A 49,955-nucleotide genomic window follows, 5' to 3' on the forward strand; every position below is an offset into this window, starting at 1 on the left:
TTTGCTGTGCGCCTCCTGCCTAACCCGCGGAGACCGGGGGGGGGGGGGGCCCCCCCGGGCCGGGGGGGGGCGGGGGGGCCCCCCCCGCCCGGCCCGGCCCCCCGCGCCCCTCAGCGCCTGCGGGTCACCGGGGCCCGATCGGCCCGAGGTAGGTGCCGCCGGAGACGTCGATCGTCTGGCCGGTCACCCAGCGGCCCTGCGGGCCCGCCAGGAAGCCCACCACGTCGGCGACGTCCTCCGGCTCGCCGAGCCGGCCGAGCGCGGTGATCGACTCCAGGTCGGCGACCGCCTCCGGGATCGTCGTGAGGACCGCGGTCAGGTCGGTCTTCACCACGCCGGGCGCGACGGTGTTGACCGTGATGCCGCGGCCGCCGAGCTCGTTGGCCAGGGTCGGGCCCATCGACTCCAGCGCCGCCTTGCTGACGGTGTAGCCGATCTGGGTGGTGACCGCGAAACGGCTCGCCACCGAACCCATGTTGATGATCCGCCCACCGTCGTTCAGCAGCGCCAGCGCCCGCTGGACCACGAAGAACGGCGTGCTCACGTTGACCGAGAGCAGCGCCGCGAACTCCTCCTCGGTGATCTGGCCGATCGGGCTGAACGAGGAGATGCCCGCGTTGTTGACCAGGATGTCCAGGCCCTTCGCCCCGTGCTCGGCGAGCCCGGCCGTCACCCCCTCGAAGAGCTGCCGGACCGCGCCCGCCTCGCCGAACCGCGCCCGTACGGCGAACGCCCGCCCACCGGCCTCGGTGATCCGGGCCACCGTCTCCGCGGCCGCCCCGGCGTTCCCGCCGTAGTGCACCGCGACCAGCGCGCCGTCGGCGGCCAGCCGCAGCGCGACCGCCCGCCCGATCCCGCGCGAACCACCCGTCACCAGTGCCGTCTTGCCGTTGAGTTCAGTCATCGTCGTCCCCCTGTGTTCGTCGCCGGTCCCCCGTCGGGATCACGGCGGTGGCCCGAGCCGTCCGGCCGTGCTCGCGGACCGCGCCCGGTGGTCCCCACCACCGGCGCACCTCCGCCGGCCCGTCCTGGCCGACGTGTCCGCGACGGCCCGAGGGGCCTGCGCCCGGCGGTCCAAGCCTTCCACCCGGCGCAGGCCGGGATCAATGCGGATTTCGCTACCATCCCGGTTACCGTGCGGTTATCGATCTAGGGGCGGGCGTGGAGCTGCGGGACATCGAGATCTTCCTGGTGTTGGCCGAGGAGCTTCATTTCGGCCGAACCGCCGAGCGGCTGCACGTCTCGAAGTCCCGGGTCAGCCAGGTGATCAAGAAGCAGGAGCGCCGGATCGGCGGCGCCCTGTTCGAGCGCACCAGCCGGTCGGTCACCCTGACTCCGCTCGGCAACCGCCTGCGCGAGGACCTGCGACAGGCGTACGACCTCATCAACGACGGGATCGCACGGGCCTCGGCCGCCACCGGGGGCGTGCACGGCGCCGTGCGGCTGGGCGTCATGGGCGTGCTGGGCCACGAGATGCAGCCGTTCCTCGAAGCGTTCACGACGCAGTACCCGCACTGCGAGGTCACGCTGGCGGAGTTCCACTTCAGCGATCCGTTCGCGCTGCTGCGCACCGGGCAGGTCGACGTCCAGCTCATGTGGCTCCCGGTGCGGGAGCCCGATCTGACGGCCGGGCCCTGTCTGCTGACGGAGGGACGGGTGCTCGCCGTCCCGGCCGCCTCCGGCTGGGCCCGGCGGGAGTCGGTGTCGATGGAGGACCTCGGCGACTGCACGACCTTCGAGTTCGGCCCCCACGTTCCCGGCTACTGGGCCGACGCCATGCTGCCGCGGCACACCCCGGAGGGCCGGCCGATCCCGCGCGGGCCGTCCGCGCGGACCTTCCACGAGGTGCTCGCGCTGATCGCCGCCGGCCGGGTGGTCAGCCCGCTGAACGAGCACGTCACCCGGTACTACACCCACCCCGGCGTCGCCTACGTCCCGCTGCACGACGCACCGCCGACCGAGTGGGCGCTCGTCTGGCCCACGGCCCGGGAGAGTCCGCGCCTGCGGGCCTTCGCCGAGACCGCCCGCAGCCTCGGTCCGCGCCCGGTCGGCGGCTCCGTCCCGGCGTAGGGCGAGTGGGCCGCCGGCCCCGGGCCGCCGCCCGCCCCCTCGGCCGGTCCCGCCACGACGTCACCGTCACGGCCCCCACCGCCGGCCGCTCCGGCCGCCCGCTCCGGCCGCCCCGTCCGCCGTCCGGCCCCCTTCCCGCGGTGCTCCGCCCACGAGGTCTGTAACGCGCGCCCCCTCCCGGCGCGTGCTTGGGGGTGACATCAGTTCGAGAAGGGACCATCCGGTGGCGGACACACCCGCGGACTTCCTGGAGTTCGCCCATGCCCGCAGCGACCAGCTGTTCCGCACGGCGTGCCTGCTCACCGGCGACCGGCACCTGGCCGAGGACCTCGTCCAGGAGACCCTCGCCAAGATGTACCGGTCCTGGTGGCGCATCGACCGCACCCAGGCGCCGGTCGCGTACGCCCACACGGTGCTGGTGCGGACCTTCACCTCGTACCGGCGGCGGCGCAGCGCCGACGAGCGTCCGGTCGACCGCCTGCCGGAGGGCGCGGCGCCCGGCGGCGGCGACCCGGACCTGCGGCTGACGCTGCTGGACGGGCTCGCGCGGCTCGCGCCCAAGGAGCGGGCGGTGCTGGTGCTGCGGTACTGGGAGGACCGGCCGGTCGAGGAGACCGCACGGATGCTCCAGATCAGCGCGGGCGCCGTCCGCACCCGCAGCCTGCGGGCCCTGCAGAAGCTCCGGGCCGTCCTCGGCGACGACCTGCTCGCCGACCTCGAACACATCTGATCGGGCCGTCCCCCCGGCATCCCGCCCCTCGAAAGGAGAGCACCGTGAACCCCGATCAGCAGTCCGACCGTCGTCTGCGCGACGCGATGCAGTACACCTCCGACGCCTTCGGCCCGCACCGCCCCGATCTCGTCCGCCGCGCGGCCGCCCGTGGCCGCCGGCTCCGCCTCGTCCGCCGCGTGCAGATCGGCACGGCGGCTGCCGCCGTCGCGGGTGCCGCCGCGCTGGGGGCCTCGCAGCTCCCGCTCCGGGCCGCGCCCGCCCCGCCGGCGGCCGTCACCACCGCCCCGACGGCCACCCCCACCGCGACGGCCGCGCCCACCCCGACCCGCTCCCCGTCGGCCGCCCCGCCCGTGGGCGGCCCGCGCACGGGCCCGGTCTCGGCCCAGCTGGCGGAGTTCCTTCCGCCGGGCAGCACCACCCGGGTCCTCAGCACCGGCTCCTTCGAGGACGGCCGGCTCGCCACGTCGGCCGGCGGGACGAGCGTGGCGGACGGGCAGGTGCTCTACGACGACGGGAAGGGCCGGGCCTCCGTCGCCGTCAAGGTCATGGACACCCCGCAGAGCACGAGCCGCTCCTGCGAGCAGGCCGTGAAGCCGCTCTTCTGCGACGTCCTCCCGGACGGCACGGTGGTGAAGGCCGAGAAGCTCTCGCTCGTGAACGGGCAGGTCGCGTGGGTGGTGACGGCGACCCGGCCGGACCTGCGGAGGGTCGAGGCGGCCGCCTTCAACACCGACCAGCTGCCCGTCACGGCCGCGAACCGCCCCACCCGGGCCGAACCGCCGCTCACCATCGACCAGTTGCAGGGGATCGCGCTCAGCCCGCACTGGAACCGCTGAGCGCGGGGCGGCCGGAGCAGGGGGCCGGGACGGGGTGGGCCACCGGCCCGGCCCCGCCGCCCTCGCGCGCGGGGGGCCGGGCCGGCGCCGGGCGCTCAGCCCCGGGCCAGCAGGCCCGGCAGCTCGGCGACGGACGCGAGCACGTGGGTCGCCCCGTCCGCCCGCAGCCGCTCCTCCCCGTGGGCGCCGGTGAGGACGCCGGCCACCACCGGGGCGCCGGCCCGGGAGCCGGTCAGCATGTCGTACCCGGTGTCCCCGGCGACGGCGATCTGCCGGACGGAGTCGGTCTCCGTCCGCAGCAGTGCGGTGAGAGCCAGGTCGGGGTAGGGGCGGCCGCGGCCGGCCTCGGCGGGGCAGAGGGTCAGGTCGGCGACGCTCTCCCAGCCGAGCGCGCGCAGGATGCGGTCCTGGGTGGCGCGGGAGAAGCCGGTGGTGAGGACGACCTTCCGGCCCTGGCCGCGGAGTTCGGCGATCGCCTCGGCGGCGCCGGGCAGGGCGGCGCAGTGGCCGGCGTCGACGAGGTCGTGGTAGGCGGCCTCGAAGGCGGAGTTGGCGGCCTGCGCCTTCTCCTCCGCCCCGAACAGGTGCCGGAAGACGGAGATCTTGGACTCGCCCATGGTGGCCCGGACGTGCTCCAGCATGCGGGCGTGCTCGGGGCTGCCGGCCTCGACGCCGAGCGAGCCGGCGGCGGCCCGGAAGGCCTGCTCGACCAGGCCGTCGTCGGCCACGGTGGTGCCGGCCATGTCGAGGACGACCAGACGGATATCAGGAGACATGTTCAACTACCCTCAGGTGATTACAGGTTGGCGAGTTCGGCGGTCTTCTCGGCGATGGCCGGCGAGCAGGTCATGCCGCGACCACCCGGGCCGGTGACCAGCCAGACGCCGTCCCGGACCTTCTCCCGGTGGACGACGCGGGTGGTGTCGACGCACTGCGCGTACACGCCGGCCCAGCGGCGGCGCACCCTCGGCAGCGGCCGGCCGAGCAACTCCTCGGCCACGCCGACCAGATGGTCGTACGGGTCCTCGACCACGTCGAAGCCGAACGGCTGGTCGTACTCGTGGGTGTCGCCGATGGTCAGGCCGCCGTCGCGGCGCTGGACCATCAGCAGCTGCATCTTGTGCTCGGCGGCGACCGGCGGCTGCGGCTGTGCGGCCTTGAGCTGCTCCAGGGCGCTGCCGGCGAAGGCGGGGTAGTAGCGGAAGCTGTCGCCGTCGGCGACCGAGGTGGTCAGCTCCTCACCCAGCGGATCGGTCTGCATCATCTGCAACCGGACGCGGCGGACCGGGAGTTGCGGTGCCAGCTCGCGCACCAGGCCGCCCAGCCAGGCACCGGTGCAGAGGACGACGAGGTCGCCGGTGTGGACGTCGCCGTGGTCGTCGCGGACGGCGTTCTCGCCGATCACCTCGCGGACCTCGCGCCCGGGCAGGAAGGTGTAGCGGCCGCTCGCCAGCAGGGCGGCGCGCAGCGCGGGCTGGGCCGTGCGCGGCTCGACGGCGGCGTCGCGCCCGCACCACAGGGCGCCGAGCAGCTTGCCGCACAGGGCGGGGTTGGCGGCCCGGGTCTCGTCCGCCCCGAGCAGCCGGTAGCCGCGCGCGGCGGCGTCGGGCCGGGTCAGCGCCTGTTCGGCGACGGCGAGTTCGGCCTCGGTGCGGATCGCGGTGAGCGAGCCGTTGGCCCGGAAGCCGAGGTCGGGCACCCTGGCGCCGATCCCCTCCCACAGCTCGCGGGCGCGCAGTGCGGTGTCCAGCTCCTCGCCCCCGGCCCGGCCGCTGACCCAGACCAGCCCGAAGTTGCGCACGGAGGCGCCGCGCGCCTCGGCCTCGCGCTCCAGGTGGACGACCTCGTGACCGCGCTCGACGGCCTGCCAGGCGTGCATGGTGCCGAGCACGCCTGCTCCTACGACGATGACTCTCATGCGGCCAGGCTGGTGCGGCGAGGTGGCCGGGAGGAGTCCGGATCCGGTCCCACAGGTGAACCGACCGAAAAGTTGTACAGACAACCCGGCTCGGCGAGGTTCGGGGTGGCAGCACCACCACCCCGCACCTCGCCCCCGGGGGTCACCCGGTCACACCGCCCGCACCGGGTCGGTGCCGAGCCACCACGCCGGGGCGGCCGTCCCGTCGATCGTCCGGCCGTCGTCGCGCACGTAGTGCCGCACATCGCGTCCGGGCTCGCGCAGTTCACCGTCGAGGGCGCGCTCCAGCCATTCGGCGCCGAAACGGAACACCTCGGCCGCGACACCGCCCAGCGGATGGAACTCGTTCTCGTACACCCGCAGCTCCTTCGGGGCGCGGATCCGCTCGTACGTCGCCATCGCCTGCTCCAGCCGCGTCAGTTCGTCGAACTCCCCGATCCCCAGGAGGACCGGACAGGCGATGTCCCCGACGAGGTCGCCGAGCGGCATGCGGGCGGCGAGCTCGCGGTCGAACTCCTCCTCGTCGGTGCAGCCGGCCATGAACATGTAGTTGTTCTTGAAGCTGGGCTGCGCCCGGTCGAAGATCGTGTGGAAGTCGCCGCTGACGCCCTCGAAGCTCGCGAGCGCCGCGAGCCGGGGGTCCGTGGCCGCGGCCCGCATCCCCCAGTAGCCGCTCATGCTGATGCCGAACATGCCGATGCGGCCGGGGTCGACCTCGGGCAGGCCGACCAGGTGGTCGAGGTAGCGACTGATCGCGCGCTCGTAGTTGGTGAGATCGACGGTGAGCCCGCCGGCCCGGGACTCCCCCTGGCCGGGCCCCTCGATCGAGAGGGCGACCACTCCGCGCGAGGTGTAGTAGCGCTCCGCGGCGTAGATGTAGTCCTCCTTGATCATGTCCATCCCCGGACCGAGGACGACCGCCGGCGCCCCCTCGACCGTCCCGGCCGGCAGGTGCAGCAGGGCATGGAGCTGTCCGCCCTCGAAGTCCAGCACGACCCGGCGCACCCGGCGGCCGCGCAGCTCGCCGAGCCGGGCGACGCAGTGGTTGGTCCGCGCCCGGAAGGCGTGCTTGCGCGGGTCCGCCGCGTCGAGGACGGAGTACTGCGCCCGGCCCCACATCACCGCCGCCCGCAGGTAGAGGTCGGCGGCGGTGCGGGGATACCCGCCCCGCTCGTGGTGGACGGCCCGCTCCTCGGCCTGGCCGGCCACGGTCGCCCACGCCTTGGCCAGCATCGCGCCGCTGCGGACCAGCGCGAAGACCTTGTCGAAGTCGGTGTGGTCGTGGCCGAGCTGCTCCATCGTGCCCTTGGCCTGCGGGTGCAGGGCGTCGAAGCCACCCTGGGCGAGGGCGAGGTCCAGGGCCCAGCTCTGTCCGGTCGATCGCACGGTCATGACGGGTACGCTCCGTTCGGCGCAGTTAGGTAAGTACTTAATTATTAAGTCCTTATGCTTAGCTTGCTGTCAACCCGCCACCGAGGAAACCGCCGGAGAAGGAGCACCCCCGTGCCGCAAGACCCCGCCACCGACGACGCCACCCGCGCCCTCGCCCTGGACGGGCTGGCCCGCGCCGCCTACAGCCTCAGCGCGGCCGACGCCCGCCTGCGCGGCCGGGCCACCCGCTCGCGCGGTGCACTGTCGCTCACCCACGCGCGAGCCCTGCGGGTCCTGGCCGACGAGGGTCCGCTGCCGGTCGGCCGGCTGGCGGCGGGCACCGAGACGACCCCGGCCGCCACGACCCAGCTGGTCAACGGGCTGGAGGAGGCCGGCTACGTCACCCGCGAACGGCCGGAGCACGACCGCCGTTCCACCCTGGTCACCCTCACCCCGGCCGGCCGCGAGCGGCACCGGCTGCGCACCGCGTCACTGGTGGAGTCGCTGGAACGGCTGACAGCCGGCCTCGACACGGCCGAGGTGGAGACCGTCACGGCCGTCCTGCGCGGCCTGGCCGAGGTCTACGACGAACTCTGAGCCCGCAACCCGCAGGGGCACCCACCCCTACCCACCACACGGGCCGCACCCCGGCCCGCCGACACCGTCCGGAGAACACCTCATGACCGAGCACACCCCCGAACCGTCGCGCCCCCGCGCGGGTCGCCGCGCCGCCGGAGCCGCCGCCGTGCTCGCGGCACTCGCCGTCGCCGGCCTGATCTGGGCCGTCCTGCACCGGACCGGTCTCGTACCCCCCGGCTACGGCCTCGCCCGCCTCGCCGGCAAGTCGGGCGTCAAGGCCGTTGCGGTGGCCGGCGCGGGGATCGTCGCCCTCGGGTACTACCTCGCCACCCGCCGCCGCAGCGGAACGGACACCACCTCGGAGGCGACCCCGTCGGAGGCAGCTCCGTCGGAGGCGATCCCGTCGGAGACCGCCGCCCGGACGCCGGGGCCGGCGCCGACCCCGGCGCCCCACCGCGAGGCCTGAACCGCCACCGGGCCGCTACCGCACCACCGCGGCCCGCAGGTAGTTGCGCCGGCCGAAGTGCGGCTCGTCCACCGCCGTCAGCTCCTCCACCTGGAACCGGTACAGCGCGGCGGCCCCGCCGCCGGTCAGGAACTGCCGCCGGACCTCCTCGTCCTGCCCGAAGGCGGGGTACCGGCCCTGGTACGCCGCGAACGCGGCCTGTGCCTGGTGCCCCCACGCCTCCCCCGCGCTGCCGGTCAGCTGGATGCCGCGCAGCTGCTCGCCGAAGACCGGCGGCGGCAGGAAGACGGTGGCCGCCGCCCGGGCCTCCTCGGCGAGGTGGTGGCTGTGCCGGGTGGCGCGCTCGCTGACGAAGTACAGGACGAGGTCGTCGTCGAACGCGTAGAAGGCCAGGTTGGCGTGCGGGCCGCGCTCGTGGCCGGCCGTGGCGAGGGTGAGCACCATGGCCTCGCCGAGCAGCCCCTCCACCCCCTTGCGGAGCTCCTCCGCGGGCCGGTCCCCCTGGGTGACGTCGAGTCGGTACGGCATGGGCAGCACTTCCCTCCACGGGCGCGGGCGCCGCGGCGCCCCGGCACGACTGAGCCGGGCGGGCGCCCCCGTCACGGAGGCCCCTCGCCCGGCTCACATGCTCCTCCCGCCGCCCCCGGCCGGACAAGGGCCGGGACGGCGGTGGCCGTTTCAGCGCCGCTGCGCCTCCAGCGGCGACGGTCCGCCCGTCGTGACGACGGCGCCCGCGCCCAGCAGCGGCCGCAGCGCCCCGGCGCGGGCCCGGTCGACCAGCGGCGCGGCCCGGCCGGCGGCCAGCGCCAGCGGGATCGCCACCAGGACGCCGACCGTGGCCCCGACCAGCACGTCGTGCGGGTAGTGGACACCGACCCAGACCCGCGAGGCGCCCATCAGCACGGCGGCGATCGCGGCGATCCGGCCGAGCCGCCGGTCCGCGAACCAGAGCGCGGTCGCGGCGGCGAAGGCGATCACCGTGTGGTTGCTCGGGAAGGACCAGTCACCGGCGCCGGGGCAGGCCTCCAGCGTGCCGCGCACGCCCAGCTGCGCGCACGGCCGGACCTCCTCGACCACGCTCTTGAAGCCGGAGTTCACCACGTACGCGAGGACCACGATCAGCGGCGAGGCCAGCACCCGGGCCATCACGGACGCGCCGGCGCCGCGCGCCCGCCACCACGCGAGGACCATCAGGACGGCGAAGAGGCCGAGGCCGACCGCGGACCACACCTTGATCAGCTGGTCGAGCCAGTACGGCGCGGCGTCGGCCCAGCCGACCACCCGGCTGTAGAGGCCGCCGTCGATGCCGCTGCCGTCGTACACGGCGAGCGCGCGGGGGGAGGTGGAGTTCATCACCGGGCGTCACCACCGTCACGCCGGGACTTCCGGGCGCGGAACAACTCAAGAACAATCGGGATCACGGAGACAACTACTACCAGACCGATGATGGGAAGCAGGTACTGGTCGATACTGGGCACCGTCGAGCCCAGCGCGTATCCGGCCAGCACCACCCCCACCGTCCAGAGCGTTCCGCCGGCGACCTGCCAGAAGGTGAACGTGCGGACCGGCACCTCCAGGGCGCCGCAGAGCGGGTTGAGCACCGTCCGGACGACCGGGATGAACCGCGCCAGCACGATCGCCTTGCCGTGGCCGTACTTGGCGAGCAGTTCGTCGGCCCGGCCGATGCCCTGCCGGAGGCTCCTGCGCTCGGTACGGGCCAGCAGCGCGCGGCCGCCGCGCCTGCCGATCAGATAGCCGACCTGGGCGCCGGCCAGCGCACCGACCAGGGCGGCCGGCAGCACCTGGTACAGCTCCAGCTGAGGGCCCTTGGTGACGCCGGGGACGCAGAGCAGGCCGGCGGTGAACAGCAGCGAGTCACCGGGCAGGAAGAACCCGACGAGCAGCCCGGTCTCGGCGAAGAGCACGGCGGCGATGCCGAGTGCGCCGAAGGACGCGAGCAGCGACGAGGCGTCCAGCACGTTCACCGCGAGTGCGTGAACAGCCGGATCGGCGGACGACTGGAGCAAGGCTGGCGGACCTCCCGTACGTTGGGGGCGGCACCAGCGGAGCACACCCCTGACCGTCTACAGTGACGTAGACGGTCTACATGACTGTAGACGAATCCTGGAGGAACCGCCGCCATGTCCGACGTACCGTCCGTCCGCCGGCCAGCCGGGGAGCTGGAGGCCGAGGTGCTGGCCACCCTGTGGGCCGCCCACCGGCCGCTGACGCCGCAGGACGTCCAGACGGCCCTCGGCGGCGGACTCGCCCGGACCACCGTCGCCACGATCCTCGCCCGGCTGCACGAGAAGGGCACCGTGGAACGCACCCGGGCGGGGCGCGCCTACGCGTACACCCCGACCGTGCAGGACCCCGCGGGCCTCGCCGCCCGCCGGATGCACACCGAGCTCGGGCGCGAGGCGGACCGCTCCACCGTCCTGGCCCGGTTCGTCTCCGACCTCTCGGCCGAGGACGAGCGGCTGCTGCGCGAACTCCTCGGCGACGGCGCGGCCGACGGGCCCGCGGACGACGCCGGACCGGCGGCCCGGTGATCGCCGCCGTCTGGGCGCCGCTGCTGCTGCCCTTCCTCGCCGCCCCGCTGGCCCGCCGCCTCGCCGAGGCGCTCACCCCGCGCGCCGCCGCCTGGACGCTGGCCGGCACCGCGGCCGTCCTGGCCGGTGGCACCCTCTGCTCGCTCGGCCTGCTCACCGCCGCCGGGCTGCTCCAGCTGCCGCCGGTCGCCGCACTCGGCCACCTCTCGCTGCCCTGGCTGACCGCCGCCGCACCGCAGGCCGCACTGCCGGCCGTGCTGGCCGGGCTGGCGCTCACCGTCCTGGCCGTGCTCGGCGTCCGGACGGCGTGGCTGCGCCGCCGCGAACTGCACGCCGCCCGCGCCACCCTCGAACCCGGGGGCGGCGGGCACCCCGGCAACGACGCGCCGCAGCCCGGCGACGACCGGCATCCGGACGTGCGCCCCCTCGCCGCCTCAGTGCGCCACGCACGCGCCCGGTCCACACGGCGCACACCGCTCGTCGAGCGCGCCCGCGCACTCCTCCGACCCGCCGGGCCCCACCCGCTCGCGGTCCTGGACGACGAGCGGGCCGACGCCTTCGCCCTCCCCGGCCGCCTCCCCCGGCCCGGCCGGCCCGCCGAACCGGGGCGGATCGTGGTCACCGCCGGCATGCTGCGCGCCCTCACGGCGCCCGAGCGGGCCGCCCTGCTCGCCCACGAACGCGCCCACCTGACCGCCCGCCACCACGTCTTCCTCGCGCTCGCCGAGCACGCCGCCGCCGTCCACCCCGCACTGCGCACGCTGCGCACGCCGCTCGGCTACCACCTGGAGCGGTGGGCCGACGAAGCCGCCGCCGAGCGGGTCGGCGACCGCGCCGTGACCGCCCGCGCGGTCGGCCGCGCCGCCCTGGCGGCGAGCCGCTCCCCCCGGCCGGCCCGGCCCCGGCTGGCCCCGGCCGCCCACTCCGGGCCGGTCCCGCGCCGGGTCGCCGCACTGCTCCAGCCCCGCCCGGCCGCGTCCCGCAGCGGCCGTCGCGCCGCCGCCCTGGCCCTCGCCGCCTGCCTCGCGCTGACCGCCGCCACCGCCCTGGACGCCACCGCCGACCTGCACCGCACCGTCGAGTCGGCCCAACAGGGCATCGATTCCCGCCCGTAGGGGCACGCCCCCGGCGGACCGCGGGAGCGGTCACGAGGCCGATCGGCCGAGGTCATGACTGCCATAGCGAGTTGGCATGTTCATTGTTATGTTGCCCGGTGTGCCGACTTGGCGGACCCCGTCCCCAGGACCGGGCCACCCCCGTACTCTTTCGTCAGCGCGTCGGCCCCGGCGCGTCCTCGATCGGCGGCGAGGAGCAAACCGAGTGCGGCAGACCGGACGGCAGACCCGACGGCCCGAGCGCCGAACCCCGCAGCCCGCGCCCGAGCTGGCCAGGGTCTACGACCGCACCCTCACCGAGGCCGCCGCCCGCGACCTCACGCGGGAGACCGCCCCGGCCGACGGCGGGCCGACCGGCCTCGGACCCCGCCCCGAGATCGGCGACTCCTGGGCGCGCCTGCGCCGCCTCGGCCTCGACCCGGACGCCGGCGCCGCCACCGTCCACCTCGGCCCCGCCGAGATCGAGCACCGCCGCCGGGCCAGCGGGCTCGACGCACTGCTGCCCGTCCTGCGCGACACCCTGCTCGACCCGGCCGGCCAGACCCCGCTGATCCTCGCCATCGCCGACGCCGAGGGCCACGTCCTCTGGCAGGAGGGCGAACGCGGCCTGCGCCGCAGCGCCGACCGGATCGGCTTCCTCACCGGCGCCCGCTGGGCCGAGGAGAGCGTCGGAACCAACGGCATCGCCGCCGCACTGCGTGCCCAACGCCCGATGCAGGTCCACTCCTCCGAGCACTACCTGCGCAGCCACCACGCCTGGACCTGCGTCGCCGCGCCCGTGCACGACCCCGGCACCGGGCGGCTGGTCGGCGCCCTCAACCTCAGCGGCCCGGCCCACTCCGTCCGCCCCTACCTGCTCCAGCTCACCACCACCGCCGCCCGGCTCGCCGAGACCGAGCTGCGCGCCCGCCGCCTGGAGTCGCTGCACCAGCTCCGCACCCTGGCCGCCCCGCTGCTGGCCCGGGTCAACGGCCCCGCCCTGGTCGTCGACGGCGCGGGCTGGACCGCCGCCGCGGCCGGCCTGCCACCACCCGCCCGGCTGCACCTGCCCACCGAAGGCTGGGGATCGACCACCGTGCACTGGCTGCCCGGCCTCGGCCAGTGCGCGATAGAACCACTGGCCGACGGCTGGCTGGTGCGGCCGGTCCGCCCCCGGGACGACGAGGCGGCGAACGGCGGGTCGGTCACCGCCGAACAGGCGGAGGGCGCCCGGCTCCGGCTCGACCTGCGCCGCCCCGACCGCCCCGAACTGTCGGTGCGCGGCGCGGCCGGCAGCTGGTCGCACGCGCTCAGCCCGCGCCACGCCGAGCTGCTGCTCCTGCTCGCCGTCGAGCGCGACGGCCACAGCGCGGCGCAGCTCGCCGACGCGCTCTTCGGCGACCCGGCCCGGACGGTCACCGTGCGCGCGGAGCTGTCCCGGCTGCGCCGCTACCTCGGCGGCCTGCTGGCCCACCGGCCGTACCGGTTCGCCGAGTCGGTACTGGTCAGCGTCCTCGGCCCGGACGACCCGTACGACCTGCTGCCGTCCTCCTCCGCGCCGGCCGTGCGCCGGCTGCGGGCCGGCCTGGCCGGCGGGGTGGTCCAGCTGCCGGGTGCGCCGCCGGTCCCCGGCCCGCGCAGCCCCGGGGACGACGCCGTGCCCCCGCCGAGGCGGCGTCAGCCGCCGGCGAGCAGCGCGGAGAGCTGGGCGTCGGTCGGACCGTAGGCCTGTTCGGCCTGCTCCGAGACGAGCGCGTACGTCCGGTCCAGCCACGACTGGACGCGGGGCTTGGAGACCTCCAACAGTGCGCTGCCGTGGGGGGATTCGAGGGCCAGGTGCAACGTCGAGCCGTGGCACGGGCAGTACGCCGGCCACAGCTTGACGTCGCCCTGGCCGCTCAGCGAGCGCAGGCCGTCGCGCAGCAGTTCGCGCGAGAACACCCAATCGGCCTCGTCCGGCCGGCCGAGGTGGAACGTCAGCAGCACTTCGTACGGGCGCTCGGCGTCGAACCGGAACCGGGTGCGCACCTCGCCGACCACCTCCTCGCCCAACGAGATCCGCAGCGTCAGCACCTCCTCCACCGCCGCCGAAGCGGCGGTGGAGCTTGCCTCATCGCCGCCCGTGGGGGTGGCGGCGAGAGGGGCACTGGAGGCTGCTGGCAGCGGGTCGGGCGGCATGACGGTCTCTCCGGGACGGCGTGGGATGCCACCAGACTGCGGCACCCCGGGCCGGACCGGCAAGGGTTGCAAGGAGGTTGCAATAATCCCCGCCCGGTATCGGCACTCCTTACCCGTTCTTGTCAGACGGATCGTCAACTTCGTTTCGCCGTACGGCTTTCCGCCCGACGGAACGATTCCGCCCCGGAACCGACCGGCCGACCGGTCACCGCTGGTACGCTCGTGCCCCTGCACGACGCGGGCCCGCGCGCGCCCGGGCCGGCGGCCTCCGCACGGGCGGCCGCGGGCGGACGGAACCGGACGGCCGCGGACCCGCCCCCACCGGACGGCCACCGGACGGGAGTCCGCCCGTGACGGCGCTTCGGCCCGGCGGCGGCGCATGGAAGAATGCTGCGACCGCAACGGCGACTTCGGGGAGGGAGGGGTCCGGTGGCTCTGCGCGAGGACACCGAGCAAGGCGTGCACCACGAGCGCGACCGGCAGCGCGAACAGTACGGGCGCCGCGGCCGGCACGGCCGGCCGAAGCCCTTCGGCGGCCGGCTCCGGCTGCCCACCCTGCGCTTCTCCGGCGCCGCGATGGCGATGTCCACCGTGGTCGGCATCAGCATCGCGACCACCTGCCTGCTCAACGAGCAGCAGGGTGTCGGACGCCGCGCCGGGGTGGCCCGGGTCGGCTCCACCCCGCCGCCCAGCCCGGACGCCACCACGCGGGCCGACGCCGCCGCGAACGCCTCGCCCGCCCCGGTCGAGCCCCGTCCGGCCGACCGCTCCGCCGACCGGTCCACCGAGGCGCCCTGGGCCCGCGCCACCGCCTCCCACCCGCCGGCCTCCGGCGTGCCCGCGCCCCGGCCGGCCTCCCCGGACACGCCCGCGCCCGATGCGGCCGCGCCGTTCACCGGCCCCCTCCCGGCCCCCTCCGCCGCCGGCACCGGCACCGGCCCGGCGCAGCAGCCCGGCGGCCCGTCGCAGGGCGGCGACGGGGCCGTGACCGCGGCCGGCTCCGCCGCGCAGGCGACCGCGACCCCGCCGACCGCCGGCCGGCCGGTCGACCAACAGCCGCCGACGCCCCGGCCCCTGGCCCCGGCGGAGCCCGGCAAGCCCGGCACCCCCGTCGCCCCCGTCGCCCCGACCGGCCCCACCGAGACCGGGACCGCCCCCACCGGCCCGACCGGCCCCACCGACGACGACGCCGCCGACCAGGCCCTCACCGGCACCGCCCTGGTCCAGCCGCTCGGCCGCGACGGCACCCATCACCTGCTGACGCTCACCGTCACCGAGCCGCTCACCGCGCTCCAGGCCGAGTTCCGCCTCGCCGCGGGCGAGCTGGCTCCCGGCACCGCCTGGACCGACCTCTCCGGCGCGGTCGTCACCACCCACCAGGAGCGCGGCACCCTGGTCTACCGGTTCACCACCCCGTCCGGTACCGACGTCCGCCCCGGCCGGTACACCTTCGGCGTCCGCGGCATGCGCCCCGCGCCGACCCCGGCCGGCCCCACCGCCGGCCCCACCGCCGGACCGACCAGGCCCACCGGACCCACCGGACCCACCGGCGCGACGCGGAAACCCGCCCCGGCCGAGAGCTGGAACGCCGCCGCCTTCGGGATCGACCGCCCTCGGGCCGTCGCCGCCCTCGGCACCTTCACGCACGCCGACGGCGGCACCACGGACGGCAGCACCGGTACCGCCGGCCATGCCGGCACCGGCACCGCCGCGCGCTGACCGACCATCCGACAACCCGACAGGTCACCGGCCTGCTCGGGCTCTTCCCAGCAACCCCGTTCGTTACTGTGGGTACCACTCGGCACGGAACCCCGGACGCGGGTCCCCAACGCCGTGCCACCGCATCCGAGGAGGAGTTCGTGTCCACGGTCCTGACCCAAGGCGGCAACGCCCCGCTGACCGCCGCGCGGGTGACCGTCGAGGTCACCGCACCCAAGGCGCTGGACGTCTCCGGCCTGCTGCTGACCGACGCCGGAAAGGTCCGCTCGGACGCCGACTTCGTGTTCTTCAACGCCCCGCAGGGCCCCGGCGTCACCCACCGCCCGGCCTCGGGCGGCACCCCGGACGCCATCACCATCGACACCGCCGCGATCCCGGCCGGCATCACCAAGATCGTGGTCACCGCCAGCCCCGACGAGGCGGGCGCCACCTTCGCCGGCATCGAGCCGACCGCCACCGTCCGCGACACCGCCACCGGCGAGGTGCTGGTCACCTTCACCCCGCCGCAGCTCGGCCGGGAGACCGCACTGATCGTGGTCGAGGTCTACCAGCGCAACGGCGCCTGGAAGGTCCGCGCCGTCGGCCAGGGCTACGCCAACGGCCTGGCCGGCATCGCCACCGACTTCGGCGTCACCGTCGACGACGAGCCCGCCCCGGCGGCCGCCGCCCCCGTCGCCGCGCCGGCTGCCCCGGCCGCTCCGGTCACGCCCGCCGCCCCGGCAGCACCGCCCGCTCCCCCGGCCGCGCCGTCGGCTCCCCCGGCTCCCCCCGTCGACCCGCGGGTGGCCCTCGCCGGCAACCCGCCCCCGGCCCCCGCCGCCGCGCCCGCCGCGCCGCCGGCCTCCCTCACCAAGGTCACCCTGGACAAGGGACGGGTCAGCCTCACCAAGGGCGGCTCCGTCTCCCTGGAGAAGAACGGCAAGCCCTTCCTCTCCTCCGTCCGGATGGGCCTCGGCTGGGAGCCCGCCGGCCGCGGCCGCAACATCGACCTGGACGCGTCCTGCATCGCCTTCGACGCCCAGCGCGAGAAGCTCGACACCGCCTGGTTCATGAAGCTGGGCATCTTCAACGGCGCCGTCGCCCACTCCGGCGACAACCTCACCGGCGAGGGCGGCGGTGACGACGAGTCGATCACCGTCCACCTCAACGGCCTGCCGCCCGAGGTCTGCGGCCTGGTGTTCGTGGTGAACTCCTTCTCCGGTCAGAAGTTCACCGAGGTCAAGAACGCGTACTGCCGCCTGGTGGACGCCGGTTCGGGCCAGGAGCTGGTCCGCTTCGACCTCACCCAGTCCGAGCCGCACACCGGCGTGGTGATGTGCAAGCTGGTCCGCCAGTACTCCGGCGAGTGGGTGATGACCGCGGTCGGCGAGTACGTCGATGCCAAGACCGCCCGCGCCATGGTCAAGCCGGCCGCCTCGATGCTCTGACGGCGGCGGTGGCCGGACGGCGGGGAAAGCTGTTGCCTTCCCCGCCGTCCGGCCGTGATCATGTCGCCATGCTGATCAGGGAAGCCACCACCGAGGACTGGCCGGCCATCTGGCCGTTCTTCCGCTCCATCGTCTCCGCCGGGGAGACCTTCACCTTCCCGCTCGACCTGGGCTTCGACGAGGGCCGTGGCTGGTGGCTGCTCCCCGAGCCCAACCGCACGGTGGTCGCGGTGGACGAGGAGACCGGAGCGGTCCTCGGCAGCGCCAAGATGAACCGCAACCACCAGGGCAACGGCTCGCACATCGCCAGCGCCAGCTACATGGTCGACCCGGCCCACTCCGGCCGCGGCGTCGGCCGGGCCCTCGCGGAGTACACCATCGACTGGGCGCGCCGGGCCGGCTACCGGGCGATGCAGTTCAACGCCGTGGTCGCCTCCAACGAGCACGCGGTGAAGCTCTACGAGTCGCTGGGCTTCACCGTCATCGGCACCCTCCCCGAGGGCTTCCGCCACCCGACCGAGGGCTACGTCGGCCTGCAGATCATGCACCGGGCACTCTGAACTCCCCTGCCGCTACTCCTCGATGGCGCCGCCGATCCGCCGCAGGTGCTGCCGGAAGCCGTACGACGGGTCGGCGGCCCGGCGCGCCAGGTAGTCGTCGAAGGCGGTCTGCCGTCGCAGTGTTTCGCCCGAGCGGATCCGCTCCGCCTGGGCGCGCTCGGTCCGCGCGATCCCGGCGGCCGTCTCCACCACCTCGTCCACCCGCGCGGCCGGGACGAACAGCACGCCGTCGGCGTCGCCGAACACCACGTCCTCCGAGCCCACCAGGTGCGGCCCGAACCGTGCCGTGACCAGCGCCTCCGGCTCCCGCGCGTCCAGCCGCACCGGGCCGAGCGGCAGGCTGCCGTAGCTGAACACCGGCAGCCCGATCTCCACCAGCTCCGAGGTGTCCCGGTGCAGGCCCCACACCACCAGCCCGGCCACCCCGGCGGCCCGCGCCTCCAGCACCGCGAGGTCCCCGACGCAGGCCTCGTCCGTCCGGCCACCGTTGTCGATCACCAGCACGTCCCCCTGCCCGGCCGCGCCGTACGCCTCCAGGAAGACGTCCACGCTGCCGTAGTGCCGCGCCGGCAGCACCCGCCCGGCGATCCGGCTCCCCGGCACCACCGCCCCGACGCCCGCCGGCGCCGCCCGCAACCCCACTCCGAGCCGCACGCACGCATCCGCCACCAACGGCGTCGACAGTTCCGCGAAGGTCTTCAGCATCCCAATTCCTCTCACAGGAAGCCCGGTTCACCAGCCCAACGATGCCAGGGCGACCGACGCTCTCACCCCGTCGGGTGAAAAAGAGGCGTGCCCGGCATAGCGGCCGCGAACCCGCTACTCGCGTGACTCGCACCTGAAGGAGGGGCATCATGAGTGCCGCGGCGCATGAGCAACCGATCACGGACCCACCCTCGCAGGAGGACATCCTGCTGGAGGGCTTCCTGGGCGTGCACTCCCCCGAGGGCTTCCGGACCGAGCTCATCGAGGGAGAGATCATCGTGGCACTTCCGTCGGACGGCGATCACGAGGACTACATCAGCCACCTGGTCAAGCAGGTGGTCCGATACTCCGCAACCGACATGAGTATCTCCGGAGGAAAGGGTCTCCGTCTGGTGAGCGGTGGGCTCTGCCCGAAGAACCACGTCATCCCGGACGCCACCTTCGCCCCCGAGGAGCTCCGCCTCTTCCGCGGCGCCCCCTCCTGGATGGAGCCGGACGGCGTGGCCATGGTCGCCGAGGTGACCTCCGGCAAGCCCGACCAGGACCGGATCGCCAAGCGCCACTGCTACGCGCGTGCCGCGATCCCCCTCTACCTGCTCGTCGACCGCGAGAAGTCGCAGGTCAGCATCTTCAGCAGGCCCCTGCGCGACGAGTACACCGAAGTGCATCTCGCCGCCTTCGGCGAGACGCTGGCCCTCCCCGCGCCCTTCGAGTTCGAGCTGGACACCAAGCCCTTCCTGTAGGCCGGCAGGCCGGAACGGACGAACGGCCCGCACCCCCCTTCCACAAGGGGTGCGGGCCGTTCGCGGTTCTGCGGACCTCAGCCGCGCGTCGCCATGGCGCGCAGGAAGAAGGTCAGGTTGGCCGGGCGCTCGGCGAGGCGGCGCATGAAGTAGCCGTACCACTCCTGGCCGTAGGGCAGGTACACGCGCATGGTGTTGCCCTCGCCGGCGAGGCGCAGCTGCTCCTCGGGACGGATGCCGTAGAGCATCTGGTACTCGAAGGAGTCGCGCTTGCGGCCGTTCCACTGGGCGAGCTGGCCGGCGATCTTGATCATGTTGGGGTCGTGCGAGGCGATCATCGGGTAACCCTCGCCGGCCATCAGCACCTTGAGGGCGCGGACGTACGCGAGGTCGACTTCGTGCTTGCCCTGGAAGGCGACCGACTCGGGCTCCTTGTAGGCGCCCTTGCAGAGGCGCACGCGGGAGCCGGCGCCGGCGAACTCGCGGCAGTCGGCCTCGGTGCGGCGCAGGTAGGCCTGGAGGACGACACCCAGCCAGGGGAAGTCGGCCCGCAGCTCGCGCGCGATGGCGAGGGTGGAGTCGGTGGTGGTGTGGTCCTCCATGTCGAGGGTCACCGTGGTGCCGGCGTCGGCGGCGGCCTCGCAGATCCGGCGGGCGTTCTCCAGGGCGATCTTCTCGCCGTCCACGGGCAGGAACTGGCCCACGGCGGACAGCTTCACCGAGACCTCGGCGCCGGCGGCGAGGCCGGTGTCCTTGAGGGCGGCGAGCAGGTGCTCGTACGCCTCGGCGGTCCCGGCGGCCTGGGCGGCGTCCTGGGTGTCCTCGCCGAGGTGGTCCAGGGTGACCTTGCGGCCGGTGGCGACCAGGTCGTCGCACGCGGTGACGGCGTCGTCGAGCTGCTCGCCGGCGACGAAGCGCTCGACTATGGCGTGGGTCGGCGGGAACTTCTCGACCACGGTGCGGACCTGCGGGGAGCGGGAGGCCGCGAGGAGGGCGGAACGGAGCATCGTGACTCCTGGAGCTGGTGCTTCTAAGGGTGGCAGAAAGCGGGCGGCGGACCGGGGGTGGGGTCCGCCGCCCGGGTGCGCCCGGCTGCGGGACCGGGCGCGGGAAGGGGCACTCAGCCCATGTGCGGGTAGCGGTAGTCCGTCGGCGGGACGAAGGTCTCCTTGACCGAACGGGTCGAGGTCCAGCGCGCCAGGTTCTGCTTGGCGCCGGCCTTGTCGTTGGTCCCGGAGGCCCGGCCGCCGCCGAAGGGCTGCTGGCCGACGACCGCGCCGGTCGGCTTGTCGTTGATGTAGAAGTTGCCGGCCGCGTTGCGCAGCTTGAGCATCGCGTGCTGGACGGCCTCGCGGTCCTGGGCGATGATCGCGCCGGTCAGGCCGTAGGCGGACACCGACTCCATCTGCGCCAGCATCTCGTCGTACTTCTCGTCCTCGTAGACGTACACGGCGAGGATCGGGCCGAAGTACTCGTCCTTGAAGTACTCGCTCGCCGGGTCCTGGCAGACCAGCACGGTCGGGCGGACGAAGTAGCCCACCGAGTCGTCGTACGTGCCGCCGGCCAGCACCTCGACCTGCGGGTCGGCCTGGGCCCGGTCGATGGCGGCCTTGTTCTTGGCGAAGGAGCGCTCGTCGATGACGGCCGACATGAAGTTCGACAGGTCGCTGACGTCGCCCATGGTGAGGCCCTCGACCTCGTCGCGGAACGCGTCCTTGAGGCCGGCCCAGAGCGAGGCCGGGACGTAGGCGCGCGACAGGGCGGAACACTTCTGGCCCTGGAACTCGAAGGCGCCGCGGGTCATCGCGGTCTTCAGCACGGCCGGGTCGGCGGAGGGGTGGGCGACCAGGAAGTCCTTGCCGCCGGTCTCGCCGACGATCCGCGGGTAGGTGCGGTAGCCGGCGATGTTGTTGCCGACCTCGCGCCACAGGTGCTGGAAGGTGGCGGTGGAGCCGGTGAAGTGGATGCCGGCCAGCGACGGGTGCTTCAGCGCGACGGCGGAGACGTCCAGGCCGTCACCGGTGACCATGTTGATGACGCCCTTGGGCAGCCCGGCCTCCTCCAGCAGCTGCATCAGCAGGTGCGCGGAGAACTGCTGGGTCGGGGACGGCTTCCAGAGCACCACGTTGCCCATCAGCGCCGGCGCGGTCGGCAGGTTGCCGGCGATGGCGGTGAAGTTGAACGGGGTGATCGCGTAGACGAAGCCCTCCAGCGGGCGGTGGTCGCTGCGGTTCCACACGCCGTCCGAGGAGATCGGCTGCTCGGCCATGATCTGGCGGGCGAAGTGCACGTTGAAGCGCAGGAAGTCGACCAGCTCGCAGGGGGTGTCGATCTCGGCCTGCTGGGCGGTCTTGGACTGGCCGAGCATGGTGGCGGCGGCCAGGGTCTCGCGCCAGGGGCCGGCCAGCAGGTCGGCGGCCTTGAGGAAGATCGCGGCCCGCGAGTCGAAGGAGAGCGCCTGCCAGGCCGGGGCGGCGGCCAGGGCAGCGTCGATGGCGTCCTGCGCGTCGGCCTGGGTGGCGTTGCGCAGCGTACCGAGCCTCGCCGCGTGGTTGTGCGGCTGGACGACGTGGATCTCGGTGCCGCCGCCGAGGCGGCGCTCACCGTTGATCGTCATGGTCAGCTGGACCGGCTCCTGGCCGCCCAGCTCCTTCAGCTTGGCCTCCAGGCGGGCCCGTTCCGGGCTGCCGGGGGCGTAGCTGTGGACCGGCTCGTTCACCGGCGCGGGGACCTGGGTCACAGCATCCATGAGCGCACGCTCTCCTTCGGTTCATGGGGGATGCCGACGTGGGTCGCACGTCGGCCACAACCCGAACGCTATTCCTGCACCGGGCCCCACTTGATTGGCCTGGCGGCTAAAGTCCCCCGTACGGCGTTGTCCGCCCCGACGAAGAGGGTCACGCCGCGGTCACGGCCCGCCCCTGACGGCCCGTCGTGCCGGGGGCCACCGGGAGCACCCGACGGTCCCAGTCGATCCGGTACCCGTGCACCGGCCGCAGCGTCTTCTCGGGGCTCATGAAGGTCCGCATCGCGATCGGCGCGATCACCTTGAACAGCATCCGCCCGACCGGCCCGGAGGACTTCTGGCTGTTGGTGCGCGCCGCGTCGGCGGCGATCTTCCTGACCCGGGGCCGGCGCATCGCCTCGTACGCGGCGAAGGCGGCGGTGTGGTCGGGCAGGTCGCGCAGGCAGCGGGCGAGTTCGACGGCGCTCTCGACGGCCAGCGAGACGCCCTGGCCCGAACTGTTGGACGGCGCGTGCACCGAGTCGCCGACGAGGACCATCCGGCCGCGGTACCAGTGCGGCACGGACGGCATGATCTCCAACCGCGGGAAGACCTCCAGGGTGGCGGCGTCGGCGACCCGCAGCACCTCCCGGGCGGGCAGGTCGTCGGCGTGCAGGTCGCGGCAGCGGCGCAGCCACTCCTCCTGGCCGACGGCGCGGACCTGCTCCAGGCCGAGCGGCTCGGGCTGCGGGATGTTGCTGAACCAGGCCGTGCCGCTGCCGTCCGCGAGGCCCCAGTAGCCGAAGAAGGCCCGGGCGCCGTTGGCGAAGTGCACGGACTCGCCGCGCCCGGCCCGGCCGGGCAGCCGGTAGGGGCTGTAGCCGCCGATGCCGAGCAGACCGGTGTACTCGGCGGCGGGTGCGGCCGGGTCGATCAGGGTGCGGACGGTGGAGCCGGTGCCGTCGGCGCCGATCAGCAGGTCGCCGGTGGCACTGCTGCCGTCGGCGAAGCGGGCGGTGATCCCGTCGGAGCCCTCCTCCGCGCCGACCAGCCGCTTGCCGTACCGGACCTCGATGCCGCTCTCGCGCAGCCGCTGCTGCAGCACCTCGTACAGCTCGGCGCGGCGCATCAGCCGGCCGCGCGGGAGGTCGGCGAGGCCGCTGAACTCGGCGAGGACGCGGCCCTTGCCGTCCTCGATGACCATCGGTCCGACCGGCTGCCCGATCCGGCCGACCTCCGCCTCCAGTCCGACGGTCGCCAGCGCGCCGAGCCCGTTGGGGGCGATCATGAAGGTGCCGCCGATCCCCTCGGCGGAGGTCCGGTACGCCTCGAAGACCTCCGCCTCGATGCCGGCCCTGCGCAGCGCCAGCGCCGTCACCGGTCCGGCGATGCCGCCGCCGACGACCAGGGCCTTCCTGGTGGTGCGGGTGGTGCCGGTGTTGCCCTCAGTACTGGTGGCGCTCATTCCAGGCTCCTCAGGAACTCGTGCAGGGTCCGGGTGAAGTCCGGATCCCCGAGCTGGGCGATGAGGCGTTCGGTGTAGCTCCGCTCGGCCTGCAGCAGCGCGAGGGCGTACTCGTCCTCGATGACGAACATCGGGTGGACGTCCATCCCGGCGGCCTTGTGCAGCTGGGCGCGCTCGGCGTCGATCCGCGCGTCCAGCGCTTCGAGCCGGCGCCCGAGCAGCTCGGCCGCCTCGGCGGGCGGGACCACCACGAGCAGGCACAGGGCCACGCCGAAGGACGGGTACTCCTCCTGCGGTTCGGCGATCCACTCGCGCATCCAGTCGTCGAGCTCCGCCTTCCCCTCGGGCGTGAGGGCGTAGACGGTGCGCTCCGGCCGCTGGGTGTCGCGGACGGTCTCCTGCTCGGCGACGAACCCGGCCTTCCGCAGCTGCTCCACGACCATGTACAGCGAGCTGCGGTTGTACTTGATGTTGCGGTCCTTGCCGTGTTCCTGGAGCCGGCGCCCCATCTCGTACGGGTGCATCGGCTCGGCCGTGAGTTCGGCCAGGACCGCGAGGGCCAGCGGGTTCGACACCTTGCGTCGCTTCGCCATGAGAACGTTCCTCATCACTTGGTCAGTACTGACTATCCATTCTCGGATAGTCAGGGTCAACTATTCAGGATCGACGAACTTCAACTCTGTCCGCCCGGCTAAAATCGACCAGACGCCGTTGTCCGAACGGATGAAGGAGGTCCAGAGTGACCACGCCCGGCCTCCCGCCCACCTCCGGGCTCCCGCTCCGTCAGCTGCTGATGTCCCTCGGCGAGCCGCTGGTCGAACTCCAGGCCGCCCCCCACGGGTTGGACGTCCCGGTCCGCGACGTCGCGATCCTCGACCCCGAGGACCCGCCCGCCGCCGCCCCCGGCGAACTCGTCCTCGCCATCGGTGCCCGCGGCCGGGCCGCACTCCCGGCACTGCGCGCGGCCGGCCGGGCCGGTGCGGCCGCCGTCGCGGTGAAGCTGGACGCGCCCGGCCAGGCCGACGCCCTGCGCGAGGCGGCCACCGAGGCGGGCGTCGCCCTGCTCTCCGTCCGCCGCGAGACCCGCTGGGAACATCTCGACTCGCTGGCCCGCGCGGTCATCGCCGGACCGGACGCCCCGGACGCGCCCGGCGCCCCCGAGCACAACGCGGGCGACCTCTTCTCCCTCGCCCAGACCGTCGCCGTGCTCACCAACGGCATCGTCTCGGTCGAGGACACCTCCAGCCGGGTGCTGGCCTACTCCCGCTCCTCCGACTCCGACGAGGTCGACGACCTCCGGCGGCTCTCCATCCTCGGCTGGCAGGGCCCCGAGCCGTACCTGTCCAAGCTCCGCGAGTGGGGCATCTTCCAGCACCTGCGCACCTCGGACGCCCCGATCGCGGTCGAGCCGCACCCCGAACTCGGCCTGCGCCGGCGCCTGGCCATCGGCATCCGGGCCGGCGCGCAGCCGCTCGGCACCATCTGGGTCCAGGAGGGGGCCCAGCCGCTGGCCCCGCTCGCCGAACAGGCCCTGGTCGGCGCGGCCCGGGTGGCGGCGGCCCAGCTGGTGCGCCGGCGCCGGGAGCTCTCGGCGGACGTCCGGCTGACCCAGACCCTGCTCACCGGCCTGCTGGAGGGCTCGACCGGCCCCCAGTCGCTCGCCACCCACCTCGGCCTGGACCTGCGCCGCCCGGCCACCGTCCTGGCGTACAGCGCGCGGACCACCGAGGCACTCACCCGCGCCGAGGTGACCGGCCTGATCTCGGTGCACACCGCCGCCCGGCACCGCGCCGCCCTGCTCGCCCCGATCGAGTCGCGGGTGTACGTGCTGCTGCCGGAACTGCCGGCCGGCCTGCCGATGACGACGGTCCGCGACTGGGCGCAGGAGGTGGTCGAGGCGGCCCGGGACCACCTGGGCGTCCCGCTGCGGGCGGCCATCGGCTCGACGGTGGACGGCCTGGCCCAGGTGCCCGACTCCCGGGCGCAGGCGGACCGGATCCTGGACGCGATGGGCCGCGGCGGGGTGGACCTGGAGGTCGCCGCGCTGATCGACGTCCAGGCGGAGGTGCTGGTCAGCGAGATGCTGGCGCTGCTCCAGGAGCGGAGCGGCCTGCGCGACCCGCGGCTGACCGCGCTGGCGGCGTACGACCGCCGCCACGGCACCCGGCTCGCCGAGTCGGTGCTGGCCTGGCTGGACGCGCTCGGCGAGGTCCGGGTCGCGGCGGACGCCCTGCACATCCACCCCAACACCCTGCGCTACCGGGTCCGCCGGGCCGAGCAGTTGACCGGCATCGACCTGGCCCAGCCGCAGCAGCGGCTGCTGGCCATGCTCCAGCTCCGGCTGCCCGCGGACGGCTGAGACCCGCCGGGGCCCGCCGGTACCCGCTGAGACCCGCCGGGACCCGCGAACGGCTGAACCCCACGGACAGCCGAAACCACGGACAACCGGAAAGGGGCCCGCCGGAGCGGGCCCCTCACCGTCAGGCCGTCAGGCTCACTGACCGTAGCCCTGGCCGCGCTTGTGCTCGTTCAGCCGGTGCCACGGGCCGGTGATGGCCAGCTGGATGCCCGGGGTCTGGATGTTGGCGAACAGCGTCTTGCCGTCGTCCGAGAAGGTGACGCCGGTGAACTCGCTGAACTCCGGCTTCTCGGCGCTGCCGATGTTCAGCTCGTTGCGGGCGATCGGGTAGGTCAGCCCGTCCTCGGTGGCGCCGAACAGGTGCGAGACGCCCTCGCCGTCCTCGGCGATCACGATGCCGCCGTACGGCGAGACGGTGATGTTGTCCGGGCCGTCGAAGTTGTCGTGGTCGCCCCAGACGTCGGTGTTGACGCCGAGCAGCACCTTCAGGGTGATGGTGCGCCGGACCGGGTTGAAGAACCAGACCTGGCCGTCGTGCTGGAGCGGGCTCTCCGAGCGGGCGAAGCTGGAGACGAAGTAGAAGCCGCCGTCACCCCACCACATGCCCTCCAGCTTGCGGGCGCGGGTGACCTCGCCGTCCTTGAACTGCTTGCGGATGGAGACCGTCTGCGCGTCGCGGTCCTGGACCTTGACCCAGTCCACGCCGTAGGTGGTGCCGACCTTGGTGGCGCGCGAGAGGTCGTCGACCAGCTTGCCCTGCGCGTCGAAGACCTTGAAGGCCTCCAGCACGCCGGCGTCGGCGGCGAGCCCCCGCAGCTGGTAGCGGCCGTGCTTGAAGCCGGCCGGCGGGGTCCAGCGGAAGAGCAGGCCGTTGGGGTTCGAGGCGTCCTCGGTCAGGTAGACGTGGCCGCGCTTCGGGTCCACCACGACGGCCTCGTGCGCGAACCGGCCGAAGGCCTTCACCGGCTGGGGGTTCTGGTTGTACTCGTCGTCGAACGGGTCGACCTCGAAGATGTAGCCGTGGTCCTTGGTGAAGCCGTTCTTGCCGGCCTTGTCCTCGGTCTCCTCGCCGGACAGCCAGGTGCCCCACGGGCTCACGCCACCGGCGCAGTTGGTGGCGGTGCCGGCGATGCCGACCCACTGCTCGACCTTGCCGTTGGCCTTAGCGTGCACGATGGTGCAGCCGCCGGCCGCGCCCGGGTCGTAGACGTGGCCCTCGATCAGCGGCACCGGGTGCGGCCAGTTGGCGCGGGCGCCGCCGAGCTCGTGGTTGACGACCAGCAGGTTGCCGCCGCGCTCGTCCTCGAAGGCCGAGGTGCCGTCGTGGTTGCTCGGGGTGAACTCGCCGGTGCGCAGCTTGGTGACGCCGGCCCGGTTCACCACCGTGTACTTGAAGCCCTTGGGCAGCGAGAGCAGGTTCTCCGGGTCCTTGACCAGCGGGCCGTAGCCGACGGCGGCACGCTCGGCGTCGGCGGTCGCGGCGTCCTTCACCTCGCCGCCGACGGGGGCGGCGATCGCACCCGGGGCGCTGGCCAGGGCCTCGGCGCTGCCGGCGATCAGGACGCCGGCCCCGACGAGGGTGGAACGGTTGACGAAGTCCCGGCGGGACAGCGACATGGAGTCACTCCTGAGAGGTGGGCCGCCGACCGGGCGGGCCCGGTACGTGGCGTGCGAGGTGTCGAGGCTGGTCGCCGACGCCCAGCAGACTCCGCCGGTACGGTGAACGCACGGTGAATCCGATGCCTCGTCAGCGTGGTCTTTTGCCGACCGTATTCGAACCCATGACCCGCTCTTTGCCGTGAGCACCACAGGTCACGGCCCCACCGGGCCGCGCCGACGCCGTCACCGCCGTGCGCGTGCCGCCCGCCACTGCTCCCAGGCCGAGAGCCAGAGCTGCTCCCCGAGCCGCTGTTCCTCCCCACAGTCGCCCTCGCCGCCCTGCCTGTTGCGCCACACCCGCTCCCAGGCCCGCTGCGCCGGCAGGCTGGCCACCTCGCTGGCGAACACCGTGTAGCGGATCACCTCCTCGACGGCGGCCTCCCCCTCCGGCGTGCCGACCACCCACTGGGTCTGCAGGGAGAGCCGGTTGAGCTGGTTGACCATCGCCGTCACCGCCGCCACCGCCTCCTCCCGGGTCTCCGAGGCGAGCCGCATCTGCTGGCGCACCGCGGCCTCCCTGCGCAGCGCGCCGGCCTCGCCGCGCAGCCCGCGGGGCAGCCGGGGCGTCCGCCCGGCCCGTACCTGCCCCTCGATCGCGGCGGACTCGGCGATGCCGTGCGCGATCACCGCCCGGTGCGCCTCCAGCCCGGCCGCCGGGGCGAGTTCACGCTCCTCGACGGGGACGTACCGGCCGCGCCGGGAGGCGAGCGAGCGCAGCAGCGCGGTCCGGCCGCGCAGGTAGCGCTCGACGTCCGCGACCGGGGCCAGCTCGACGCCGCCGGGCGCCACCCCGCGCCCGCAGACGGTCACGGCCATCCCGTCCACCCACAGCCGCACGGCCCAGACCGGCCCGGCACCGGGCCTGGGGCAGACGCCGGGGAGGGCGGCCTCTGGGCGGTCCCAGAGCTCGCGCCTGTCCTCGTACACCTCGACCGCCTGCGGCTCGCCGTCGACGGTGATCCACTCGCGCAGCGCCCGGACCCGTCCGGGGCAGTCGCCCTCGTCCACGCCGAGCTGCTCGTAGACGCGGTCGCGCTCGTCCTCGACCACGTCCTCCAGCTCGGGCAGGGCACCGGGCCGGTCGGCGCCGGGCCGGTGGGTGCGCACGGTGACGTACGGGCCGTCGGCGGAGGTCCAGTCGCCGGAGCGGACCTCGACCCAGGAGAGCAGGCCGTCCGAGGTCTCGAAGGCGGCCAGTGCGTCGCCCTCCGGGCCCACCCCGGTGGCGACCCCGTACACCGGGAAGTCGGCCGCGGCGAGGGTGCGGCGGGCGAAGTCCTCCTGGTCGGCGAAACGGTCCTCGCGCGCCCGCGCCTCCACCCGCCCGGGCCCGTCCCCCCGGAGACCGTCCTGCCTGCCACCGCTCTCCCGCGTCATCCCGCGCCGCACCCCCGAATCCTCACCGCTCCCGCGCGTCTGCCGGACACGATACGTGGCCCGACCTGCCGGGTCATCAGCTCCTTTGCCCCGCCGGGCGGACGGGTACCCGTGACACCGTGTCAGGAACGCGGTTTGTCAGTCCCGCTTCCTAGGCTGTCGGGCATGACAGCTTCCAAGGACTTCCCGGCCCGCATCAGCATCGTGACGCTCGGGGTGGCCGACCTCGACGCCAGCGCCCGCTTCTACGAGGCGCTGGGGTGGCGGCGCTCGTCGGCCTCCAGCCCGGAGATCGTCTGGTTCCGGACCGCCGACTCGGTGCTCGGGCTCTTCCCGCACGACGAGCTGGCCGCCGACGCCGGCGTGCCCCCCACCGGCGAGCCCTCGTTCCGGGGCGTCACCCTGGCGGTGAACCTGGAGTCCCCCGAGCTGGTGGACGCCGCCCTGAAGACGGCCGTCGCGGCGGGGGCGACGGTGGTCAAGCCCCCGACCGCGACCAGCTGGGGCGGCTACTCCGGCTACTTCGAGGACTTGGACGGCCACCTCTGGGAGCTGGCGCACAACCCGTTCTTCCCCTTCACCGAGGACGGCTCGCTGGACCTTCCGTAGACCCCCGCCGCGCGGGCCCCTTACGTCCTCGACCTCACTTCTTCGACCGCGCCTTGAAGGCCGCCTTGCGGGCCTCCTTGGCCACCGTCCGGTCCAGGTGCAGCTCGCCGACCACCTCCAGCACGTCCGCCGTGTACGGGTGGTCGACCCGCCAGAGCTCGCCGAAGTAGCTCGCCGGGTTGTCGGTCACCGGCAGCTCGGCGATCAGCTCGCGCAGCAGTTCGGCGTCGCCCCCGGTGTCGAGCAGCTGGGCCGCGAAGGTGTCGACGACCGTCCAGAGCGCCATCCCGCGCTCCGGCGCGGGCACGTCGGCGGCCCCGAGGCCGGCCAGCCAGGCCCGCGCGCCCCCGCCCAGCTCCGGGTCGTCCAGCACCTCCCGGACGGCCGGCTCGGCGGGCGCGCCCAGCATGGCCAGCGCCAGCTGGCAGAGCATCCGGCGCATCGGCGCGTACGCGTCGTTGCCGCGCGCCGCGGCGAGCAGCTCGCGTGCCGCCTCCTCCGGCTCCCGGCCGGTGATCCAGACCCGCAGCTCCTCGTCGGGCAGCACGTTGGCCGACTCGCAGACCGCGCGCAGCAGCTCGGCGGCGTCGCCCTGGGCCAGCTCGCCGACCAGCGGCGCGTCGTAGCCGTCCTCCAGCAGCCACTGCCGGATGCCGTACTGGCCGAGCGGGGTCAGCCGGACGAGGCCGAAGCGGGCCGACTCCTCCTCGTCCAGCGGCTCCTCGCCGACGGCCGGGCCGGCGGGCTGCGCGCCCTCCTCGCCCTCCTCCTCGTCGAACAGCTCCGGGTCGATCGGGCGGTAGTCCAGCACGCCCAGCTCGGCGAGGTCGCCCAGCATCGGGTCCAGCGTGACCATCACGTCGGTGATGTCGCCGAGCAGCTCCTCGCTCGGCTCCTCCCCCTCGGGGACGACCAGCAGGGCGGCCAGCACCCCGAGCGGCACGGTCTCGGTACCGGGCTCGGCGAAGGCGGTGGTCTCGTACAGCACCTGGAGCGCCTCATCGAGCAGCTCGGCGGCCTCGTCCCTGGCCTCCTCGACCTGCGCCAGGCGCGCCTCGTCCTCTTCGTCCTCGTCGGCCGCCTCCGCCCCGGCGGCGCCCTCCCCGCCCTCCTCCGGCATCGAGTCCGCCTCCACCGCCAGCTCCCGGACGATCCCGGCGGCGGTCAGCCAGAGCTCCAGGACGGTCTCCGCGTCCCCCTGCTCGGCCGGTTCGAGGTCCGGCCCGGGGACGGCCACGTGCTCGCCGGCCTCGGTGGTGCCGATCTCGACCAGGTCCAGGTCGCAGGCCAGCGACCAGGCGCGCATCGCCTCGACCACGGCCTCCTCCGGCGCGTCCCCCTCCTCGGGGGCCAGGCCCAGCAGCCGGGCGGCGGGCGCCCGGTCCGGCCCGGTGAGGTCGCCGAACTCGTCCACCGCCCGGTGCGGCGCGGCCCAGCGGGCCAGCTTCAGCGCGTACCCGAACATCGGGACGGCCTTCGCCTGCGCGGCCAGCTCCGCCTCGGCGGGCAGCTTCACCGGCGGCACCAGGACGGCCGCGTCGTCGAGGTCCTCGTCGTCCAGCCCGTGCGCGGCGAACGCCCCGTAGAGGTCCTGCAGCTCCAGGTCGGCCGGCAGCACCGCACCGGCCGCCCCCTCCTCGCCCGGCGCAGCCGCCGACGAGGCCCCAGCGTTCTTCCGACGTCGTCCGGCCATCGTTGCGCGTTCTCCCTACAGCCAGCGGTCAGCCGATCAGCTCCGCGTACATGTCTACTTCCTCAGCGTATAGGTCCGGCACCCCCGACGCCCGGCCTCCCGGGGCGCGCGCCGCAGGCGTGCGCCCACCCCTTATCCTTCGAAACGGTGCCGTGCACACCCCGCGCGGGCCACCGGGCAACGAAGCCCTCCCCCTGAACAAGCTCACCCGCTCCACCAGAGGTACCCGTACCAGGCCACCACCCCGGGCCATGTCGGCCCGAGGTGGTGCCCTGGCCACAGGAGACCCCTGATATGGCGGACCTCTCCCCTGCCGGCTCCGGCCTGCGCACCGCGCAGTTCGACGGACGCCGACTGTCGGAGGCCCTGCTTCCCCTGGAGCTCGCGCCGCGTGCCCAGCTCCAGCTCGCCGCGATCAGCCGCTGGAACGCGTTGCGCGGTGTCCGCGTCGGCCTCGTCGCCGCCGGCCTTCTCTTCATGCTGATCGGCGCCAACCTGGCGACCCCGATCTACCCGCTGCTCCAGCAGCGGCTGGCGCTCACCCCGCTCGACACCACGATCCTCTTCACGATCTACGTGTTCGCGCTGGTCCCGGTGCTCGCCGCGGTCGGCCACTGGTCGGACCACCTCGGCCGGCGCGCCCTGATCCTGCCCGCCGTGGCCCTGGCCGCCGCCGGGGACGCCGTGTTCGCCACCGCGGGCAGCTTCTGGCAGCTCGCCGCGGGCCGTGCCGTCCAGGGCGTCGCGGTGGGCCTGTCCACCGGTGCCGCCGGCGCCGCGCTCGGTGACCTGCTGCCGGAGCGCCCCACCCTGGCCGCCAAGCTGACCCTCGCCTGCTCGGCCGGTGGCGTCGCGCTCGGCCCGGTGGTCGGCGCCCTGCTGGCCGGCGGCTCCGATCCGCTGCTGACCCCGTTCCTGCTGCACGCCGTCGCCCTGCTCGCGCTCTGCGTGCCGCTCGCCGTGGTCCACCCCCGGATGCCCGGCCGCAACCGCCCGCCGGCCTCCCCGCCGCGCATCACCACCCCGGCCCACCTGCGCCCGCAGCGGCTCGCCCTGCCGGCCACCGGCCGCCGCGAGTTCCTGCTGGCCTCCGGCGCCGGCTTCGTCTCGTACGCGGTCTTCGGCGTCTACCTCAGCCTGGCCCCGGCGTTCTCCGCCAAGCTGCTGCACAGCGACTCCCGGCTGACCGGCGCCGTGGTCGCCGCCCTGCTGCTCGGCTCCTCGGCCGTCGCCCAGCTGCTCGTCCCGCCGACCGCCGACCGCGTGGTGATCGCCCTGGGCCTGACCGGCCTGGCCGCCGGCCTCGGCCTGGTCGTCACCGCCCAGTACACCGGCACCCCGGCCCTGCTGTTCATCGGCAGCGTCCTCGGCGGCGCGTGCCAGGGCGTCGCCTTCCGCTCGCTGTTCACCTCCGCCGTGGCGGCGATGAACCCGGAACGCCGGGGCTCCGAGCTCAGCTCGCTCTGGGTCATCGTCTACCTCGGCTCGTCGCTGCCGATCGTTGGCGTCGGCGCGCTCGTCCAGGCCTACGGACTGCTCCCCGCCGTCAGCGGCTTCGCCGCCGTGGCCGCACTCGTCTGCGTGGCCCTGGCGGCCGCCGTGGCCAAGCGCCCGAAGCGGGCCTGACCTCCTGACAGCAAGAAGCCGCCGCCCGGTACGGATCCCGTACCGGGCGGCGGCGTTTCGTGCGGGCCTACAGGGCCCAGGGCTTCCAGCCGTCCGTACGGATCTCGAAACCGAAAGGCGCCGGCAGCTCCAGCGGCTCACCGAACTTCCATTCGCCGAGGACCTCGTAGCTCCCCTCACCGCGGTCCGGCTCGCCGAACAGCGTGACGCCGGGGTTCCGCGGATCACGGTCCACGAGCAGGTAGTACGGCACACCGGTGCGCGCGTACCCGCTCCACTTGGTGGGCTTGAGCCGCCGGCCGAGCACGGGACGACGGTCGTTGTGCGCGTTGGAGGAGGAGGTCACCTCGACAACGAGCCCCAGGTCTCCCGGATAGACGTGCAGTGTCTCCTCGGCGCGTCCTCGGGCATCGGTGTCCCTGTGCACGATCACCATGTCCGGGATGTAGCCGTCCCCGATCTCCACAAGGTCGAGGTTGACGGTCTGGACACCCCGCCAGGCGAACTCCGCATCTGCGATCTTCGCTCGCAGGACCGCCTCCTGGATGTCCGAGAGGATGCCCCCGTGGGCGTATACCGGTGCTGGTGACACGACGAACTCCCCTCCGACCACCTCGACCCGCGTGCCGTCGTCGGGGATCCGCAGGTACTCGTCGAGCTCGCCCCGGACCCACATGGCGTACGCCGAGTCGGGCAGCGTCCAATGCCCGACAGCTTCCACAGCCATCACGTCGCTCCCTCCGTGGTCGCGGCAGCAGTCTCGCCGCCCACCGGCAGATATACCACTGCCGCGCGAATCATTCCCCCGAAGGGGAGACTCGCGCGGCAGCGGGTTGACGGGCGGCAGGCCTCAGACGTTGAAGCCGAGGGCGCGGAGCTGGTCGCGGCCGTCGTCGGTGATCTTGTCGGGGCCCCACGGCGGCATCCAGACCCAGTTGATGCGCAGGTCCTGGACGAGGCCGTCGGTGGCCGTCTTGGCCTGGTCCTCGATGACGTCGGTCAGCGGGCAGGCCGCCGAGGTGAGCGTCATGTCGATGGTGGCCACGTCGGACTCGTCGATGTGGATCCCGTAGATCAGGCCCAGGTTGACGACGTCGATGCCCAGCTCGGGGTCGACGACGTCCATCAGGGCCTCGGTCAGGTCCTCGACGGAGACGGTGCCGGCGGTGGTGCCGACGATGACGGTCGGGCCGCCCTCCGCGGAAGGGGCGGGCGTCTCGGTGGTGTCGCTCATGGTTCGGTCCTCCTCTTCTGCGTCAGTCGGTGGGGGCGTCGGTGACCGCGGGCTGCCCGGCGAGCGCCTTCGCGGTGGCGTCCTTCCAGGCCATCCAGCTCAGCAGCGCGCACTTGACCCGGGCCGGGTACTTGGAGACGCCGGCGAACGCGACCGCGTCCTCCAGCACCTCCTCGTCGCCCTCGCCCTGGCCCTTGCTCTGCATGAGCTCCAGGAAGGCCTCCTGGACGGCCTGCGCCTCGCCGACGGTCTTGCCGACCACCAGGTCGTTCAGCACCGAGGCGCTGGCCTGGCTGATGGAACAGCCCTGCGACTCGTACGAGACGTCGGCGACCTTGGCGCCGTCGAGCCTCACCCGCAGGGTGATCTCGTCCCCGCAGGTGGGGTTGACGTGGTGCACCTCGGCGTCGCCGTCCCGCAGACCCTTGCCGTGCGGGTTGCGGTAGTGGTCCAGGATGATGTCCTGGTACATCGAGTCGAGCTTCATGTGGTGGGCCGTCCTGTCAGCCGAAGAAGTTCCGGACGTGGTGCAGGCCGTCGATCAGGGCGTCGACCTCGCCCGGCGTCGAGTACAGGTAGAACGACGCCCGCGTGGTCGCCGGAATTCCGTACCGCAGGCAGACCGGCCGCGCGCAGTGGTGGCCGACGCGCACGGCGATGCCCTGCTCGTCCAGCACCTGGCCCACGTCGTGCGGGTGGATGTCGCCGAGCGTGAACGAGATGGCCGCACCGCGGTCCACGGCCGTGCGCGGGCCGATGATCCGCAGGTCCGGGACCTCCAGCAGCCGCTCGACCGCGTACGCGGTGATGGCGTGCTCGTGGGCGGCGATCTTCTCCATGCCGATGCCCGACAGGTAGTCGATGGCCGCGCCCAGCCCGACCGCCTGGGCGATCGGCGGGGTGCCCGCCTCGAACTTGTGCGGCGCCGGGGCGTAGGTGGACGAGCCCATGGTGACGGTCTCGATCATCTCGCCGCCGCCGAGGAACGGCGGGAGGTCCTCCAGCAGCTCCTGGCGGCCCCAGAGCACGCCGATGCCGGTCGGGGCCAGCATCTTGTGGCCGGTGAAGGCGACGAAGTCGGCCTCCAGCGCCTGCACGTCGAGCAGCATGTGCGGCGCGGCCTGCGAGGCGTCGATCACCACGAGGGCGCCGACGTCCTGGGCCTTGCGCACGATGGTCTCGACCGGGTTGACGGTGCCGAGCAGGTTGGAGACCAGGGTGAACGAGACCACCTTGGTCTTCTCGGTGATCAGCTCGTCGATGTTGGACAGGTCGAGCCGGCCCTCGTCGGTCAGCCCGAACCACTTCAGCTTCGCGCCGGTGCGCTGCGAGAGCAGCTGCCACGGGACGATGTTGGAGTGGTGCTCCATCTCCGTGATGACGATCTCGGACTCGGCGTCCACCCGGTACGGCTCGTCCGCCCAGGTCAGCATGTTGGCGACCAGGTTGAGCGACTCCGAGGCGTTCTTGGTGAAGACCACCTCGTTGCGGCTCGGCGCGTTGATGAACGCCGCGACCTTGTCACGGGCGCCCTCGTACAGCGCCGTGGCCTCCTCGGCGAGCACGTGCACGCCGCGGTGGACGTTGGCGTTGTGCCGCTCGTAGTAGGCGTTCAGCGCCTCCAGGACCTGGCGCGGCTTCTGCGAGGTCGCCGCGTTGTCCAGGTAGACCAGCGGCTTGTCGTCGTGCAGCAGGCGCTGGAGGACCGGGAAGTCCTTGCGGATCGCGTCGGTGTCGAGCAGGCCCTGCAGGACCGCCGACTCGTGCGTATGGGTCACTCGGAAGCGCCGCCCTTCACGTAGGACTCGTAGCCCTCGTTCTCCAGCTTGTCGGCCAGCTCGGCACCGCCGGACTCGACGATGCGGCCGCCCGCGAAGACGTGGACGTGGTCGGGCTTGATGTACCGCAGGATGCGGGTGTAGTGCGTCACCAGCAGGGTGCCGACCTCGCCGGTCGAGCGGACCCGGTTGATGCCCTCGGAGACGATCCGCAGCGCGTCGACGTCCAGGCCGGAGTCGGTCTCGTCGAGGATCGCGATCTTCGGCTTGAGCAGCTCCAGCTGGAGGATCTCGTGGCGCTTCTTCTCACCGCCGGAGAAGCCCTCGTTGACGTTGCGCTCGGCGAAGGCCGGGTCCATCTGCAGGGCGGCCATCGCCTCCTTGACCTCCTTGACCCACAGCCGCAGCTTGGGGGCCTCGCCGCGGACGGCGGTGGCGGCGGTGCGCAGGAAGTTGGAGACCGAGACACCGGGGACCTCGACCGGGTACTGCATGGCCAGGAAGACGCCGGCCCGGGCGCGCTCGTCGACGGACATCTCCAGGACGTCCTCGCCGTCCAGCAGCACGGAGCCGCCGGTGACGGTGTACTTGGGGTGGCCGGCCAGCGAGTAGGCCAGGGTGGACTTGCCGGAGCCGTTCGGACCCATGATCGCGTGGGTCTCGCCCTGCTTCACGGTCAGGTCGACGCCCTTCAGGATCTCCCGGGGGCCGGTCTCCGCCTCGACGGAGACGTGCAGGTCGCGGATTTCAAGGGTTGCCATGTGTACTCAGGACTCCTGGTTGACGGAGACGAGCACATCGTCCCCTTCGATCTTTACGGGGTAGACAGCGACCGGCTTGGTGGCGGGCAGGCCGGAGGGCTTGCCGGTGCGCAGGTCGAAGCTGGAGCCGTGCAGCCAGCACTCGATCATGCAGTCCTCGACCTCGCCCTCGGAGAGCGAGACGTTCGCGTGCGAGCAGGTGTCGTTGATCGCGAACACCCCCTCGTCGGTGCGGACGACGGAGACCGGAACGCCGTTGAGGTCGACGCGCCTGGGCACGTCCTCGGCCAGCTCGCTGAGCGCGCAGGCGCGGAGAAAGCTCATCGGACTCAGACCGCCGCTTCCAGCTCGGCCTCGATCTTCTCCATCAGCTGGTCCTGGATCTCGGCGACGCCGATCTGCTGGACCAGCTCGGCGAAGAAGCCGCGCACCACCAGGCGGCGGGCCTCGTCGGCCGGGATGCCGCGGGCCTGGAGGTAGAAGAGCTGCTCGTCGTCGAAGCGGCCGGTCGCGGAGGCGTGGCCGGCACCGACGATCTCGCCGGTCTCGATCTCCAGGTTCGGGATCGAGTCGACCCGGGCGCCGTCGGTGAGCACCAGGTTGCGGTTGTGCTCGTAGGTGTCGGTGCCCTCGGCGGCCGCGCGGATCAGCACGTCGCCGACCCAGACGGCGTGCGCGTCCTGGCCCTGCAGCGCGCCCTTGTAGACCACGTTGGAGCGGCAGTGCGGGGTGTCGTGGTCGATGACCAGACGGTGCTCCAGGTGCTGGCCGGCGTCCGCGAAGTAGAGGCCGAACAGCTCGGCCTCGCCGCCGGGCGCGGCGTAGGAGACCCGCGGGTGGATGCGGACCACGTCGCCGCCGAAGGTGACGACCACGGACTTCAGCGAGGCGTCCCGGCCGACCAGGGCGGTCTGCTGGGCGGCGTGCACCGCGTCGCGCTCCCAGTCCTGGACGGAGACGAAGGTGAGCTTGGCGCCGTCGCCGACCAGCAGCTCGACGTTGGCGGCGCGGGTGCCGCTGCCGGTGTGGTTGATCACCACGACGGCCTCGGCGAACGGCTTGACGTCGACCACCACGTGGGCGAAGCGGGTGCCGCCCTCGCCGTGCACGTCGATCTTGACCGGCTCGGTGAGCACCGTCTCCTTGGGGACGGTGACCACGAGCGCCTCCTCGAAGGCGCTGAACGCCTGGGCGGCGACCCGGTCGACCGGCTTGCCGGCCTTGCCCAGGCGGGCGTCGTCGCGGCCGACGGTCTCGGCGGTGACGCCGTCCGGCAGGCTCAGCTCGACCTTGTCCTCGCCCTTGGCGGCCTCGGCGGCGCTGCCGTCGTGCAGGCCGTTCAGGCGGTGGAGCGGGGTGAACCGCCAGTCCTCCTCGCGGCCGGTCGGCACCGGGAAGTCGTCGACCTCGTAGGAGGGCTTGACCGCGACGCGGGCGTCGATCGGCTGCTGGACGGTGGCGCGGCCGGTGCCGGGGCCGGCGAGCTGCGCGCCCGCCCCGGCGGTACCGACCTCGATCGAACCGGCGGTCGTGGAACCGGCGGTGTTCACTGCGACATTCGAAGGCGTGTCAGCCATGGCTGTTCGTGGTGCTCTCTTCCTCAACGTGCGGACGGACTGCGTACGGCTGCGGCGTCAGCCGACGGAGCCCTCCATCTGCAGCTCGATCAGCCGGTTCAGCTCCAGCGCGTACTCCATCGGCAGCTCGCGCGCGATCGGCTCGACGAATCCGCGGACGATCATCGCCATCGCCTCGAACTCGGTCATGCCCCGGCTCATCAGGTAGAAGAGCTGGTCCTCGCTGACCTTGGAGACGGTCGCCTCGTGGCCCATGGACACGTCGTCCTCGCGGACGTCCACGTACGGGTAGGTGTCCGAGCGGGAGATCGTGTCGACGAGCAGCGCGTCGCAGAGCACGTTGGACTTGGCACCCTTGGAGCCCTCGCCGATCTCGATCAGACCGCGGTAGGAGGTGCGGCCGCCGCCCCGCGCCACCGACTTGGAGACGATGTTGGAGGAGGTGTTCGGCGCCATGTGGACCATCTTGGCGCCGGCGTCCTGGTGCTGGCCCTCACCGGCGAAGGCGATCGACAGGGTCTCGCCCTTGGCGTGCTCGCCCATCAGGTAGACGGCCGGGTACTTCATGGTGACCTTGGAGCCGATGTTGCCGTCGATCCACTCCATGGTCGCGCCCTCGTACGCCACGGCGCGCTTGGTGACCAGGTTGTAGACGTTGTTCGACCAGTTCTGGATGGTCGTGTAGCGGCAGCGGCCGCCCTTCTTGACGATGATCTCCACGACCGCGGAGTGCAGCGAGTCGGAGGAGTAGATCGGCGCGGTGCAGCCCTCGACGTAGTGGACGTAGGCGTCCTCGTCGACGATGATCAGCGTCCGCTCGAACTGGCCCATGTTCTCGGTGTTGATCCGGAAGTAGGCCTGGAGCGGGATGTCGACGTGCACGCCCTTCGGCACGTAGATGAAGGAGCCGCCGGACCAGACCGCCGTGTTCAGCGCGGCGAACTTGTTGTCGCCGGCCGGGATGACGGTGCCGAAGTACTCCTTGAAGATCTCCGGGTGCTCCTTGAGGGCGGTGTCGGTGTCCAGGAAGATGACACCCTGCTCCTCCAGGTCCTCGCGGATCTGGTGGTAGACGACCTCGGACTCGTACTGCGCGGCGACACCGGCGACGAGGCGCTGCTTCTCCGCCTCCGGGATGCCGAGCTTGTCGTACGTCGCCTTGATGTCCGCGGGCAGGTCCTCCCAGGACTCGGCCTGCTTCTCGGTCGAGCGGACGAAGTACTTGATGTTGTCGAAGTCGATGCCGGAGAGGTCCGAGCCCCAGGTCGGCATGGGCTTCTTGCCGAACAGCTTGAGGCCCTTGAGCCGCAGGTTCAGCATCCACTCGGACTCGCTCTTCTTCGCCGAGATGTCGCGGACGACGTCCTCGCTGAGCCCGCGCTTGGCAACCGCACCGGCGGTGTCCGGGTCGGCCCAGCCGTACTCGTAGGTGCCCAGGCCTTCGAGCTCCGGGTGCGAAACGGTGTCAGTCATGCGAGCTTCCTAACGCGCGGACGCTGAGTCTTCGATGGACGTACCGGCAGTCGGCACTGCACCGGTACCCGGTCCTGCGGCACGCAGGGCGGGCGACGATGCGGCACCGGATGCCGGCACATAGGTGGTGCAGACCCCGTCGCCGTGGGCGATGGTGGCCAGCCGTTGCACATGGGTGCCCAGCAGTTGGGAGAAGACCTCGGTCTCCGCCTCGCAGAGCTGCGGGAACTGCTCGGCGATGTGCGCGACCGGGCAGTGGTGCTGGCAGAGCTGGGCGCCCGCCGGGGCTTTCGCCGCGGCCGACGGCACACGCCGCACGGTGGCAGCGTACCCGTCCGCGCTCAGCGCCTGGGCGAGCGCCTCGGTGCGCTCCCCGGCCGCGGCCTGGCGCAGCGCGGCGAGGTAGCGCTCGCCCTGCTTCCCGAACCGGGCCCGGGCGAAGGCGGCGACCGCCTCCTCGCCCGCCTTGCCGCCGCCCACCGAGTCGGAGATCCAGCGCAGCGCGTCGGCCGCGAGCTGGTCGTACGCCTGGTAGAAGGCGTCCCGTCCGGCGTCGGTGAGGGCGAAGACCTTGGCGGGACGGCCCCGGCCGCGGCTGCCGTACACCCGCTGTTCGCGGGCGTCGACCAGACCGGCGGCGGCGAGTCCGTCCAGGTGACGGCGGACGGCCGCGGTGGTCAGACCGAGCCGGCTCGCCAGGTCGGCGGCGGAGGAGGGGCCGTGGTCGAGGATCGAACGGGCGACCCTGTCCCGGGTCGCCCGGTGGCCCTCCAGCAGCACCTCGGCCGCCGTCGCGGGCACGGCACAGCCGGGGGCCGACTCGGCCTCCTGCTGCGTGGAGTGCTCGCGCATGTTTTTCACAACACCAGTGTTGCGTAATTACTTCCGACGGGACAAGCCGTGATCCAGGCCTCACTGGTGTCATCTGTCACGCAGGTAAGGCTTACCTGACCTGGGTGAACGATCATCCGGCCCGGCTTCGGCCCGCGGCGTTCACGCCTCTTACACTCGCCGGTATGCATTCCGAACCCGCGGTCCAGATCACCGGGCTGGTCAAGCGCTACGGCGAGAAGACCGCGGTGGACGGTCTCGACCTCACCCTCGCACGCGGCGCGATCACCGCCGTGCTCGGCCCCAACGGCGCCGGCAAGACCACCACCATCGAGACCTGCGAGGGCTACCGCCGCCCCGACGCCGGCACCGTCCGCGTCCTCGGCCTCGACCCGGTCACCCAGGGCGACCGGCTGCGCCCCCGGATCGGCGTGATGCTCCAGTCCGGCGGTGTGTACGCGGGCGCGCGCGCCGTCGAGATGCTCCGGCACACCGCGAAGCTGCACGCCCACCCGCTCGACGTCGACGCCCTCGTCGAGCGGCTCGGCCTCGGCTCCTGCGGCCGCACCACCTACCGCCGGCTCTCCGGCGGCCAGCAGCAGCGCCTCGCCCTGGCCATGGCCGTGGTCGGCCGCCCGGAGCTGGTCTTCCTGGACGAGCCCACCGCCGGCCTCGACCCGCAGGCCCGCCGCGCCACCTGGGACCTCGTCCGCGACCTGCGCCGGGACGGCGTCACCGTGGTCGTCACGACCCACCACATGGACGAGGCCGAACAGCTCGCCGACCGGGTCGCGATCGTCGACCGCGGCCGCGTGATCGCCGAGGGCACCCCGGAGGAGCTCTGCCGCGGCGGCGCCGAGTCCTCACTGCGCTTCGACGGGCCGCCCGGGCTGGACCTCGGCCCGCTGCTCAAGGAACTGCCTGAGGGCGCCACCGCCACCGAGGCCACCCCCGGCAGCTACCGCATCGAGGCGCCCGTCGACCCGCAGCTGCTGGCCACCGTCACCGGCTGGTGCGCGGCCTCCGGCATCCTCCCCGAGCGGCTCGCCGTGCAGCGCCGCAGCCTCGAAGACGTCTTCCTCGACCTGACCGGACGGGACCTGCGCTCGTGACCTCCGTGGACTACTCCCCCGACTACTCCCCCAAGCCGGGTGCGGCCCCCGTCGGCCGGATGCTGCTCGCCCAGACGGCCTTCGAGACGAGGATGCTGCTGCGCAACGGCGAACAGCTGCTGCTCACCGTGGTCATCCCGACGGTGCTGCTGGTGCTCTTCTCCGCCGTCGACATCGTCGCGGTGGACGGCCCCGGCAAGCGGGTCGACTTCCTGGCCCCCGGCCTGCTCGCGCTGGCCGTGATGTCCACCGCCTTCACCGGACAGGCCATCGCCACCGGCTTCGAGCGGCGGTACGGCGTGCTGAAGCGGCTGGGCGCCAGCCCGCTGCCGCGCTGGGCGCTGCTCACGGCGAAGACGGGCTGCGTGCTGGTGACGGAGGCGCTGCAGGTGGCGCTGCTGAGCGTGATCGCCCTGGCGCTCGGCTGGTCCCCGCAGGGGAACGTCCTGGCAGTGCTGGCCCTCCTCGTCCTCGGCACCGCCGCCTTCTCCGGCCTCGGCCTGCTGATGGCCGGCACGCTCAAGGCGGAGGCCACGCTGGCCGCCGCGAACCTGGTCTTCATCCTGCTGCTGCTGGCGGGGGGTGTCATCGTGCCGCTGTCGAAGTTCCCCGCCGCCGTCCAGTCGGTGCTGGAGCTGCTGCCGATCGCGGCACTGTCCGACGGTCTGCGCTCGGTGCTCCAGACGGGCGCCGGCGTGCCCTGGGCGGACCTCGGCATCCTGGGCGGCTGGGCGGTACTCGGACTGGCGGCCGCGGCCCGGTTCTTCCGCTGGGAGTAGCGACCCGGTTCCTCCGCTGGGAGTAGCAGCCCGGTTCTTCCGCTGGGAGTAGCAGCCCCCGATCGCCGCGAGGCCCCCGTCCTGATGGGCGGGGGCCTTCGCGTTGGCTGATCAGGTGGGTATGCGGTGCCGGCCGCGGGCGGGCGGGTCAGGGTTGGTTCGGTGGCGGATCTCGGGGCCGTAGTGGCCGGCCTGGCGGGCGATCCAGGCGTACTCGTGGGTGCCGTCGGGGAGTCTGCGCAGCTCCCAGCGGCCGTGGCGGGTGATCGGGGGCGGGGGTTCGTGCTGCTCGTCGTTGACCTTGAGGGCGGTGACGACGCCGAGGACGACGGTGGCGAGGGCGAGGGCGAGGAGGGCGGCGAACGCCGCGCCGACCAGGAAGTTGACGGTGCCCGTCCTCATCGGCGGATGCCGATCACACGGTGGCCGAGGTGGGCGGCGAGGCCCTGGAGGAGCTCGTGGGCCTGGTCGCGGGTGAGGGGGAGGGCGAGGTATTCGCCGGGGGCGGCGTTGATGTCGAGGTCGACGGCGGCACGGAGCTGGACGGTCGCGTCGGGAACGTTCTCGACGGCGAGGTAGTGGACAGTGGTGCGCTCGGTGTGGACGGCCCGGGTGGCCATCGGGGTCACGACGCCCACGCGGCACGGTCCAGCTCGAACCAGACGAGCTTGCCCTTGCCGTGCCGGCGCGGGTCGGCGCCGAAGCGGTGGGTGAGCGAGCGGACGAGGTGCAGGCCCCGGCCGGACAGCTCGTACGGGTCGGCGGAGACGCGGGGCTCGGGCAGGTCCGGGTTGTCGTCCGCCACGGAGACGCGGAGGGTGCGGTCCGCGAGGAGGACGACGACCACGGTCGGCGCGGGGCTGCCTCCGTGCCGCCAGGCGTTGACGAACAGCTCATGGAGGGCGAGTTCGGCGTCGGAGATGAGGTCGTCCGGCCAGCCCGCGGCGGACGTCGCGCTGCGCAACGCCTCACGGGCGGCGGACCAGTCGGGCGGGTTGAGGGCACACATGGGGAACCTCCGAGAGAGGTGGTGTGGTGGATTCGGGGTTGACCGGCGGAATCGTCGCCGTGAGCCAGGCCAGGACGTGGCTGGGAATGCCACGCGTGGCTGCTCTGCGGTGCGCGGGCAGCAGGCGCCTACTGCCCTGAGAACAGGCGTTACTGACGATCCGTCGGATCGACTGTGGACGACGATAGCGCACGCTGACTTCAATTGAAGGCGCACCTCGTGAAGTTCCCCCTCCCGTGCGTTCGGGGCCAGTTAGACCCGCTCTCAATCAGCACGGCACACTGAGCCCACGACACGCTGAGAGGACAACATGCCCCTTCGCCGTACCCCGACCCTCCGCCAGCGCCGCCTGGGCATCGAACTGCGAAAGATGCGGGAGCGGGCCGGCTTCGGTGGCAGCCAGCTCGCCCGCACTCTCGGCCTCAACCCCACCCAGGTGACACAGATGGAGTCCGGGAAGATCGGCGTCAGCGCAGAACGCCTGCGCACGGTCGCCGCAGCATGCAGCTGCGCCAACGAGCCCCTCATCAGTGCACTTGCGGACATGACGGCAGAACGAAGCAAAGGCTGGTGGGAGGCGTACCGCGGGGCCCTATCAACGGACTTCCTTGATGTAGCAGAGATGGAAGGGCACGCGCAGGGGCTCGCCACCTGCACGAGCACCTACATTCCGGGACTTCTTCAGACCAGCGCATACGCCTCAGCGGTGTTCTCCAGGGTTTACCCACCTCTCCCCGCCCACGACCTCGACATTAGGACCACCTTCCGGATGCGGCGACAACAGGTCGTCCGCTCCGACGGGATCCCCTACCGCGTGTTCATCCACGAGGCGGCGCTACGCATGCAGTTCGGCGGGCCCCGGGTACTCGCCGACCAGCTCGGCAGCCTCATTGAGGACTCCCAGACACCCGGACTATCAGTGCGGGTAGTGTCGTTCGACACCGACACCTTCCCCGGCTCCAGCGAGAACCTCACGTACGCAGAAGGGCCAGTTCCCGAGCTCGATACCGTCCAGATGGATATCCCCAACGGCAGCCAGTACTTCGACTCCCAAGCCCATCTGGAGAGCTACCGAGCGATCTTCGCCCGCATGGATCTGAGCGCCCTGCCGGAAGAGGAATCACGAGACCTCATGCGGCGAATCAAGAAAGAAAAGGAAGACAAGCTTGGCTAGCGTCGACTGGCAGAAGTCCAGCTACTCTGCCGCAACCAACGAATGCGTCGAGGTCCGTACCGCCGACGGGCTGATCGAACTCCGCGAATCCGACGCCCCCACCACCATCCTCCGCACCACCCGCACCACCTTCGCCAAGCTCCTCCAAGCCGCCAAAGCCGGCGCCTTCGACCACCACGCCGACCCCGCCGCATGACCCAGCTGTCCCTCGCTCAACCGAGCGAGGGACAGCCGTCCTTGGAAGGTGAAGACATGGGTGGCCTGGTCTGGCAGAAGTCCAGTTACAGCGCTTCAAGCAACGAATGCGTCGAGGTCCGTACCGTCAACGGGCTGATCGAACTCCGCGAATCCGACGCCCCCACCACCATCCTCCGCACCACCCCCACCACCTTCGCCAAGCTCCTCCAGGCCACCAAAGCCGGCGAGTATGACTACCGAACCGCCCTCAGCCCCTGAAACCCCTCGGCCAACCGCCCGCCCCGGTACCTGACGGATCGGTTCACGCCATCGAATACTGATGCGCCCGTACAGGAGCGGTTCCGATCCGGCCTCAGCTGACGGCTCTCCAGCCCCACGGCCGCGGACCGCTGTCTCCTTGCAGACAGGCGAGACGGTAGTGGGCCTCCGATCGATGTCGGGCAGGATCGGCCGCGGCGTGCTGGAGGGCGAAACAGGTGACTCGGAGCTCTCGAATATCCCGCAGTACCGGGTATCCGGCCCAGGTCATCACGTCGGCTCCGTACGCCTCGCAGAAGGCGGTGTACTCGCCGTCCGAAACAGTGCCGAAGGTGCCGTAGCCGACGGCGGTGGCGGTGAGGTCCCACTCGGGAGGTCCGAGGGAGGTTCGTTCGAAGTCGAGCAGGTAGGTGGTGGTCGGTGTGACCGCCGCGTTGCCGCCCCAGGCATCGCCGTGTATGACGCTCGCAGGCAGGCCAGGCGGGAGGCTCAGCCATGCTGTTTGGAGTTCGGCCAGGCGGTCGCGGAGCCACCGCCTCTGCCTGTCGTCGAGCGTGGCCGCGCCGTCGATCCGGTTGGCGAGCCGGACGAACGGGTCGAGGCCGCCCAACGGGAAGTCCGGAACGGGAAGTCCGTGGACGCGGCCGAGGAGCGGCGCGATGTCGGCAGCGCTTCCTGGCCGGTGCGGTGGCAGCTCGTGCCAGAAGGTCACCGGGCTGCCATCCACGTCCAGGGGCTCCCGCTGGTGATCGAGCGGTCGCACCGCAGGCACCCCGCAGTCACCCAGCCACCGGGCGACCGCCAGTTCACGGCTCGCGGCCGCCGACTGCCCGGGTCGGCTGATGCGGGCCACGACCCCGAGCGGCAATCGCCACAGCGCGTTCTCCCCGATCTGGATCGGTTCGGCGCCCGCCGCGGACAGGCCAACCGTCGCGCACGCCTTGAGCAGTAGGGAGCGGGAGTCCTCGGTGTTGCTCACGCCGCCACCGTAGCGGCGATCTGTTCCCGAAGGTCCCGGATGTCGCCGAGGCAGCGGTGGCGATGGGCGACCCGGCCGAGCTCAGCCAGCTCGTGGTTGGCCCGCAGCGAGCGGAGGTCGCTGACCTCTGCGAGTGCGCTGCGGCTCTCGGCCACAGCCTGCTCAGCGTCACCGACCGCCATCTGGAGCGTGGCGAGCTTGGTACGGGAGAACGCGCGGGATCTGGTGAAGCCGTCGCCGTGACCGTCCACCGCCGCCTTCAGCCTCCGGAGTGCTTCCTGCGGTGGATGGCCGGCGAGGGCGAGGTCGAACAGGGCGTGCCCGGTGTCGCCGCGGTGCTGTGCTCCGTCGTAGTACGCCATCCACGGCCCCTCGGCGGCCGGGGTGATGGAGGCGAACGAGTCGTCGGACGCGCCGATCGCGGCCAGGGTCTGCTGGGTGCGGCCCATCTTCGCCAGGGCTCGGGCGCGAGCGTTGTGAAGCATGGACCGCTCGGCGGGGGAGAGCCGGTCGGCACGGGCCAGGCCGAGTTCGGCGAACGTGAGGCCGGAATCGGGATCGCCGCGCCAGATGGCCTGCCGGGAGCGGAGGTTGTAGGAAACTGCGCGCAGTGGCCAGTTGTCCACTTCCTCGGCACACGAGGTGGCGAACGCGAACAGACGGTGGGCGTCGTCGTGGGCGAAGGCGTCGAAGGCCGAGGCGCCGACCACGGTTGCCAGACGGCTGACGGCGCCGAACAGCTCAGCCCGGAGCGGAGTGGGGCAGCGACTGTTCAGGAGGCCGGCAGCCCAGCGGAGTTGGGCGAGTGCGGTGTCGCGAACGACACCTCGGGCCGAGTCCTCATGGTGACGTTCTCAGAGGATCGTGATCGTCTAGTCTCGGCGGCAGCCGACGGCACGGTCAGGGCCCGGTTGTCCGGGCACAAACAGCTCGCCGAGGTTCGCGTCGACACGGCGCCGAACTGCCCCCGCAACCGGCGCCGGGCGAAATCCTCGTCGGTAGTGCCGTCGAGTCGGCCCTGCTCCGGTTCAACGACCACGATCTTGACACTGCCCTTGATCCTCTCGAGGTCAAGGGCAGGACCGCCACCCGATGATGACGAAAGAGACGAGCCCCGACGTGTCGACCGCACCAGTGATCCGCAGCAACGTCCCCGGGTCCTTCGCCTGGGGCGTATTCCACGAGCGTCACCCCAAGCTCATCCAGCAGGTGCTCGACGCGCTGCCGTACGGTCCCGCCGAACAGACCGCGGTCGAGCGGCTCCTCACGGAGAGCACCACCGGCGTGCTGGAGCCGCTGGGTCCGGACGCCCCGGACCACGCGCAGTGGCTGGAGTGGGGCCGGGGCCTGTGGGGCAAGCCCTGGGGCGAGGCTCCGTTCCTTTGGGCCGAGAGCTACTTCTACCGACGGCTGCTGGAAGCCACCGGCTACTTCCAGCCCGGAGCATGGCAGGGCGTCGATCCCTTCGCGCCGTTCAAGAACGCGGAGCTGGGCGGTGTGGCAGTTGACGACGAGCTGGCCGCGCTGAGCAAGCTCAACACTCTGCCGGAGCCGCAGCGGGCGGAGGCGCTTCTGTCGTCCGCACTGTGGGGCAACCGCGCCGACCTCAGCTTCCAGATCACCGCGAGCGCCGGTGTGTCGACCGTGTCCGATCTGGTTGCTGACGACAGTGCGACGTTCTGGGCCGAGCTGGGGCAGGCCGGGGGTGGGCGGATCTGCGTCGTCGCGGACAACGCCGGCCGCGAACTGCTGCCCGACCTGGTGCTGATCGATCACCTCCTGGCCGGCGGCCTGGCATCCCGGGTCACCCTGTACGTGAAGCCCCATCCCTATTACGTGTCGGACGCGACGATGGCCGACGTCCTCGCCACGGTCGAACGCCTGCGCACCGCGCCGTCGCCGGCCGCGGGGGCAATCGGCCAACGGCTGTGGGTGGCGATGAACGAGGGCACGCTCGCAGTTCGCACACACGCGTTCTTCTGCGCGCCGCTGCCGTTTCACGACATGCCCAACGACCTGCGCACCGAGTTCGCTGGTGCCACGATGGCGATCCTCAAGGGCGACCTCAACTACCGCCGGCTCGTCGGCGACCGGCTCTGGTCATCGACCACGCCCTTCAGCCGGACCGTGGGCCACTTCCCCAGTCCCGTCGCCGCCCTGCGGACTCTGAAGTCCGACGTGCTCGTCGGCATCGACGCCGCCGTCGTCACCCACCTCGACAGCACGGGAACGCCGTGGCGTACCGATGGCCGCCACGCCCTCGTCCAGGTCCACCGCTGACCGCCGGGTCATCTCGTGTGTCCCGCAGCTGTGACTTCACCGCTTCGGCGCCGCTCACAACGGCAGCCCCTGGCTCACACAGGAGAACGCTGTTGGTTGATTCGGAGCCTTGATCACTGCGCCCCGCCGAGCTGGTGCTCGGCGGGGCGCAGTACTGCGAAGTGGCTGGTGCGAGTGCGGGCCCCGGGACACCTCGGTGCGGAGGGCGTCCATGCGGGCGAGGTTGATCGCCGCGGCGTTGAGCCGGCGTTGGAGGCTGGTGTTCGCTAGGCGCCCTGGTAGCGGGACCTTCGCAGGCCATAGCGCTGGATGCCCTGGGGGAACCGCCGTTGTCGGCGCCACGCCGGGCGTCGCGCCGCCGGCCTCGTGGCGGGCCGTTGACGCGGCAGCGGTGAAGAAGATCTCCCGCCCGCGCGACATCCTGCCGTCCCACGTAGTCATGAGGGGTATGCACGGGGATCACAGGACGAGGGAACAGGCGGGGACCGAGTGAAATCAGCTCAGGAGAACGAGTACCTGGAGTTCGTGGCCGCGAGGGCCAAGGCGCTGTACCGCTCGGCGTACGTGCTCACCGCCGGTGACGCGCACCTTGCCGAGGACCTGGTGCAGGAGACCCTCAGCCGGGTGTACGTGCACTGGAAGCGGGTGGCCGGTGCGGACAATCCGGCGGCCTACGCCCAGACGGTTCTGGTCCGCACCTTCCTCAGCCTGCGGCGTCGCCGAAGCACCACGGAACGCCCCGTCGGGAACGTGCCCGACGGTGCGGCGTCCGGCCCGGACACCGCGCTGCGGCTCACCCTGCTGGACGCCCTCGGCCAACTCCCGCCCCGCGACCGGGCGGTACTTCTGCTGCGCTACTGGGAGGACCGCAGCATCGAGGAGACCGCCCGGATGCTCAGGCTGAGCAGCAGCGCGGTCCGCTCCCAGGGCACCCGCGCGCTCGGCAGGGTGCGCGCGCTGCTCGGCGACAGCCTGTCCGACCTGGTGCCGCACTGAGCACGTGCCCGCAGGTCAGAACCGCCGCAAGGCCCCGCCCCCATCAGCGATAGAAAAGGTGACTTCAGCATGCCGTTCGAAGCAGACCTCGCACACGCCCTGGACCGCACGGCCGACTCCCTCGACCCCGATCTCACCACGTTCGTGAGCGGAGCCGTCGAGCGCGGGCGCAGCCGCCGGCGTCGACGCACCGCAGGCGTCATCGCCGGTGTCACCGCCGGGGTCGGCGCCTGCGCCTTCACCGTGGTCGCGGCGACCGGCCTGGTGTTCCCCGGTGCACTCCCCGGGCTCCACCCCGCAGGATCCGACGTCGAGCCGGCGGCGCACGCGGCGCCCCGTTCCGCGATCACCGACACCCAGATGATCAAGGCCCTGGAGCTGACGTTCCCCGGGGGCCGGTTCAGCCAGGAGACCGGGCAGAGCAACGACCCCGCGAATCCGTCCGGCGGAATGGTCGCCATGGGTTCACTGGTCGTCGACGACGGTGGCGGCGCCTCCAGCGTCGGCGTCTCGGCCGTGCGGCTCAAGCTGCCGCTCAGGGACGGTGACGGGCTGAGCTGCGAGCAGACGAAGCCCGCGCGCGCCTCCGGTGACACCTGCACGCTGAGCGAGCTGCCGAGCAGTGCCGCGATCCCCGGCGGGGCCGTGGTGATGTCGGAGGAGATCGCGGCCAAGCACCCGGCCGGTGTCGACGCCGCCCACCGCTGGACGGTGACGGTGACCCTGAAGTCGACCGGTGCGCAGCTGCAGATGGTGCAGTGGAACAGCGCCGGCGGTTTTGGTGCCAGTGAGGTGCCGAAGCCGACCCGGGTCGCTCCCCCGCTCTCCCAGCAGCAGGCGGTGGCCGCACTCACCGGTGCCACCTGGGCGCCGATCATCGCCGCCCTCGGCTGACGGTCCGTCGGTCACCCGTCGACAGGGCCCAGGAGCAGCCCGCACCGGCGATGACCGGTGAGCGGTGACCGGTCACCGTCGGAAGTCGGCCACGCCGACTTCCCACTCCACGCCCGGAGCACACACCACGGCGGCCCCCGCTCGACGTGTCGAGCGGG

The 49,955-nt window shown here is 72.8% G+C and carries 53 protein-coding genes and 1 pseudogene; 23 read left to right on the forward strand and 31 right to left on the reverse strand.

From position 1 onward, the window contains the following. Nucleotides 1-124: 124 nt before the first annotated feature. On the reverse strand, nt 125-904 hold the full coding sequence (locus ACFC1F_RS22295; RefSeq protein WP_376160598.1) for an SDR family oxidoreductase: 780 nt from the start codon (nt 902-904) through the stop codon (nt 125-127). A gap of 257 nt (nt 905-1,161) precedes the next feature. Here ACFC1F_RS22295 and ACFC1F_RS22300 point away from each other — a divergent pair, with 257 nt between their 5' ends. The 3 genes from ACFC1F_RS22300 to ACFC1F_RS22310 all read left to right on the forward strand — a co-directional run bounded on the left by ACFC1F_RS22300 (nt 1,162) and on the right by ACFC1F_RS22310 (nt 3,639). Next, nucleotides 1,162-2,070, forward strand: coding sequence for a LysR family transcriptional regulator (locus ACFC1F_RS22300; RefSeq protein WP_376160600.1), 909 nt, complete (start codon nt 1,162-1,164; stop codon nt 2,068-2,070). Nucleotides 2,071-2,293: 223 nt separating this feature from the next. Continuing rightward, entirely contained in the window at nt 2,294-2,800 is a 507-nt protein-coding gene (locus tag ACFC1F_RS22305; protein ID WP_209411741.1) for a SigE family RNA polymerase sigma factor, read from the forward strand. Between the two features lie 44 nt (nt 2,801-2,844). Further along, nucleotides 2,845-3,639 carry a hypothetical protein gene (locus ACFC1F_RS22310; protein ID WP_376160602.1) on the forward strand — a complete coding sequence of 265 codons (795 nt, stop codon included), beginning with the start codon at nt 2,845-2,847 and terminating at the stop codon, nt 3,637-3,639. Between the two features lie 95 nt (nt 3,640-3,734). Here the strand turns inward: ACFC1F_RS22310 and ACFC1F_RS22315 are convergent, their stop codons facing one another. The 3 genes from ACFC1F_RS22315 to ACFC1F_RS22325 all read right to left on the reverse strand — a co-directional run bounded on the left by ACFC1F_RS22315 (nt 3,735) and on the right by ACFC1F_RS22325 (nt 6,949). After that, nucleotides 3,735-4,415 carry a phosphonatase-like hydrolase gene (locus ACFC1F_RS22315; RefSeq protein ID WP_209411739.1) on the reverse strand — a complete coding sequence of 227 codons (681 nt, stop codon included), beginning with the start codon at nt 4,413-4,415 and terminating at the stop codon, nt 3,735-3,737. A gap of 20 nt (nt 4,416-4,435) precedes the next feature. Further along, on the reverse strand, nt 4,436-5,557 hold the full coding sequence (locus ACFC1F_RS22320; RefSeq protein WP_376160604.1) for a TIGR03364 family FAD-dependent oxidoreductase: 1,122 nt from the start codon (nt 5,555-5,557) through the stop codon (nt 4,436-4,438). A 150-nt stretch (nt 5,558-5,707) separates the two neighbouring features. Further along, a complete protein-coding gene (locus ACFC1F_RS22325) occupies nt 5,708-6,949 on the reverse strand; it encodes an alpha/beta hydrolase (RefSeq protein WP_376160606.1) in 1,242 nt (413 codons plus the stop codon). Nucleotides 6,950-7,060: 111 nt separating this feature from the next. On the opposite strand from ACFC1F_RS22325, the gene ACFC1F_RS22330 reads away from it, so the two are divergent. Beyond that, the gene (locus tag ACFC1F_RS22330; protein WP_376160608.1) at nt 7,061-7,525 is read left to right on the forward strand and encodes a MarR family winged helix-turn-helix transcriptional regulator; all 465 of its coding nucleotides are present in this window, start codon (nt 7,061-7,063) and stop codon (nt 7,523-7,525) included. Between the two features lie 82 nt (nt 7,526-7,607). Beyond that, on the forward strand, nt 7,608-7,973 hold the full coding sequence (locus ACFC1F_RS22335; protein WP_376160610.1) for a hypothetical protein: 366 nt from the start codon (nt 7,608-7,610) through the stop codon (nt 7,971-7,973). Nucleotides 7,974-7,988: 15 nt separating this feature from the next. On the opposite strand, the gene ACFC1F_RS22340 is transcribed toward ACFC1F_RS22335, so the two are convergent. The 3 genes from ACFC1F_RS22340 to ACFC1F_RS22350 all read right to left on the reverse strand — a co-directional run bounded on the left by ACFC1F_RS22340 (nt 7,989) and on the right by ACFC1F_RS22350 (nt 10,000). Continuing rightward, nucleotides 7,989-8,501 carry a pyridoxamine 5'-phosphate oxidase family protein gene (locus tag ACFC1F_RS22340; protein ID WP_376160612.1) on the reverse strand — a complete coding sequence of 171 codons (513 nt, stop codon included), beginning with the start codon at nt 8,499-8,501 and terminating at the stop codon, nt 7,989-7,991. 150 nt (nt 8,502-8,651) lie between these two features. Continuing rightward, entirely contained in the window at nt 8,652-9,326 is a 675-nt protein-coding gene (locus ACFC1F_RS22345) for a phosphatase PAP2 family protein (RefSeq protein ID WP_376160614.1), read from the reverse strand. Further along, a complete protein-coding gene (locus ACFC1F_RS22350) occupies nt 9,326-10,000 on the reverse strand; it encodes a DedA family protein (protein ID WP_245204588.1) in 675 nt (224 codons plus the stop codon). The genes ACFC1F_RS22345 and ACFC1F_RS22350 overlap by 1 nt, the downstream gene beginning before the upstream one ends. 114 nt (nt 10,001-10,114) lie before the next feature. On the opposite strand from ACFC1F_RS22350, the gene ACFC1F_RS22355 reads away from it, so the two are divergent. From ACFC1F_RS22355 to ACFC1F_RS22365, 3 genes are all read left to right on the forward strand, one after another. Beyond that, complete coding sequence (locus tag ACFC1F_RS22355; protein WP_209411732.1) at nt 10,115-10,525, forward strand: BlaI/MecI/CopY family transcriptional regulator; 411 nt, start codon at nt 10,115-10,117, stop codon at nt 10,523-10,525. After that, nucleotides 10,522-11,640 (forward strand): M48 family metalloprotease, encoded by a 1,119-nt coding sequence (locus ACFC1F_RS22360; RefSeq protein ID WP_376160616.1) that lies wholly within the window; start codon nt 10,522-10,524, stop codon nt 11,638-11,640. Before ACFC1F_RS22355 ends, ACFC1F_RS22360 begins: the two co-directional genes overlap by 4 nt. Nucleotides 11,641-11,845: 205 nt before the next feature. Next, nucleotides 11,846-13,345 carry a GAF domain-containing protein gene (locus ACFC1F_RS22365; protein ID WP_376160618.1) on the forward strand — a complete coding sequence of 500 codons (1,500 nt, stop codon included), beginning with the start codon at nt 11,846-11,848 and terminating at the stop codon, nt 13,343-13,345. Here ACFC1F_RS22365 and ACFC1F_RS22370 read toward each other — a convergent pair. Next, nucleotides 13,297-13,797 (reverse strand): SsgA family sporulation/cell division regulator, encoded by a 501-nt coding sequence (locus tag ACFC1F_RS22370; RefSeq protein WP_209411730.1) that lies wholly within the window; start codon nt 13,795-13,797, stop codon nt 13,297-13,299. The genes ACFC1F_RS22365 and ACFC1F_RS22370 overlap by 49 nt on opposite strands. A gap of 429 nt (nt 13,798-14,226) precedes the next feature. Here ACFC1F_RS22370 and ACFC1F_RS22375 point away from each other — a divergent pair, with 429 nt between their 5' ends. The 3 genes from ACFC1F_RS22375 to ACFC1F_RS22385 all read left to right on the forward strand — a co-directional run bounded on the left by ACFC1F_RS22375 (nt 14,227) and on the right by ACFC1F_RS22385 (nt 17,503). Continuing rightward, on the forward strand, nt 14,227-15,516 hold the full coding sequence (locus tag ACFC1F_RS22375; protein ID WP_376160620.1) for a hypothetical protein: 1,290 nt from the start codon (nt 14,227-14,229) through the stop codon (nt 15,514-15,516). 140 nt (nt 15,517-15,656) lie between these two features. Continuing rightward, nucleotides 15,657-16,943, forward strand: a complete 1,287-nt coding sequence (locus tag ACFC1F_RS22380) for a TerD family protein (protein WP_376160622.1) — start codon at nt 15,657-15,659, stop codon at nt 16,941-16,943. 68 nt (nt 16,944-17,011) lie between these two features. Next, on the forward strand, nt 17,012-17,503 hold the full coding sequence (locus tag ACFC1F_RS22385; RefSeq protein WP_376160624.1) for a GNAT family N-acetyltransferase: 492 nt from the start codon (nt 17,012-17,014) through the stop codon (nt 17,501-17,503). Nucleotides 17,504-17,515: 12 nt separating this feature from the next. Here ACFC1F_RS22385 and ACFC1F_RS22390 read toward each other — a convergent pair whose 3' ends face one another. Next, a complete protein-coding gene (locus tag ACFC1F_RS22390; protein ID WP_376160626.1) occupies nt 17,516-18,208 on the reverse strand; it encodes an RraA family protein in 693 nt (230 codons plus the stop codon). 149 nt (nt 18,209-18,357) lie between these two features. On the opposite strand from ACFC1F_RS22390, the gene ACFC1F_RS22395 reads away from it, so the two are divergent. Beyond that, nucleotides 18,358-18,951 carry a Uma2 family endonuclease gene (locus ACFC1F_RS22395; protein ID WP_376160628.1) on the forward strand — a complete coding sequence of 198 codons (594 nt, stop codon included), beginning with the start codon at nt 18,358-18,360 and terminating at the stop codon, nt 18,949-18,951. Nucleotides 18,952-19,028: 77 nt separating this feature from the next. On the opposite strand, the gene ACFC1F_RS22400 is transcribed toward ACFC1F_RS22395, so the two are convergent. From ACFC1F_RS22400 to ACFC1F_RS22415, 4 genes are all read right to left on the reverse strand, one after another. Further along, nucleotides 19,029-19,958 carry a proline dehydrogenase family protein gene (locus tag ACFC1F_RS22400; RefSeq protein WP_376160629.1) on the reverse strand — a complete coding sequence of 310 codons (930 nt, stop codon included), beginning with the start codon at nt 19,956-19,958 and terminating at the stop codon, nt 19,029-19,031. A 113-nt stretch (nt 19,959-20,071) separates the two neighbouring features. Further along, on the reverse strand, nt 20,072-21,700 hold the full coding sequence (gene pruA, locus ACFC1F_RS22405; RefSeq protein ID WP_209411724.1) for an L-glutamate gamma-semialdehyde dehydrogenase: 1,629 nt from the start codon (nt 21,698-21,700) through the stop codon (nt 20,072-20,074). A 148-nt stretch (nt 21,701-21,848) separates the two neighbouring features. After that, the gene (locus ACFC1F_RS22410; protein ID WP_376160631.1) at nt 21,849-23,141 is read right to left on the reverse strand and encodes an FAD-dependent oxidoreductase; all 1,293 of its coding nucleotides are present in this window, start codon (nt 23,139-23,141) and stop codon (nt 21,849-21,851) included. Next, nucleotides 23,138-23,734, reverse strand: a complete 597-nt coding sequence (locus ACFC1F_RS22415) for a PadR family transcriptional regulator (protein ID WP_376160633.1) — start codon at nt 23,732-23,734, stop codon at nt 23,138-23,140. Before ACFC1F_RS22415 ends, ACFC1F_RS22410 begins: the two co-directional genes overlap by 4 nt. Nucleotides 23,735-23,880: 146 nt before the next feature. Between ACFC1F_RS22415 and ACFC1F_RS22420 the strand changes: the two genes are divergently transcribed. Next, nucleotides 23,881-25,500 (forward strand): PucR family transcriptional regulator, encoded by a 1,620-nt coding sequence (locus ACFC1F_RS22420; protein ID WP_376160635.1) that lies wholly within the window; start codon nt 23,881-23,883, stop codon nt 25,498-25,500. 135 nt (nt 25,501-25,635) lie between these two features. On the opposite strand, the gene ACFC1F_RS22425 is transcribed toward ACFC1F_RS22420, so the two are convergent. Continuing rightward, entirely contained in the window at nt 25,636-27,117 is a 1,482-nt protein-coding gene (locus ACFC1F_RS22425; RefSeq protein ID WP_209411721.1) for an alkaline phosphatase PhoX, read from the reverse strand. Nucleotides 27,118-27,342: 225 nt separating this feature from the next. Further along, nucleotides 27,343-28,536 carry a hypothetical protein gene (locus ACFC1F_RS22430; RefSeq protein WP_376160637.1) on the reverse strand — a complete coding sequence of 398 codons (1,194 nt, stop codon included), beginning with the start codon at nt 28,534-28,536 and terminating at the stop codon, nt 27,343-27,345. Between the two features lie 165 nt (nt 28,537-28,701). Between ACFC1F_RS22430 and ACFC1F_RS22435 the strand changes: the two genes are divergently transcribed. Further along, a complete protein-coding gene (locus ACFC1F_RS22435; RefSeq protein ID WP_209411719.1) occupies nt 28,702-29,145 on the forward strand; it encodes a VOC family protein in 444 nt (147 codons plus the stop codon). Nucleotides 29,146-29,179: 34 nt separating this feature from the next. Here the strand turns inward: ACFC1F_RS22435 and ACFC1F_RS22440 are convergent, their stop codons facing one another. Next, nucleotides 29,180-30,838 carry a hypothetical protein gene (locus tag ACFC1F_RS22440; protein ID WP_209411718.1) on the reverse strand — a complete coding sequence of 553 codons (1,659 nt, stop codon included), beginning with the start codon at nt 30,836-30,838 and terminating at the stop codon, nt 29,180-29,182. Between the two features lie 294 nt (nt 30,839-31,132). On the opposite strand from ACFC1F_RS22440, the gene ACFC1F_RS22445 reads away from it, so the two are divergent. Next, nucleotides 31,133-32,464 carry an MFS transporter gene (locus ACFC1F_RS22445; protein ID WP_376160639.1) on the forward strand — a complete coding sequence of 444 codons (1,332 nt, stop codon included), beginning with the start codon at nt 31,133-31,135 and terminating at the stop codon, nt 32,462-32,464. Between the two features lie 67 nt (nt 32,465-32,531). Here ACFC1F_RS22445 and ACFC1F_RS22450 read toward each other — a convergent pair whose 3' ends face one another. The 9 genes from ACFC1F_RS22450 to ACFC1F_RS22490 form a co-directional block, all read right to left on the reverse strand. Next, the gene (locus ACFC1F_RS22450) at nt 32,532-33,191 is read right to left on the reverse strand and encodes a Uma2 family endonuclease (RefSeq protein ID WP_376160641.1); all 660 of its coding nucleotides are present in this window, start codon (nt 33,189-33,191) and stop codon (nt 32,532-32,534) included. A gap of 123 nt (nt 33,192-33,314) precedes the next feature. Next, on the reverse strand, nt 33,315-33,698 hold the full coding sequence (locus ACFC1F_RS22455; protein ID WP_148642511.1) for a metal-sulfur cluster assembly factor: 384 nt from the start codon (nt 33,696-33,698) through the stop codon (nt 33,315-33,317). A gap of 22 nt (nt 33,699-33,720) precedes the next feature. After that, a complete protein-coding gene (gene sufU / locus ACFC1F_RS22460; RefSeq protein WP_209411715.1) occupies nt 33,721-34,185 on the reverse strand; it encodes a Fe-S cluster assembly sulfur transfer protein SufU in 465 nt (154 codons plus the stop codon). 16 nt (nt 34,186-34,201) lie between these two features. Beyond that, nucleotides 34,202-35,449, reverse strand: a complete 1,248-nt coding sequence (locus tag ACFC1F_RS22465) for a cysteine desulfurase (RefSeq protein ID WP_209411868.1) — start codon at nt 35,447-35,449, stop codon at nt 34,202-34,204. A 23-nt stretch (nt 35,450-35,472) separates the two neighbouring features. Then, a complete protein-coding gene (sufC, locus tag ACFC1F_RS22470) occupies nt 35,473-36,237 on the reverse strand; it encodes a Fe-S cluster assembly ATPase SufC (protein ID WP_209411714.1) in 765 nt (254 codons plus the stop codon). A 6-nt stretch (nt 36,238-36,243) separates the two neighbouring features. Continuing rightward, nucleotides 36,244-36,561, reverse strand: coding sequence for a bifunctional 3-phenylpropionate/cinnamic acid dioxygenase ferredoxin subunit (locus ACFC1F_RS22475; protein WP_209411713.1), 318 nt, complete (start codon nt 36,559-36,561; stop codon nt 36,244-36,246). A 5-nt stretch (nt 36,562-36,566) separates the two neighbouring features. Then, complete coding sequence (gene sufD / locus ACFC1F_RS22480) at nt 36,567-37,814, reverse strand: Fe-S cluster assembly protein SufD (RefSeq protein ID WP_376160644.1); 1,248 nt, start codon at nt 37,812-37,814, stop codon at nt 36,567-36,569. Between the two features lie 57 nt (nt 37,815-37,871). Continuing rightward, nucleotides 37,872-39,287 carry a Fe-S cluster assembly protein SufB gene (gene sufB / locus ACFC1F_RS22485; protein ID WP_376160646.1) on the reverse strand — a complete coding sequence of 472 codons (1,416 nt, stop codon included), beginning with the start codon at nt 39,285-39,287 and terminating at the stop codon, nt 37,872-37,874. 9 nt (nt 39,288-39,296) lie between these two features. Beyond that, the gene (locus tag ACFC1F_RS22490; RefSeq protein ID WP_376160664.1) at nt 39,297-40,139 is read right to left on the reverse strand and encodes a helix-turn-helix transcriptional regulator; all 843 of its coding nucleotides are present in this window, start codon (nt 40,137-40,139) and stop codon (nt 39,297-39,299) included. A gap of 164 nt (nt 40,140-40,303) precedes the next feature. Between ACFC1F_RS22490 and ACFC1F_RS22495 the strand changes: the two genes are divergently transcribed. Then, a complete protein-coding gene (locus tag ACFC1F_RS22495) occupies nt 40,304-41,230 on the forward strand; it encodes an ABC transporter ATP-binding protein (protein WP_376160648.1) in 927 nt (308 codons plus the stop codon). A gap of 59 nt (nt 41,231-41,289) precedes the next feature. Then, nucleotides 41,290-42,009: an ABC transporter permease gene (locus tag ACFC1F_RS22500; protein ID WP_376160666.1), complete on the forward strand. Its 720-nt coding sequence runs from the start codon at nt 41,290-41,292 to the stop codon at nt 42,007-42,009. 111 nt (nt 42,010-42,120) lie between these two features. On the opposite strand, the gene ACFC1F_RS22505 is transcribed toward ACFC1F_RS22500, so the two are convergent. The 3 genes from ACFC1F_RS22505 to ACFC1F_RS22515 are packed head-to-tail and all read right to left on the reverse strand — an operon-like array spanning nt 42,121 to nt 43,018. Then, entirely contained in the window at nt 42,121-42,411 is a 291-nt protein-coding gene (locus tag ACFC1F_RS22505) for a hypothetical protein (protein WP_209411708.1), read from the reverse strand. Continuing rightward, nucleotides 42,408-42,647 carry a hypothetical protein gene (locus ACFC1F_RS22510; protein ID WP_209411707.1) on the reverse strand — a complete coding sequence of 80 codons (240 nt, stop codon included), beginning with the start codon at nt 42,645-42,647 and terminating at the stop codon, nt 42,408-42,410. The genes ACFC1F_RS22505 and ACFC1F_RS22510 overlap by 4 nt, the downstream gene beginning before the upstream one ends. Next, the gene (locus tag ACFC1F_RS22515; RefSeq protein ID WP_376160650.1) at nt 42,635-43,018 is read right to left on the reverse strand and encodes an ATP-binding protein; all 384 of its coding nucleotides are present in this window, start codon (nt 43,016-43,018) and stop codon (nt 42,635-42,637) included. Before ACFC1F_RS22515 ends, ACFC1F_RS22510 begins: the two co-directional genes overlap by 13 nt. A 310-nt stretch (nt 43,019-43,328) precedes the next feature. Here ACFC1F_RS22515 and ACFC1F_RS22520 point away from each other — a divergent pair, with 310 nt between their 5' ends. The 3 genes from ACFC1F_RS22520 to ACFC1F_RS22530 are packed head-to-tail and all read left to right on the forward strand — an operon-like array spanning nt 43,329 to nt 44,648. After that, on the forward strand, nt 43,329-44,192 hold the full coding sequence (locus ACFC1F_RS22520; RefSeq protein WP_376160652.1) for a helix-turn-helix domain-containing protein: 864 nt from the start codon (nt 43,329-43,331) through the stop codon (nt 44,190-44,192). After that, complete coding sequence (locus tag ACFC1F_RS22525) at nt 44,185-44,388, forward strand: DUF397 domain-containing protein (protein ID WP_376160654.1); 204 nt, start codon at nt 44,185-44,187, stop codon at nt 44,386-44,388. The genes ACFC1F_RS22520 and ACFC1F_RS22525 overlap by 8 nt, the downstream gene beginning before the upstream one ends. A 56-nt stretch (nt 44,389-44,444) precedes the next feature. Next, nucleotides 44,445-44,648: a DUF397 domain-containing protein gene (locus ACFC1F_RS22530; RefSeq protein ID WP_376160655.1), complete on the forward strand. Its 204-nt coding sequence runs from the start codon at nt 44,445-44,447 to the stop codon at nt 44,646-44,648. A gap of 94 nt (nt 44,649-44,742) precedes the next feature. On the opposite strand, the gene ACFC1F_RS22535 is transcribed toward ACFC1F_RS22530, so the two are convergent. Both ACFC1F_RS22535 and ACFC1F_RS22540 read right to left on the reverse strand, forming a co-directional pair. Next, nucleotides 44,743-45,627 (reverse strand): phosphotransferase enzyme family protein, encoded by an 885-nt coding sequence (locus ACFC1F_RS22535; protein ID WP_376160657.1) that lies wholly within the window; start codon nt 45,625-45,627, stop codon nt 44,743-44,745. Further along, nucleotides 45,624-46,337, reverse strand: coding sequence for a hypothetical protein (locus ACFC1F_RS22540; protein WP_376160659.1), 714 nt, complete (start codon nt 46,335-46,337; stop codon nt 45,624-45,626). Before ACFC1F_RS22540 ends, ACFC1F_RS22535 begins: the two co-directional genes overlap by 4 nt. A gap of 382 nt (nt 46,338-46,719) precedes the next feature. Here ACFC1F_RS22540 and ACFC1F_RS22545 point away from each other — a divergent pair, with 382 nt between their 5' ends. Beyond that, nucleotides 46,720-47,907 carry a damage-control phosphatase ARMT1 family protein gene (locus ACFC1F_RS22545; RefSeq protein ID WP_376160661.1) on the forward strand — a complete coding sequence of 396 codons (1,188 nt, stop codon included), beginning with the start codon at nt 46,720-46,722 and terminating at the stop codon, nt 47,905-47,907. A 113-nt stretch (nt 47,908-48,020) separates the two neighbouring features. On the opposite strand, the pseudogene ACFC1F_RS22550 reads toward ACFC1F_RS22545, so the two are convergent. Beyond that, a pseudogene (locus ACFC1F_RS22550) lies at nt 48,021-48,212 on the reverse strand (IS5/IS1182 family transposase); the annotation flags it as partial. Between the two features lie 184 nt (nt 48,213-48,396). On the opposite strand from ACFC1F_RS22550, the gene ACFC1F_RS22555 reads away from it, so the two are divergent. Together ACFC1F_RS22555 and ACFC1F_RS22560 are read left to right on the forward strand one after the other, a co-directional pair. Next, complete coding sequence (locus ACFC1F_RS22555; protein WP_148642530.1) at nt 48,397-48,903, forward strand: SigE family RNA polymerase sigma factor; 507 nt, start codon at nt 48,397-48,399, stop codon at nt 48,901-48,903. A 69-nt stretch (nt 48,904-48,972) separates the two neighbouring features. Beyond that, the gene (locus tag ACFC1F_RS22560) at nt 48,973-49,797 is read left to right on the forward strand and encodes a hypothetical protein (protein WP_376160662.1); all 825 of its coding nucleotides are present in this window, start codon (nt 48,973-48,975) and stop codon (nt 49,795-49,797) included. Nucleotides 49,798-49,955: the final 158 nt, after the last annotated feature.

Source organism: Kitasatospora sp. NPDC056181 (assembly GCF_042266225.1).
GTDB lineage: Bacteria > Actinomycetota > Actinomycetes > Streptomycetales > Streptomycetaceae > Kitasatospora.

Bases quoted from the DNA above. Each gene is read 5' to 3' on its own strand.
- ACFC1F_RS22425 (WP_209411721.1), bottom strand. From the start codon at position 27,117: ATGTCGCTGTCCCGCCGGGACTTCGTCAACCGTTCCACCCTCGTCGGG.
- ACFC1F_RS22440 (WP_209411718.1), bottom strand. From the start codon at position 30,838: ATGGCCGGACGACGTCGGAAGAACGCTGGGGCCTCGTCGGCGGCTGCG.
- ACFC1F_RS22430 (WP_376160637.1), bottom strand. From the start codon at position 28,536: ATGACGCGGGAGAGCGGTGGCAGGCAGGACGGTCTCCGGGGGGACGGG.
- ACFC1F_RS22295 (WP_376160598.1), bottom strand. From the start codon at position 904: ATGACTGAACTCAACGGCAAGACGGCACTGGTGACGGGTGGTTCGCGC.
- ACFC1F_RS22455 (WP_148642511.1), bottom strand. From the start codon at position 33,698: ATGAGCGACACCACCGAGACGCCCGCCCCTTCCGCGGAGGGCGGCCCG.
- ACFC1F_RS22390 (WP_376160626.1), bottom strand. From the start codon at position 18,208: ATGCTGAAGACCTTCGCGGAACTGTCGACGCCGTTGGTGGCGGATGCG.
- ACFC1F_RS22370 (WP_209411730.1), bottom strand. From the start codon at position 13,797: ATGCCGCCCGACCCGCTGCCAGCAGCCTCCAGTGCCCCTCTCGCCGCC.
- ACFC1F_RS22340 (WP_376160612.1), bottom strand. From the start codon at position 8,501: ATGCCGTACCGACTCGACGTCACCCAGGGGGACCGGCCCGCGGAGGAG.
- ACFC1F_RS22450 (WP_376160641.1), bottom strand. From the start codon at position 33,191: ATGGCTGTGGAAGCTGTCGGGCATTGGACGCTGCCCGACTCGGCGTAC.
- ACFC1F_RS22490 (WP_376160664.1), bottom strand. From the start codon at position 40,139: ATGCGCGAGCACTCCACGCAGCAGGAGGCCGAGTCGGCCCCCGGCTGT.
- pruA (WP_209411724.1), bottom strand. From the start codon at position 21,700: ATGGATGCTGTGACCCAGGTCCCCGCGCCGGTGAACGAGCCGGTCCAC.
- ACFC1F_RS22400 (WP_376160629.1), bottom strand. From the start codon at position 19,958: ATGCTCCGTTCCGCCCTCCTCGCGGCCTCCCGCTCCCCGCAGGTCCGC.
- ACFC1F_RS22445 (WP_376160639.1), top strand. From the start codon at position 31,133: ATGGCGGACCTCTCCCCTGCCGGCTCCGGCCTGCGCACCGCGCAGTTC.
- ACFC1F_RS22325 (WP_376160606.1), bottom strand. From the start codon at position 6,949: ATGACCGTGCGATCGACCGGACAGAGCTGGGCCCTGGACCTCGCCCTC.
- ACFC1F_RS22560 (WP_376160662.1), top strand. From the start codon at position 48,973: ATGCCGTTCGAAGCAGACCTCGCACACGCCCTGGACCGCACGGCCGAC.
- sufB (WP_376160646.1), bottom strand. From the start codon at position 39,287: ATGACTGACACCGTTTCGCACCCGGAGCTCGAAGGCCTGGGCACCTAC.
- ACFC1F_RS22520 (WP_376160652.1), top strand. From the start codon at position 43,329: ATGCCCCTTCGCCGTACCCCGACCCTCCGCCAGCGCCGCCTGGGCATC.
- ACFC1F_RS22415 (WP_376160633.1), bottom strand. From the start codon at position 23,734: ATGGCGAAGCGACGCAAGGTGTCGAACCCGCTGGCCCTCGCGGTCCTG.
- ACFC1F_RS22500 (WP_376160666.1), top strand. From the start codon at position 41,290: ATGCTGCTCGCCCAGACGGCCTTCGAGACGAGGATGCTGCTGCGCAAC.
- ACFC1F_RS22320 (WP_376160604.1), bottom strand. From the start codon at position 5,557: ATGAGAGTCATCGTCGTAGGAGCAGGCGTGCTCGGCACCATGCACGCC.
- ACFC1F_RS22345 (WP_376160614.1), bottom strand. From the start codon at position 9,326: ATGAACTCCACCTCCCCCCGCGCGCTCGCCGTGTACGACGGCAGCGGC.
- ACFC1F_RS22545 (WP_376160661.1), top strand. From the start codon at position 46,720: ATGATGACGAAAGAGACGAGCCCCGACGTGTCGACCGCACCAGTGATC.
- sufD (WP_376160644.1), bottom strand. From the start codon at position 37,814: ATGGCTGACACGCCTTCGAATGTCGCAGTGAACACCGCCGGTTCCACG.
- ACFC1F_RS22355 (WP_209411732.1), top strand. From the start codon at position 10,115: ATGTCCGACGTACCGTCCGTCCGCCGGCCAGCCGGGGAGCTGGAGGCC.
- ACFC1F_RS22515 (WP_376160650.1), bottom strand. From the start codon at position 43,018: ATGTGTGCCCTCAACCCGCCCGACTGGTCCGCCGCCCGTGAGGCGTTG.
- ACFC1F_RS22505 (WP_209411708.1), bottom strand. From the start codon at position 42,411: ATGAGGACGGGCACCGTCAACTTCCTGGTCGGCGCGGCGTTCGCCGCC.
- ACFC1F_RS22475 (WP_209411713.1), bottom strand. From the start codon at position 36,561: ATGAGCTTTCTCCGCGCCTGCGCGCTCAGCGAGCTGGCCGAGGACGTG.
- sufC (WP_209411714.1), bottom strand. From the start codon at position 36,237: ATGGCAACCCTTGAAATCCGCGACCTGCACGTCTCCGTCGAGGCGGAG.
- ACFC1F_RS22385 (WP_376160624.1), top strand. From the start codon at position 17,012: ATGCTGATCAGGGAAGCCACCACCGAGGACTGGCCGGCCATCTGGCCG.
- ACFC1F_RS22315 (WP_209411739.1), bottom strand. From the start codon at position 4,415: ATGTCTCCTGATATCCGTCTGGTCGTCCTCGACATGGCCGGCACCACC.
- ACFC1F_RS22410 (WP_376160631.1), bottom strand. From the start codon at position 23,141: ATGAGCGCCACCAGTACTGAGGGCAACACCGGCACCACCCGCACCACC.
- ACFC1F_RS22495 (WP_376160648.1), top strand. From the start codon at position 40,304: ATGCATTCCGAACCCGCGGTCCAGATCACCGGGCTGGTCAAGCGCTAC.
- sufU (WP_209411715.1), bottom strand. From the start codon at position 34,185: ATGAAGCTCGACTCGATGTACCAGGACATCATCCTGGACCACTACCGC.
- ACFC1F_RS22395 (WP_376160628.1), top strand. From the start codon at position 18,358: ATGAGTGCCGCGGCGCATGAGCAACCGATCACGGACCCACCCTCGCAG.
- ACFC1F_RS22335 (WP_376160610.1), top strand. From the start codon at position 7,608: ATGACCGAGCACACCCCCGAACCGTCGCGCCCCCGCGCGGGTCGCCGC.
- ACFC1F_RS22530 (WP_376160655.1), top strand. From the start codon at position 44,445: ATGGGTGGCCTGGTCTGGCAGAAGTCCAGTTACAGCGCTTCAAGCAAC.
- ACFC1F_RS22435 (WP_209411719.1), top strand. From the start codon at position 28,702: ATGACAGCTTCCAAGGACTTCCCGGCCCGCATCAGCATCGTGACGCTC.